This window comes from Aurantiacibacter xanthus, assembly GCF_003584015.1.
Lineage (GTDB): Bacteria > Pseudomonadota > Alphaproteobacteria > Sphingomonadales > Sphingomonadaceae > Alteraurantiacibacter > Alteraurantiacibacter xanthus.
Genome location: NZ_QXFM01000140.1, coordinates 1 through 56,486, shown reverse-complemented (window position 1 = coordinate 56,486; position 56,486 = coordinate 1). Strand labels below are relative to the sequence as shown.

The following is a 56,486-nucleotide window of genomic DNA, read 5'->3' as shown; positions in this document are numbered from 1 at the left end:
TTCGGCCTTGTAGATGGCGGACTGGTCGGCCCAGGTGGCGCGCATCGGCGCGCGCTCGGCAGCGGCGCGGCACTCCATGCGCCCGGCGATGACCTGCTCGTTTTTGGTGAACTGGAGCGGACGCCAGAAGCTGGCGACGAAGGTCGAGCCGTCGTCGGCGGGTAGCAGTTCCACGCCGCCCTCGCCCGCGAAGACCACGCCCTCGATCAGGGTTACGGCCTGTGGGGCGATGTCCTGGGCGGCGGCGGGGGTGGTGATGAGGGTTAGTGCGGCGAGCGCCGTACCCCCACCCCCAACCCCTCCCCACGGGGAGGGGAGTTTGCGTCGCGATACGGCTGCGGTTACGTTTAGCCCCTTCCCTTGAGGGAAGGGGTTGGGGATGGGTGTGCGAGCATGGCCAAAAAGCGTCTGACCAACCTTGCGCGCGATCTTCGCAACAACCCGACCGAAGCCGAACAGCGCCTGTGGTCGCACCTGCGCGCGAGCCAGTTCTGCGGCGCGAAGTTCACTCGCCAGTTCCCGGTCGGCGACTTCATCGCCGACTTCGCCTGCCGCTCGCTGCGCCTCGCCATCGAGTGCGACGGCGGGCAGCACAGCGCCAGCGACGCCGATACGAACCGAACGCGCATCATCGCGGCGTACGGCTACCGCGTGCTGCGCTTCTGGAACCACGATATCCTCGCCAACACCCAAGGCGTGCTGCAAGTGATCGCGGACGAAATCGCCCTCGCGCGCAACCGGACTCCCCTTCCCTGAAGGGAAGGGGTTGGGGGATGGGTGTGCGAGGTTCGAAGTGTGGCGCTGCAATATCAACGTGGAAACCCCCATCCCCGGCCCTTCCCCGAGGGGAAGGGAGTCTTGGGAGGTGGTCAGGTGATCGCTCACCCCAACATCCCCACAAACTTCTCGAACAGGTAAAAACTATCCTGCGGCCCCGGCGAGGCCTCGGGGTGATACTGCACCCCAAATGCCTTCTTGCCCGCAATCGCGATCCCGCAGTTCGAGCCGTCGAACAGCGACACATGCGTCTGCTCCACGCCCGCGGGCAGGCTGTCGGCATCGACCGCAAAACCGTGGTTCATCGAGGTGATCTCGACCAGACCCGTGGTCTCGCCCCAGCCCTCGCCCACGCGCTGGACCGGGTGGTTCGCGCCGCGGTGGCCCTGGTGCATCTTCACCGTCTTCGCGCCTGCCGCCAGGGCCAGCATCTGGTGGCCGAGGCAGATCCCGAACAGCGGCATGTCCGCATCGAGCAGCGCCTTGATCACCGGCACCGCATATTCGCCCGTCGCCGCCGGATCGCCGGGGCCGTTCGAGAGGAACACGCCTGCAGGCTTTAGCGCCATGATGGCGTCGTAAGAGGTTTGCGCCGGAACCACCGTCACCCTGGCGCCAGCGCGCACGAGGTTGCGGAAGATGTTGTCCTTCGCGCCATAGTCGATGGCGACGACGTGCGGCCTGTCACCAACACCCGCAGAATGGTAACCATGCCCGAGCTGCCAGTAAGAACCGTTCCAGCTCTCCTCACCGCTGCGGGTCACACCCACGGCAAGGTCCATGCCCTCAAGACCCGGCCAGCCCTGCGCCTTGCCGAGCAGCGCATCGAGATCGAACTTGCCCTCAGGACTGTGGGCGATCACCGCGTTGGGCGCGCCGCTCATGCGGATGCGGCGGGTCAGCGCGCGGGTGTCGACGCCCGACAGGCCGATCTTGCCCTTGGCCTTCATCCACTCGACGAACTCGACCTCGGAGCGGAAGTTGCTCTGCAAGGTCACGTCCTCGCGCACCACGCAGCCCACCGCGCCCTCGACCGCGCTTTCCACATCCTCGCCGTTGGTGCCGACGTTGCCGATGTGCGGAAAGGTGAAGGTGACGATCTGCGCCGCATAGGAGGGATCGGTCATCACCTCCTGATAGCCGGTCATGGCGGTGTTGAAGCAGACTTCGCCCACCGCATCCCCGGTGGCGCCGAAGCCTTTGCCCCAGATGATCGTTCCATCCGCCAGAACGAGGACGCCCGTGGCTCCGTGTGGCGCAGGCGAAGAGGCGGAAAAGGCCATGAATGGGCTCCCGTAGAAAGGTTGATACCGGCGATGTCGCTAAGCCTGAGCCGCTAGGGACAACGTGACCCCGCGTCAAGCGCAAGACTTGGATTTGCTGCGCGCGGCGCTACCTAGGCCGCGAACAGTCCACAGGAATGACATCATGCTCAGGGATACGATCAAGACCGAAACCGTCGCCGCGATGAAGGCGAAAGACAAGGAACGCACCGCCGCGCTCCGCCTGATTGCCGCCAAAATCAAGGACCGCGACATCGAACTTCGCACCGCCGAGGCTCCGGCTGACGACGATGCGATGGTCGTGGATGTGCTGCAGAAGATGGCCAAGCAGCGCCGCGAATCGATCCAGATGTATCAGGACGGCGGCCGCACCGAGCTGGCCGAGCAGGAACAGGCCGAGCTGGCCGTGATCGAGGAATTTTTGCCCCAGCAGATGAGCGAGGCCGAAACCATGGCCGCCATCGAATCGATCAAGGCCGAGGTCGGCGCCGAGGGCATGAAGGACATGGGCAAGGTCATGGCCGAGCTGAAGGCGCGCCATGGCAAGGAGCTCGACATGGGCAAGGCGAGTGGCTGGGTGAAGGCTTCGCTTAGCTAGGCGCATGGCCTCTCGACTTCGCTCGAGGCGAACGGATAGTGTTCAGAGCAACACCCCCCCGTTCGTGTCGAGCGAAGTCGAGACACGGAAAGTCGAGACACGTTGGAGCGCAAGCCATGGCCTTCTGGTGCTACATCCTCAAATGCGCCGACGGCAAATACTACACCGGCCATACTGATGATCTGGACCGAAGACTGGCCGAGCACCAACACGGGGGATACTGCCGCTTCACCAGCACCCGCAGACCAGTGCGCCTGATCTGGGCGCAGGACTTTCCAACGCGTCACGAAGCGCTGGACAGCGAGCTGCGCGTAAAGAAATGGTCCCGCGCGAAGAAGGAGGCTCTGGCGCGCTCAGACTGGGACGCATTGTCCCACTTCGCGAAGCCTCCGTCCGAACGTTCCACAGCTGGTCCACCGGAAGGTGTCTCGACTGCGCTCGACACGAACGGATGTGGTGGCGCATAGGCGTCCGATGGCGCTTTCCCCGCAATGGCTGGATGAACTCAAGACGCGGACCACGCTGTCCGCGTTGATCATGCGCACCACCAAGCTCACCCGCGCGGGCAACGAGTGGAAGGCCTGCTGCCCGTTCCATCAGGAGAAGTCGCCCAGCTTCTACGTCAACGACGCCAAGGGCTTCTATCACTGCTTCGGCTGTCAGGCCCACGGCAGCGCCATCGACTGGATGATGCAGCAGCACGGGCTGGAGTTCATGGACGCGGTGAAGGAACTCGCCGCCGCTGCCGGAATGGACGTCCCTGCCCCCGATCCGCGCGCCGTCCGCCGTGCCGAGGAGCGCGCCTCGCTGCACGATGTGATGCAGGCAGCGCAGGAATGGCTGGTGGCGAACCTGCGCCAACCGGTTGGCAGCAACGCGCGCGACTATCTCGCCTCGCGCGGGTTTTCCGAGGCTGTCTGCCGCGAATTCGGCTTTGGCTATGCCCCCGACGAGCGGCAGGCGCTGAAGCAGGCACTGGGAAAATTCGAAGAGCCGATGCTGATCGAGGCAGGGCTGCGCATCGCCGTCGATGACAAGGAGCCCTACGACCGCTTCCGCGACCGCCTGATGCTCCCCATTCAGGATGCGCGCGGGCGGGTGATCGCGTTCGGCGGGCGTATTCTCGAAAAGCGGGAGGGTGCGCCCAAGTATCTCAACAGCCCCGACACCCCGCTGTTCGACAAGAGCCGCACGCTTTACAACCTCCACCGCGCCGCCCCCGCCGCGCGCAAGAGCGGACGGCTGATCGCGGTCGAAGGCTATATGGACGTGATCGCACTGGTGGCAGCGGGCTTTGCCGAGGCGGTCGCACCGATGGGCACGGCGCTTACCGAACCGCAGATCGAGCTGATGTGGCGCGCCTGCGAAAAGCCGGTGCTGTGCTTCGATGGCGACGCGGCGGGACAGCGCGCGGCGATGAAGGCGGTGGTGCGCGCGCTGCCCCTGCTTCGCCCCGGCCATACCTTGCAGATCGTCACCCTGCCCGAAGGCCTCGACCCCGACGACATCATTCGCCAGCGCGGCAAGGCAGCGATGGCCAAGCTGCTGGAGGAGCCACGCTCGATCATCGACCTGATCTGGAGCCACGAGAGTGCGGCCGCCCCCCTCACCTCGCCCGAGGACAAGGCGGGGCTGAAGGCGCGGCTGCTCGGCCATGTCGATACCATCGCCGACAGCGATATTCGCGCGCTCTATCAGCGCGAGCTGCTCGACCGCTACAGCGCCTTCGCCTTCCCCCCGCGCGAGGCACGGCAGGGCAATCGCGGCCCATGGCAGGGCCGCCCCGGTCAGCGACCCGCGGCACCTGCGCGGATGGAGCCGCATCATGCCGCCGCCCTGCGCAAGGCTGCCGAAGGGGCTTCGCGTGACGTGCTGACACGCGCGGTGCTGCATGGATTTCTGCGGCACCGCGAGCTGATTTCCGCCCACACCGACAGCCTGTTCGAACTGGCCCGGGCGCTCCCGCACCTTGCTCCGCTGATTGACAATCTCATCGATAGTACGGAAAGCCTTGAACAGGGCGAAAATTTGCCCATATTCGATCCCGACAGCGTTCCGCCGCCACCGGATAACACCCGTTTCTCCTTCCTCGGTGAAGGATCAGATCCGGTCGAAGTGCGCGAGGACCTTGCCGAAGCAGTTTCGCTGCTGGTCGAAAGGCCAGCGCTGGAGGCTGCAATAAAGGCGGCCACCGCCCGATTCGATGCCGATCCCGAAGGCGCGTTTGCCGAGCAACAGGTGCTTCGCAAACGAAAGCTGGAAATTGAGGAGCGTATCGGGCAGATGGCCAGAAAAAGAGCCGCAGCTTACGCGGTAGAAACACCAACGCCCAACGGTGCCGAGCCATCGGAAGGCGCGAGCGAAACGGAATAAGACACCATTATGGCCACTGACGCCAAGAGCAATGCCAGTGAAGACGCGCCGCTGATCGACCTCAACGAAGCCTCGGTCAAGAAGCTGATCGCGAAAGCCAAGCGCAAGGGCTACATCACCTATGATGAGCTGAACGAAGCTCTGCCGCAGGGCGAGATGTCGTCGGACCAGATCGAGGATATCCAGTCCGCGCTCTCCGAGATGGGCGTGCAGATCGTCGAGAACGCCGAGGAAGCCGAAGACGAGGACGGCGACAACGTCGAGGAAATCGCGCCGACCGGGTCGGACGATGACGACGATGGCGACGAGGCCAAGCAGAACGTTCCCGAAAAGAAGCGCGCCACCGGCGCGGGCGAACGGACCGACGATCCGGTCCGCATGTACCTGCGCGAAATGGGCGCGGTCGAACTGCTCAGCCGCGAGGGCGAAATCGCCATCGCCAAGCGCATCGAGGCCGGGCGCGACACCATGATCATGGGCCTGTGCGAGAGCCCGATCACCTTCCACGCGATCATCACCTGGTCCGAAGCGCTCAACAACGAGGAAATGCAGCTGCGCGAGATCCTCGATCTCGACGCCATGCTCTCGAAGGAGCCGCCGGTCGACAAGATGGCCGAGGGCGCCGAAGACGACGACGACGGCGAAATCTCGGAAGAAACTGCGGGCCCGACCATCCGTGAGGATGACGACGAGGACGAGGACGAAAGCTCCGAGGACGAGGACGGCGAAGAAGGTTCCTCGCGCCGCCGCGAGGAAGAGGACGAGGAGGACAACACCATGTCCCTCGCCCAGATGGAAGCGGCATTGAAGCCCGACGCCATCGAGCGCTTCGCCCGCATCACCGACCTGTTCAAGAAGTTCGAGAAGCTTCAGGCCGAGCGCGTCGACGTGCTGGGCCGGGGCGAGGACTTCCCGCAGGCCAAGGAAACCAAATACGAAAACCTGCGCGAAGAGCTGACCGCCGAGGTAGAATCGGTGCAGTTCCACGCCACCAAGATCGAATTCCTGGTCGACAACCTCTATGCCTTCAACCGCCGCCTGACCGCTCTTGGCGGGCAGATGCTGCGTCTGGCCGAGCGTCACAAGGTCAAGCGCGTCGATTTCCTCAATGCCTATGTCGGCAACGAGCTGGACGATGCGTGGCTGAAGGACCGCTCCAGGAAGGACAAGAAGTGGGCCGCCTTCGCCGAGAAGGAAGCCGACGCGGTGGAGCGCATCCGGGTCGAGATCGCCGATATCGCCAGCGCCACCGGCATGAGCCTCAACGAGTTCCGCCGCATCGTGAACATGGTGCAGAAGGGCGAGCGCGAGGCGCGTATCGCGAAGAAGGAAATGGTCGAGGCGAACCTGCGCCTCGTGATCTCCATCGCCAAGAAATATACCAACCGCGGCCTGCAATTCCTTGATCTTATTCAGGAAGGCAACATCGGCCTGATGAAGGCGGTCGACAAGTTCGAGTATCGCCGCGGCTACAAGTTCTCCACCTATGCCACCTGGTGGATCAGGCAGGCGATCACCCGCTCGATTGCCGATCAGGCGCGCACCATCCGTATTCCGGTGCATATGATCGAGACGATCAACAAGCTGGTGCGCACCAGCCGCCAGTTCCTGCACGAGCAGGGCCGCGAGCCGACGCCGGAGGAAATGGCCGAGCGTCTCTCCATGCCGCTCGAAAAGGTGCGCAAGGTGATGAAGATCGCCAAGGAGCCGATTTCGCTCGAAACGCCGATCGGCGACGAGGAAGACAGCCACCTGGGCGACTTCATCGAGGACAAGAACGCGATCATCCCGGTCGACGCGGCCATTCAGGCGAACCTGAAGGAAACCGTCACCCGCGTGCTCGCCAGCCTCACCCCGCGTGAAGAGCGCGTGCTGCGCATGCGCTTCGGCATCGGCATGAACACCGATCATACGCTGGAAGAGGTCGGCCAGCAGTTCTCGGTGACGCGCGAACGTATCCGTCAGATCGAGGCCAAGGCGCTGCGCAAGCTCAAGCACCCGAGCCGCAGCCGCAAGATGCGCTCGTTCCTCGACCAGTAATGGATTTAAGGGGCAGCGGGCGGGCGGCGTTCAGGCGTCGCTCGCCCTCCCTGACAGCCGAGCCTCAGCGCAGTCAGCAGCAGGTCAGCGCCACCACGGCAATGCCGTCGGGAGAGCGCTTGGCCTGCTTTTTTCCGCTGTTGAGCCGCTTTTCAAGGTGTTCTGTCGAGCAGGGGTTCATGCCTGCCGGAAGGTGCAGCACCGATGCCGAAACGCTGAGCATCGGGAACAGGCGTTCGCTGCCATAGCGGTCAAGCGCGACGATGCCGCCACGTTCGCGGTCTTCGGGGCTGTAAAGGCTCGATGCGTCGGATGCGAACCTGGTACGGATGCCTTCGATGACCTTCACGGCTTCGGGCGGCGCTGCTTCCACCGCGAGGAAGAAGTCGTCGCCCCCGATGTGAGCGGCAAAAATATCGCCCCTGCGCGCGAGGTCTTTCAGCTGGTCTGCAAACATCAGCAAGGCCCGGTCGCCCATCACAAAGCCATAGCAGTCGTTGAAGGCCTTGAAGTGGTCGAAGTCGAAGTAGGCGACCGAGGTCTCAGGGCCGGCCTTGGTCAGTTCGCTCAGCTTGTGGGTGATCGCACGGTTGCCGGGCAGCTGCGTCAGCGGATTGGCGTCGCGCGCGATCGAGACAGCGCGGTCGAGCGCCAGCCGCATCAGCGCGTGGTTCGACAGATAGCCGACGTAGGCTCCCTCGTCCGCCAGCAGGATACCGCGCGCCGAATTGGTATCGACATAGCTGTTGAGGATCTGCTCGACCGAGCCGGTGGCATCGGCAATCGGACAGTTGCGCACGAAGGTGCCGATCAGCGGTGCCGAGGCCTTGTTGGCCATCAGCGCGCGCCCGAATTCCGAGCTGCGATAAGTGAAGAAGTCCTCCTCGTAGACGACGCCGATCAGCATGCCGGTATCGTCAACCGTGGGGGCCAGCGGCATGTCCGGGTGGTCCTCGAAGAAGGTTTCGAGCCTGCGTAGCGAATCGCTGGCAAGCACCGGCGGCGTCTTGTTGAGCCACAGGCTGACATCTTCCTCCATCTCCGCATTGGCTACCTGCGCAACGCAGCGGGTGTAGTCCTGAGTCAGCTTGCCCAGTTCTGTTGTCGGGCGGGCGATGTGGTAACCTTGCGCGAAATCGCAGCCCAGATCGCGGCAGACGCGAAAATCCTCCTCGCATTCCACCCCCTCGGCCACCGTCTGGAAACCGAGCGAATGGGCAAGGCCGCACAGTTTTGACACGACCGCCTGCTGGCGCTGGTTGGTGGCGATGGAGTTGATAAAGCTCTGGTCGATCTTCACATAGTTCGGCTCGACCCGCAGCAGCAGATGCAGACCCGACATGCCGGTGCCGAAGTCGTCGAGCGCGGTATGCATCCCGCAGGCCGACAACTGTTTGGAAAGGTCGATCAGATTGGTCCAGTTCTGCAGCTGGTAACGTTCTGAAATTTCGAGACAGATGGCGCCGGGCGGGAGACTTCGCGGACGCAGGAGATCGCGCATCAGTTCGGGCGACAGGCTCTCCCCTTCGTACAGGCGGCCATCGAGATTGCAGAACAGGCGGGTAGAGCCAGCGGCCTCGTAGCGGGCGAATTTGGCAATCGCATTGTCGAGGATCACGCTTTCGGCGCGCTGGAGGTCGGACGTGTCCTGCATCGCTTCGAGCAGGTCGATGATCGAGGCGAATGGCGTTGCATCGGTGCGGGCAAGCGCTTCGAAGCCGTGCACGGCCAGGGTCTTGGTGCTGACAATTGGCTGATAGGCAAAATCGACGCTGGCCACATTCTCCAGCGCCAGCAGCGCCCGCTTCGCGTTTTCGTCTTTCGAGGACGGTCCGGAGACCGTCCCTGCTCGTGCTGTTGCCACGCTGCGACCCTAACCTCATTAGCAGATGAGTATTGCGGGTTAGCTAGATGGTATAGGTAAATGTACGGTGTTCAGTACCTGCGGCAATTACTTAGCTTTGCGTTTCAGGTATCCAAACTGCGCCCTTGATATGGTAAACGAGTCCATCCGCGTTAAGCTTGTAGTGGATGTAGAACTCGACCGGCACGGTCATGCCGACCGGGATCGGCGTCATGCCCGAATAGCCACGCTCATCAAGTTGCTGTTGTGACAGCTCCTGCAAACCGGTGAAGTGGATCACGACATTGGCGACGAAGCCGTCTTGGCCCGGAAAGAACCCGCGGAACTCCACCTCTTCGCGGCAGAACGCGTGGAAGAAGGCATAGAACGCGCGAAAGGCTGGCTTGCCGCGCACGGCGAAGCCGGCGTTTTCGAGCACGAAATCGTCGGTGAAGAAGGCCTCCAGTCCGGCATAATCGCGGGCGTTGAAAGCGGCGATATAGCGGTGATAATCGTCCTCGGTCATGCGGCAGGCTCCTCTCCTGTCCCTGCATATAGGTGAGCGATGGGGTACAAAAGGCTATTTGCGGTAGTCACTGGCCCCAAGTGCTCCTATTGGCTCGCCCAGACGAGTCACTGTCCCGAGAAACAGGTCCGAAGAGTTGCCCATGCGCATAGCCATCGCATCCGATCACGCTGCCTTTGAACTGAAGGCCCTTTTGCGCGACTGGTTGATCGACGAGGGCCACGAGGTCGCCGACCTCGGTCCCGACCGCGACGACCGGGTCGACTACCCCGATTTCGGCTACTTGCTGGCCGACGTCGTCGCCGATGGCACGGCCGAGCGCGGGATTGCGCTGTGCGGCAGCGGGATCGGCATTTCGATCGCGGTCAACCGCAATCCGGCGCTGCGCTGCGCGCTGGTGTCCGAGCCGCTGTCCGCCGCCCTCGCCCGCGAGCACAACGATGCCAACTGCCTCGCGCTCGGCGCGCGGCTGACCGGGATCGACATGGCCAAGGCCTGCATCACCGCTTTCCTCGAAACCGAATTTGGCGGTGGCCGCCATGCCGGTCGCGTCGAAAAACTGTCCCATCCGACCCAAGAGTCCTGATATGTCCACTATTGCAGCCCCCAGCCCTACCGCAGCCCTCAACCGTTTCTGGAGCGAAAGCCTCGAACAGGCCGATCCTGCGGTGTTCGGCACGATCCGCCGCGAGCTGGGCCGCCAGCGCGACCGGATCGAACTGATCGCGAGCGAGAACATCGCCAGCCCCGCGGTGCTCGAAGCGACCGGCTCGATCTTCACCAACAAGTATGCCGAGGGCTATCCGGGCAAGCGCTATTACGGCGGCTGCGAATATGCCGACGAGGTGGAGAACCTCGCCATCGAGCGCGCCAAGCAGCTGTTCGGGTGCAACTTCGCCAACGTGCAGCCCAATTCAGGCAGTCAGATGAACCAGGCGGTGTTCCTTGCCCTGCTCAATCCGGGCGACACCTTCCTCGGACTCGATCTCTCCAGCGGCGGGCACCTCACCCACGGTTCGCCCGTCAACATGAGCGGCAAGTGGTTCAACGCGGTCGCCTATGGCGTGCGCCGCGATGACGAACTGCTCGACATGGATCAGGTTCGCGAGCTGGCGCACAAGCACAAGCCGAAGCTGATCGTCTCGGGCGGCACCGCCTATTCGCGCCTGTGGGACTTCGCCGAGTTCCGCAAGATCGCGGACGAGGTGGGCGCCTATCTGCTGGCCGACATGAGCCACTTCTCCGGCCTCGTGGCGGGCGGGATGCACCCCAGCCCGTTCCCGCACGCCCATATCGTCACCTCGACCACGCACAAATCGATGCGCGGCCCGCGTTCGGGCATCATCCTGTGGAACGACGAGGAACTGACCAAGCCGCTCAACATGGCGGTGTTCCCTGGCCTGCAGGGCGGCCCGTTGATGCATGTGATCGCGGGCAAGGCCGTGGCTTTTGGCGAGGCGCTGCGGCCCGAGTTCAAGACCTATGCCGCCTCCGTGGTCGAAAACGCCAGGGCGCTGGCCGCGAGTCTTGAAGAGAACGGCCTGCGCGTCGTTTCGGGCGGCACCGACAACCACCTGATGCTGGTCGACCTCACTCCCGCCGATGTCACTGGCAAGGCGGCGGAAAAGGGCCTCGATCGCGCGTTCCTCACCTGCAACAAGAACGGCATCCCGTTCGACACCCGCTCGCCCTTCGTGACCAGCGGCATTCGCCTCGGCGCGCCTGCCGGCACCACGCGCGGGTTCGGCCCGGCCGAGTTCCGCAAGATCGGCTCGCTGATCGCGGATGTGGTCCATGGTATGAGCCGCAACGGCGAGGAAGGCGACGCGCAGATCGAAGAGCGGGTGCAGCGTGAAGTCAGCGAAATGTGCGCGGCCTTCCCGGTCTATCCGGGCCGGTAACGGGGCCGCCAATCCATGCGTTGTCCGTTCTGCGCCCACGATAACAGCCAGGTAAAGGACTCGCGCCCGACCGAGGACAACTCGGCGATCCGCCGCCGCCGCCAGTGCGAAAGCTGCGGCGCGCGGTTCACCACCTTCGAGCGCGTGCAACTGCGCGAGGTGACGGTGGTGAAGTCGGGCGACCGGCGCCAACCGTTCGACCGTACCAAGCTGGAACAGTCGGTCACCCTCGCCTGCCGCAAGCGCAGCGTCGAGCCGGAGCGGATCGCTCAGCTCGTGTCAGGCATCCAGCGGCAGGTGGAGACCTCGGGTGAGAGCGAGGTCGCCTCGTCGCGCATCGGCGAGATGGTGATGGAGGGGCTGAAGCAGCTCGATTCGGTCGCCTATATCCGTTTCGCGAGCGTCTACCGAGATTTCTCCGAAGCGCGCGATTTCGAGGAGTTTGCGAGCAGCGTGCAGGATGCGGCCGCCGAGAAGCCGAGGGGCAGGTCCTGAAGTGTTCCGGGCCTATATCCTGCGCTGCTCGGATGGCAGCTATTATGCCGGACATACCGACGATCTTGAGCTGAGGCTGGCGCAGCACCAGTCGGGCGAGCTTGGCGGTTACACGCACGAGCGGCGGCCGGTCGACCTGGTGTGGAGCGCGGAGTTTCCGACCCGCATCGAGGCGCTTGAAGCGGAAAGCACGATCAAGGGCTGGTCGCGCGCCAAGAAGGAAGCGCTGATCCGGGGGGATTGGGCGGCAATCGAGCGATTGGCGCGGCGGCGCGGTTCCTTCGAACGGGGCGGGTCCTTCGAGACGCCTCAGACTTCGTCTTCGGCTCCTCAGGACGAACGGAACTCTATTCCTGCCTCCGTTCGTCCTGAGGAGGGTACGAAGCCGCAGGCTGAGCACCCGTCTCGAAGGACCGAGCAACCCGTCATCGTCCTCGTCCGCCCGCAGCTGGGCGAGAACATCGGCAAGGCCGCGCGCGCGATGCTCAATTTCGGGCTGACCGAGATGCGGCTCGTCGCCCCGCGCGATGGCTGGCCCAATCCCTCGGCAGGCCCCGCTGCTTCGGGCGCAGACATCATTCTTGAACAGGCCAAGGTCTACGACACCACCGCCGAGGCCGTCGCCGACTGCGCCCATGTCTATGCCACCACGGTGCGCAAGCGCGGTGTCACCAAGCCGGTGGTCACGCCCGAGGGTGCGGCGGCGGAAATGGTGCGCGCCGAGGGCCGCTCGGCGGTGCTGTTCGGGCGCGAGGCTTCTGGGCTGGAGACGAGCGATGTCGCCCTCGCCCGCACGATCATCACCGCGCCGATCAATCCCGAGTTCGGCTCGCTCAACCTCGCGCAGGCGGTGATGCTGGTGGTTTACGAGCTGTCCAAGCACGCCGATCTCACCATGCCCACGGTGGAGGAACTGCTCCCCCCTGCCCCGCAGGACGAGCTGGAGGGCCTGATCGGCCATCTCGAAAAACTGCTCCAACCGCGCCGCTATTTCTGGCCTGAAAGCCGCGCCGAGGCCACCCGCCGCACCTTGCGCGGCGTACTCACACGGCCGGGCTGGAATCACCTCGAAGTGCGCACCCTGCGCGGGGTTCTGAGCGCGCTCGAACGGCCCGAGGGCGAGCGCCACCGCGAGGACGACGAGCAATAACTTGACATTGGTCCGCTGGCGGCTATGTGCCCGCCTTCGCGATTGATTGGCTCCGCATCCCGGTGAAGCGGTGGCCGCGTCTGGCAAGTCGGTCAGACGGTGCGATACCGGGTTGAAGCGCTGCCACTGGGGCGGCGATAGCAGATTGAAGGATACGTCTGATGACGAAGCGCACCAGCGCCAAGCACAAACTCGACCGCCGGATGGGCGAAAACATCTGGGGCCGTCCGAATTCGCCGGTCAACAAGCGTTCCTATGGCCCCGGCCAGCACGGCCAGCGCCGCAAGGGCAAGATGAGCGACTATGGCCTGCAGCTGCGCGCCAAGCAGAAGCTCAAGGGCTACTACGGCGACGTCACCGAGAAGCAGTTCCGCCGCACCTACAAGGAAGCGGCCGCGATGAAGGGCGACGCCAGCCAGAACCTGATCGGCCTGCTCGAGCGTCGTCTCGACATGATCGTCTACCGCGCCAAGTTCGCGCCGACGATCTTCGCTGCCCGTCAGATCGTTTCGCACGGCCACATCAAGGTCAACGGCGTGAAGTGCAACATCGCCAGCCGCCGCATCGACGTGGGCGACGTGATCTCGCTGGGCGACAAGGCCAAGGAAATGGCACTGGTGATCGAGGCGCAGAGCCTGCCCGAGCGTGAAATCCCCGAATATGTCGTTCCCGATGGCACCGACAAGGTGACCTTCAATCGCGTGCCGACGCTGGACGAAGTGCCCTACCCGGTGCAGATGGAGCCGAACCTGGTGGTCGAGTTCTACTCGCGCTAAGGTCTGGCGGCTTATTGCCGAACAAAGAAAAAGGGCGGTCCTGCGGGGCCGCCCTTTTCGTTTGGGCGCCGGCTACTCTCCGAGCGCCTGCGTCAGGAACTGGTCGATCGAGGCGAGCATGTCGCGGCGCACATTGCTGTCGTCGAGATAGTGGTCGAGCCCGTCGATTTCCTCATAGGTCACCGTCTTTCCGGCATCGCGCAGGCGGCGCGCCATCAGCCGCGACTGGTTGACGCTGACATTGAGATCGAGCGTGCCGTGGGTAAGGTACACCGGCGCGGCGAAGCGGTCGGCATGTTGCGCGGGGCTGCCGGCGTCGACATGCGGGCCTTCGCCCACGAAGCGGGCAACGGTTCCGGCGGTGGTGTAGCGTCTGGCCTCATCGACCAAATTCTCAAGATCGGCCACAGGCGCGATTGCTGCCACTGCCTGATAGAGATCGGGCGCTACCACCTGCGATTGCAAGGCCGCATAGCCGCCGTAGGACCAGCCGACGATCGCCAGCTTTTCCGGCGTCGCGATGCCTTCCGACAGGAGCCATCGTCCAGCATCGTTTACATCGCCAATGGCGATATCCCAGGACTGGAAGCCATTGTGGCCGAACCATGCGCTGCCATAACCGCTCGACCCACGATAGTTAGGTTGCAGCACCGCATAGCCGCGCGCGGCAAAGAACTGCACGAGCCAGTCAAAGCCCCATTCGTCGCGGGAGCTTGGGCCGCCATGTGGCATCACGATGGCTTTTCCGGTCGCCTCGCCGCCCAGAGGCATGGTGAGATAGGCCGGGATCATCGTGCCATCGGCTGCGGGAAAGCTGACCGGCTGCATCGGCGCCATGTCTCGCCCATCGAGCTGTTCGCGCAACGAAAGCAGCGGCGACAGCTCATTGGTGCGCCGGTCGAGCAGGTAAGTGGTGCCCGGATCGGTGTCGCTCGATGCGATAACCAGCAGCAGCTGTTCGTCGGCCGAGGCATCGGTGATGGTGATGAGAGGGTTGCCCGGCAAGGCGTGCTCGAGTTTGCTGGCAAGGCTGCCCAGATCTTCGTCGAAATAGACAATCTGGCGCTTTTCCGTCGCGAAACTCGCGCCTACGACGCGGCGCTGCCGCCCGATCCGCAGCAACTGATCGATGTCCACGCCCTCGCGTGATGAGAGCAGAACCGGTGCGGCGGCCCCTTCCAGCGGGACCTCGTAGATTGCGTCGTAGTCTCCGGCCTTACCATAGGCATAGGCGATGTTCTGCGCGCTATCGACCGCGACCGGCTTGAAGCTTACGAGGTCGGTGGAGAACTTCTGCCAACCGCCGCCGGTGGCCGGGCGGAAATAGTAGCGCGTCTCGCCCGTGTAGCGGCCCAGGTTGTCAAACGGGCGGACGATCCGCAAGCGCACTGCGCCGGTATCGTCGGCCACATAGGCGGCGGTTTCCCGGTCCGGGCGCTCGACCACCTGGGTATTTCCATTCGTCACATCGACTGCGTCGACGCCGAGTCCGCTACTCTGATTTGACAGGCGGGTGCCCGTCATCGTCTCGGGCACATACTGGCGGGTCATCAGCACGCTGTTCTGTTTGCCGGGGGCATCGAGCGCAATAACCGAGCCACCATCCTGACGCGCCCCTAGCGCGCGGAACGAATCGCGGGCAGTGAGTACCCGCATGTCCGACCCATCGGCAGCGATGGAAACCACACGCGAGTAGCCGGCCAGAACGCCATCAATCGTGGAGATGCCCTCGATGTCGCAGATCAACCGTTCCTCAGTTGCGAAATCGCACCGGCTGAGATGCATCGCAGGATTGTTGAGATAATTGATCGCACGCGGTGTACCATCGCCCGACAGGTCGGCAAGGTAAAGCACATCGGCTGAACCCGGACCCGGCGCGATATAGGCGATCTTCTCGCCAGTGGGCGAAAGGCTGATATCGAGGACACTCGGCCGCGCTCCGAACTGGGTTGCCAGCTCGGCACTATCGGCTTCCTGCGCAAAGACCGGAGCCGCACTGGTCACTGCCATAGCCAAAGTCGTTAGGCTGATTCCCGTCAGCCTGCGAAGAAAAGTTCCAGTCATTGCGCGCCCCTTAACAGTTCAGGGCGAACACTATTCCCGGCTTAGATTTTGGCAAGATAGTCGCGTCGGAAATCAGCGGCAAAAGCAGCAAGGCGCCCCTCGGTAATCGCATCGCGCATAGCCTGCATCAACTGCTGATAGAATGCGAGATTGTGTTCCGTCAGCAGCATCGCGCCGAGAATCTCGCCCGACTTGTGCAGGTGGTGCAGATAGGCGCGGCTGTAGTTCGCGCAGGTGTCGCACGAGCAGCGCTCGTCGAGCGGGGCGGTGTCCTCGGCGTGGCGGGCGTTGCGCAGGTTGACCGGGCCGTTCCAGGTGAACCCTTGCCCGTTGCGGCCCGAGCGCGTCGGCAGCACGCAGTCGAACATGTCGACCCCGCGCTCCACCGCGCCCACAAGGTCGTCGGGCTTGCCCACCCCCATCAGGTAGCGCGGCGCATCCTCGGGCAGTTGCCCCGGCGCGAAGTCGAGCGTGGCGAACATCGCCTCCTGCCCCTCGCCCACCGCCAGACCGCCGATGGCATAGCCGTCGAAGCCAATCTCGCGCAGCGCCTCGGCCGAACGCTGCCGCAACCCTTCGTCCAGCGCTCCCTGCTGAATGCCGAACAGCGCCGCACTCGCCGCATGATCGCCGCCCGCATCGAAGGCGTTGCGGCTGCGCCTGGCCCAGCGCATCGACAGCTCCATGCTGGCCTCGATCTCCTTGAGCGGACGGTCGGCGCGTGGGCATTCGTCGAAGCACATCACGATGTCCGAGCCGAGCAGGCGCTGGATTTCCATGCTCCGCTCGGGGCTGAGCATGTGGCGCGAGCCGTCGATATGGCTCTGGAAGGTCACCCCTTCCTCGGTCAGCTTGCGCAGCGAGGCGAGGCTCATCACCTGATAGCCGCCGCTGTCGGTGAGGATCGGACGGTCCCAGCGCATGAAGCGGTGCAGCCCGCCCAAGCGTGCCACCCGCTCCGCACCGGGGCGCAGCATCAGGTGGTAGGTGTTGCCGAGGATGATATCGGCACCGATCGCGCGCACCGTCTCGGGCTTCATCGCCTTCACGGTGGCGGCGGTGCCGACCGGCATGAAGGCGGGCGTGCGGATTTCGCCGCGACGCATGGCGATGGTGCCGGTGCGGGCCTTGCCGTCGGTGCTGTGGATCGAGAACTGGAAACGTGGTGCTGTCATCTGGTGCCCGTTAAAGCAGTCTGGTCGTCAGGCAAAGAAGGGATGGCCATGGCATATCGCGTAGTGATGATCGACGGACATAATGCACCGGGCCGCCTGTCCGGGGCATTGCTCGACGCCTATGCCGCAGGCCTTCCCGCAGGCACCGAGATCGAACGCTTTTGCGTGGCGGAAATGGATTTCGAACCCGATCTCAAGGGCGGCTACACCACGCTCATCGATTGGGAGCCCGACCTGTTGCGGCTCGCCGAGGCGATCGACGCCAGCGACCATTTGGTGATCGCTTTCCCGATGTGGTGGGGCGCGGAGCCTGCACGCACGAAGGGCCTGATCGACCGGCTGCTGCTGCCTGGCTATGCTTTCGCCTATCATCAGGACGATCCGTGGTGGGATCGGCTGCTGGAGGGGCGCTCGGCCGACCTGATCGTCACCATGGACACCCCGCCGCTGTTCCTGCGCCTGGCTTATGGCGATGCGGTGATCCGGCGCTGGCGCGGGCAGATTCTCGGCTTCACCGGGTTTGCGCCCGTCCGAGTGTTCCGCTTCGGCCCGGTGCGCAAGGGCAGTGGCGCGCGTAACTTCGACAAGTGGACCGCAAAGCTGCGCAAGGCGGCGGCAGGGTCCGCCACGCTCAAGCGCAAGCTCAAGCGCGATCAGGCACCGGCGCTTGAACGCCGCGCACGGCGGCGCAGCTAAGGGTCAGAACCCGTAGACCAGCGTGAAGCGGGTCAGCGTGTCGGTCTTGACCTTGTTCGCGGGCGGGTTGCTGTCGTACTCGATCGAATAGGATAGCCTGGTCGAGAGCGACGAATTGATCTTCGCTTCAATTCCCGTGAGCACCGAGAGGCTGATGTTCTCGGAATCGATGAACACCAGTGCCTGTCCCCCGCCCTCGGTCGTGGCGCTGGTATCGTTGGTGAGCTTGATCTTGTCGGCCAGCTGCCAGTCGAAATCGAGCCCGAACAGCGCGGCAAGATTGTCGTTCGAGGTGCCATCGACGAATTCGGTGCGGCGATAGGCGGGGCCGGCCTTGATCGACAGGTCCATGCTCTCGGTATCGACGAGCTTCCACCCCAGACCGCCCGACAGCGCATAGCGTGCCGAATGCCCCTGGAACCGGTCGCGCTCGAACTGCGCCATCCCGAACACGAAGGCCCGCTCGGAAAACTGATAGCGCGGCTCATAACGGGCGAGAAACTGCTCGCGCGAGGTCACACCGTTGGTGCGCTGGTAGTCGGCGGCGAGCTTCATCTTGTGCGTCCAGTCGATCCCCTCACGGGTGAGCGAAAGCGCCGCGGACAGGCCTATGCTGTCGGTGTTGCCGGCGGACTGGAATGCCCCGATCTGCCCCTGCCCGCTCCAGTTCGCGAGCAGCCCGGCCTCGCGAATGCGACGTTCCTCCTCGGCGGCGGCAAGGCGCTCCGCTTCGGCCCGGTTTTTCTTGAACGTGTCGTGCAAGGCATTGAGCTCTTCCACGTCGTCGGGGTTGGTGGCTTTCGCGATATCGATCACCGTAGCGACCTTTGCCTTATCGCCCGTCGCGATGGCCGCATCGACCATGGCGCGGACAGGATCAGGCAGCTCGGCGAAGGCGGGGCTGGCGGCGGCGGTGGTTGCAAGCGCGACGGCTGGGGCAATCAGGCGAACAGGGGTCATGGCGCCGAGAGCTAGCCAATCATTCGCGCAAGCGCCAGCCTGTACGGAAGATCCATGCGATGACTGCCACGCACAGCACGAGGAACGCCAATGTGAAGCCGAAAGCGACGCCAATCGGCACATCGGCATGGCCGGTGAAGGTCCAGCGCAGGCCGTTGATGAGGTAGAAGATCGGGTTGAACTGGGCGACCGTGCGCCAGGGCTCGGCCAGCATCTGCACCGAGTAGAAGGTGCCGCCCAGGAAGGTCAGCGGCATCAGGATCAGCAGCGGCACGATCTGGAGCTTTTCGAACCCGTCGGCCCACAACCCGATAATGAAGCCGAACAGCGCGAACGAGGCCGCCACCATCACCACATAGCCCACCGCCAGCAGCGGATGGGCGATCTCGTAGTCGACGAAGATCCGCGCGGTGACGAGGATGATCGCCGAAATGATCAGCGACTTGAGCACCGCCGCACCCACGAAACCCAGGATCGTTTCGGCCACGCCTACGGGGGCGGACAGCAGCTCGTAAATCGCGCCGGTGAACTTGGGCATATAGATGCCGAAGCTCGCGTTGCTGGTGCTTTCTGACAGAAGTGTCAGCATGATGAGGCCGGGCACGATGAACGCACCGTAGCTGGCCCCGCCGAACTGGCTGGTGTCCATCTGCCCGCCGATCGCCGCGCCGAACACCACGATATAGAGCGAGGTGGTCAGCACCGGCGACAGGATCGAGCCGAAGGCGGTGCGGAAGAAGCGCGCCAACTCGTGCTTGAGGATGGCGATTGCGCCGCGCCAGTTGATCGCTGCGTTCATGCCGTTCTCTCCGCCTGTCGTTCGTCTCGAGCGCAGCCGAGAGACCCCGCGCCAACGTGTCTCGACTTCGCTCGACACGAACGGTGCCATTTTGCACTCATGCCGCGGCCTCCACTTCGCCCCGTTCGACAAGGTCGACGAAGATATCCTCCAGTGTGCTTTCGCGCGTTTCGAGCCCGGTATAGGCGACCCCGGCCCCGGCCAGCGTCTGCGCCAGTTCAGCGACCTCGCGCTTGCCTTTGCCGGTGCCGTCGCCGCCGCGATAGATCAGGCGCAGGCCGCCGTCCTCCAGCGTGAGCGGATAGTGCGCGAAGGCTGCCGGGATTTCGGCCAACGGCGCGGCCAGCGTGAAGTGCGCCTCGGTCCGCCCGAGCTTGGCCATGATCGCTTCCTTGTCGTCGACCAGCAGGATGCGGCCCTTGTTGATCACGCCCACCCGGTCGGCCATTTCCTCGGCCTCTTCGATATAGTGCGTGGTGAGAATGATGGTGACGCCCGCCGCGCGCAGGGCATCGATCTGGCGCCACATGTCGCGCCGCAGCTCGACATCGACCCCGGCGGTCGGCTCGTCGAGGAACAGCAGTTCGGGATCGTGGGCGAGCGCCTTGGCGATCATCACGCGGCGTTTCATTCCGCCCGACAGCTCGCGGATGGCCGCATCGCGCTTGTCCCACAGGCTGAGGCTGCGCAGCACTTCCTCGATCCGCGCCTCATCGGGCGGGCAGCCGAACATGCCGCGCGAATAGCGGACCTGCCGGATCACCTTGTCGAACATGTCGAAGCTGAGCTCCTGCGGCACCAGCCCGATCTTGCGCCGCGCCTCGCGCCAGTTCTTGGCAGTGTCCTGCCCGAAGGCATGGATCGAGCCGGCGGTGGGGTTCACCAGTCCGCAGACCGCACCGATCAGCGTGGTTTTGCCCGCGCCGTTCGGCCCGAGCAGGGCGAAAATCTCGCCTTTGTTGATGGTCAGGTCGACCCCGGCGAGCGCCTTGGTGCCGCCCTTGTAGGTCTTTTCGAGCCCGCGAATGTCGAGAATTGGTCCACCCATGCGCGGCAATGTGGCGCGGGTCACGGCTTTTGCAAGGGGCTTCTGTATCGAATGGTATTTTATTCTTCGGCGGCGGCCTTGTGTGGAAGCAGCAACGACGAATCGCCGTAGGAATAGAACCGATATTCAGATGCGATGGCGTGGGCATAGGCCGCCTGCATCGTCTCACGGCCCATCAGCGCGCTCACCAGCATGAACAGCGTGGACTTGGGCAGGTGGAAGTTCGTCATCAGCCCATCGACCGCGCGGAACCTGTAGCCGGGCGTGATAAAGATGTCGGTATCACCCGCAAATTCGCGGATCAGCCTGTCCTCGCCCGCTGCGCTTTCGAGCAGGCGCAGGCTGGTGGTGCCAACCGCAATCAGCCGACCGCCCGCCGCCCGCGCGGCGTTGAGGCGCGCGGCGGTGGCGGCATCGATCCGACCCCACTCGGAGTGCATCTTATGCTCGGCGGTGTCCTCCGCCTTCACCGGCAGGAAGGTGCCCGCGCCCACATGCAGCGTGAGCGTCTCGCGGCTTACGCCCGCGGCGTCGATCGCAGCGACCAGCGCGTCGGTGAAGTGGAGCGAGGCGGTGGGTGCGGCAACGGCGCCATCCTCGCGCGCGAACATCGTCTGATAGTCGGAGCGATCAGCCTCGTCGGTGCCGCGCTTCTGCGCGATGTAGGGCGGCAGCGGCATTGTGCCCGCGCGTTCGAGCAGAAGCTCGACCGGCTCCTCGCCCGCGAAGGCCAGCGTGAACGAGCCATCGGCGTGGCGCTGCTCAGTCGTGGCGTAAACGTCCGCGCCGAAGTCGATCACATCGCCCTCGCGCAGCCGCTTGGCGTTGCGGATGAAGGCCTGCCAGCGCCTGAGATCGAGCCGCTTGTGCAGCGTCGCGCCGATCCGCGCCTCACCGCGCCGCCCTTCGAGCTGGGCGGGAATGACGCGGGTGTCGTTGAACACCAGCACATCGCCCGGCGCGAGCAGGCCGGGCAGATCGCGCACGCCCGCATCCGCGAGCGGCTCCCCGCCCTTCACCACCAGCATCCGCGCCGCATCGCGTGGGCGCGCGGGGCGCAGGGCTATGCGCTCGGGCGGAAGGTCGAAGTCGAACAGATCAACTTTCACAAAGGTTAGCCCCGATCATCCTGTGCCTGTCGAAGGACGCGCATGGCGCGGCCCCTTCAGCAAGGTTCGATCAATCGCTCTGCGAGTTGTTGAGCATGTCGAGCGTGATGGCCTGCTGCTGGGCCGGCGGCGCAGCGGGTGCGGGCATGGCTTGCGGCTTGTTGTCCGAAGCGATGCTGGCTTGCAGGATGCGCGTGGGATTGGTCGGCGGCTCGCCGCGCGCGATGGCGTCGGCAGCAGCCATGTTCGAAATCACGCGGCCAAAATTGGTGTAGGTCCGGTCCAGCGCAAAGCGCGGGTAGAACACGATGAAGAACTGGCTGTTGGCGCTGTCCTCGCTGGCCGAACGCGCCATCGAGACCGTGCCGCGCACGTGGGGCAGCATGTTGAACTCGGCCTTGAGGTCGGGCAGTTCGGAGCCGCCGCGACCGGTGCCGGTCGGATCGCCGGTCTGGGCCATGAAGCCGTCGATCACGCGGTGGAAGATCACCCCGTCATAGAAGCCCGCGCGGGTCAGTTCCTTGATCCGCTCGACATGGTGCGGCGCCCATTGCGGCATCAGCCGGATCGCCACCCGCTCGCCGGTCGAGAGGTCGAGCAGGAGGATGTTGTCGCGGTCCTCATCGAGGTTGAAGTTCACCGTAATCGGGAAATCCTGCACCTCGGCATTCTTCGCTTCCGCCGTTTGCAGCGCGGGCGACAGCGAGGTGTCCTGAGCCAGCGACGGCGCGGCGGTGAAAGAGAGCGTGGCGGCGATTGCAGCGCCGATCAGAGTGCGGATCATGTAGTTAGTCCGATTATGCGCATGGCAGATGAGCGGCGGGCCTAGTCAAAGCACGCTGACAGTTCAATGAACATTGCGCTTGCGCCTGTGGTCAAAGCGAGCCGCGCAGGCCCAGCTCTGCCACCCGCGCAGCGACCAGATCGCGCACATGCGGCGCCACAAACGGCGCGATATCGCCGCCATAGAGCGCGATTTCCTTCACCAGCTTGGAGGCGATCGGCTGCAACGAGATATCGGCCATCAGGAAAACGGTTTCGATGGAGGCGTTAAGCTGCTGGTTCATCCCCGCCATCTGATACTCGTACTCGAAATCGGCCACGGCGCGCAGGCCGCGCACGATCACGCTGGCACCGACCTTCTCGGCAAACTTCATCAGCAGTGCATCGAAGCCCAGCACCTCGACGTTGTCGAGCCCCAGCCTGGCGACTTCGGCGAGCACCATGTCCATCCGCTCTTCAGGGGTGAACATGGGGTTTTTCGAAGGGTTGGTGGTGACGCCGATAATCAGCCTGTCGACCAGCTTGGAGCCGCGCCGAATAATATCGGAGTGGCCGAGCGTCACCGGATCGAAGGTGCCGGGGTAAAGGCCGATACGGGATTCGCTCATCGGTCACGCTCCACGACAAACCGGGCGAGTGCGCGCAGCAGGTCCGCCTCCTTGCCATGCTGGGCAAGGTGGCCGATGGCCTGTTCGCTCAGCGCATGGGCCTGCGCGCGGGCGGCCTCCGCCCCCATCAGCGAAACGAAGGTGGCCTTGCCCTGCTCCTCGTCCTTGCGCAGTGCCTTGCCCGCCAGTTCCTGGTCGCCCTCGTGGTCGAGCAGGTCATCGGCGATCTGGAACGCGAGGCCGATGTCGCGGGCGTAATTGCGCAAGTGCCCCCTGCCCTCGTCGGGCAGCTTGCCGAGGATCGCGCCCATTTCCACTGCCGCCATCAGCAGCGCGCCGGTCTTGAGTTGCTGGAGCCGGGTGACGGTGTGCAGGTCGAACTCTTCGGTTTCGGCGGCAATGTCCATCATCTGGCCGCCTGCCATCCCCTTGTGTCCGCTGGCGGTCGCAAGCGTGAGCACCAGTTCGGAGCGGATGAACGGATCGGCACTCACACGCTCGTCGGCGAGCAGCTCGAAGGCCAGCGCATGCAGCGAATCACCCGCGAGCACGGCGGTTGCCTCGTCGAAGGCCTTGTGAGCGGTGGGCTTGCCATGGCGCAGGTCGTCATCGTCCATGCAGGGCAGATCATCGTGGATCAGCGAATAGACGTGGATCGCCTCCAGCGCGCAGGCGGCGCGGATCGCGCCGCTGCGGTTCGCGCCGTACATCTCGGCCACGGTCACCACCAGCAGTGGGCGCACCCGCTTGCCGCCGCCGATCACGGCATAGCGCATGGCTTCGACCAGCCTCGCGCGCGAATCCTCGGGCACCGGCAAAATTGCGTCGAAGGCGCTGTCGATCTCGCGCTGGACCAGAGCCAGCCCGCGTCCGAGCACATCGTCTGCCAGTGTCAGCCCCATCCCCCGCGCTCCTTCAACCGGCGTCGAACGGCGCGGTGCCGGTGGGCGTGCCATCGGCGGCGGCGACGATCTTCTCGATCCGCTCCTGCGCCGCGTCGAGCCGGGTCTGGCAGTGCCGTCGCAATGCTTCGCCGCGCTCATAAAGGTTGAGTGATTCGTCGAGCGGGACTTCGCCGCCCTCGAGTTTGCGCACCACGTCTTCCAGCGCGCGCAGGGCGTCTTCGAAGCTGAGGTCGGCGAATTGTGCGGGGTTTTCCTCCATGGCTGGCACGTTTGACGGGGATGAGTGGCATGGTCAAGCGCAGGAGGACTGGCGCTCCACCGCAGCCAGCGTTAGAGGCGCTGAGCATGAGCGAAATTACCCCTGATGTCGTCGAGGCACACGGCCTCAGCCCCGAGGAATACGAGCGCGTGCTGAATGCGCTTGGACGCGAGCCGAACATGGTCGAGCTTGGCATTTTCTCGGTCATGTGGTCCGAACATTGCAGCTATAAGTCGTCGCGGCTGCATCTGAAGAAGCTGCCGACCGAGGCGCCCTGGGTGATCTGCGGCCCCGGCGAGAATGCCGGTGTTATCGACATTGGCGATGGTCAGGCGGCGATCTTCAAGATGGAGAGCCACAACCACCCCTCGTATATCGAGCCCTATCAGGGCGCGGCGACGGGCGTTGGCGGCATTCTGCGCGACGTTTTCACAATGGGCGCGCGCCCGGTGGCCAATGCCAACGCGCTGCGCTTCGGGCGGCCCGAGCATCCGAAGATGAAGCATCTGGTGCAGGGCGTGGTCGCGGGCATCGGTGGCTATGGCAATTGCGTGGGCGTGCCGACCGTGGCGGGCGAGACCAACTTCCACCCCGCCTACGACGGCAACATCCTTGTGAACGCGATGACCGTGGGCGTGGCTGACGCCGACAAGATTTTCTACAGCGCAGCGACCGGCGTTGGTAACCCCATCGTCTATGTCGGTTCGAAGACCGGGCGTGACGGTATCCACGGCGCGACCATGGCCAGCGCCGATTTCGGCGAGGACGCCGAGGCCAAGCGCCCGACCGTGCAGGTGGGCGATCCCTTCACCGAGAAGTTGCTGATCGAGGCCTGTCTCGAACTGATGGCCACCGACGCCATCGTTGCCATTCAGGACATGGGCGCGGCGGGCCTGACCTCGTCGAGCGTGGAAATGGCCACCAACGGCAAGGCCGGGATCCGGCTCGACATGAACATGGTGCCCTGCCGCGAAGAGGGTATGACGCCCTACGAGATGATGCTGAGCGAGAGCCAGGAGCGCATGCTCATGGTGCTGAAGCCCGGCAAGGAAGCCATGGCCGAGGAAATCTTCCGCAAGTGGGAGCTGGACTTTGCCGTGATCGGCGAAGTCACCGACACGCAGCACATGGTGCTCGAATTCGACGGCGAGGCGGTCTGCGACATTCCGCTGGGCCCGCTCGCGGCGGACGCTCCGCTGTACGACCGGCCCTATCTCAGCCGCGAGGAATATCGCGTCTGGGCGGGCACGAAACCGCTGGAAAACATCCCCGGCGGCACCGACATCGGCGGCGACCTGCTGAAGCTGATCGGCAGCCCCGATCTCGCCAGCCGCAGCTGGATCTCCGAGCAGTACGACAGCCAGGTCGGCGCTGACACCCTGCAGACCGGCGGCGATGCCGGTGTGGTGCGCGTCCACGGCACGAAGAAGGCGCTGGCGATCAGCACCGACTGCACCCCGCGCTATGTCTATGCCGATCCCTACGAAGGCGGCAAGCAGGCCATCGCCGAGGCCTATCGCAACCTCTGCGCGGTGGGTGCGCGCCCGCTGGCGGTGACCAACTGCCTCAACTTCGCCAACCCGCAGCGGCCCGAGATCATGGCCCAGCTGGTCCACGCGCTCGACGGCATGGGCGAGGCCTGCCGCACGCTCGACTTCCCGATCGTGAGCGGCAACGTCTCGCTCTATAACGAGAGCAAGGCGACCGGCGGCGGCTCGGCCATTCTGCCCACCCCTGCCATCGGCGGTGTCGGCCTGATCGACGACTATGCCACGATGATGACCGCGCCGTTCAAGCACGAAGGCGACGCGATCTACCTGCTCGGCGCCGAGCCCTGGGCAACGCCCAATCCTGAGCGCAGTCTGGTCGGTCAGTCGCTGTGGCTGCGGATTATCCATGGCCGCGAGGAAGGCCGTGCGCCGCATGTCGACCTGACGCTCGAGAAGAACTCGGGCGAGTTCATCCGCGAGTTGATCGAGGCTGGCCTCGTCAACGCGGTGCACGATGTGTCCGATGGCGGCATGGCCGTGGCGCTCGCCGAAATGGCGATGCAGAGCGGGCTCGGCGCGGAAACGGTGAATCACCCCGATTACGACCCGGCCCGCTGGTGGTTCGGCGAGGATCAGGGCCGTTACATCATCACCGTGCCCGACAACGCGGCATTCCAGGCGCAGATCGCCAAGGGCACCCGCGATGACGAGACCGCATCGAGCGGCCTGCGGCGGATCGGCACCGTCGGCGGCTCGTCGCTGTTCGGGGTCGAGGTGGAAAAGCTGCGCGCCGCGCACAAGGCCTTCTTCAAGGACTGGATGGAGGCCTGACCCCATGAACCTCGCCGACATTCTCGCGCCGACTTACATTCAGATGCTCGGCGCAATGTCGGCGTGGCTGGGCAAGGCGGCGGAGCAACTGCCCGAGGCGGACAGCCTGATGTCGAAGCGGCTGGCCAACGACATGTTCCCTCTGGCGACGCAGGTGCGCTTTTCCTGCGTGCAGGCGCTGGAGGGCCTGTGCCGCCTGCGTGGCGAGGACTTCCCGCCGTTGGTCGACGAACTGCTGAACGAAGGGCGCAACGCAGGGGAGCAGCCCGGCACCATTGTCGAGGCACGCGCGCGGATTGAGCAAGTGCTGGCCGAGGTGCGCAAGCTGGCCGAGGATGTTCCCGTTGGCGATGACGACCGCCCGATTGAACATGCCCTGCCGATGGGCCTCGTGTTCGATCTGAGCGCTGAACAATATACCCGCGACTGGGCGCTGGCGCAGTTCTACTTCCACGTGATGATCGCCTATGCGATCCTGCGCGCCGGTGGCGTCGACCTTGGCAAGGCCGACTATGTCGCGCACATGTTCCAGTATGTGCGGCCGGGGACCATGCCGGGGGCCTGACTTGCCGACCTGCCTTGCGGCTTGCCCAACATCTGATATTACGCAATCCAGGGTTAGTAATATCAGATGGGTGATCGTATGCGCGTGAGGAATGGATTGCGGCTATCGGTTGCGTCGCTTGGCTTGTGCTTTGCCGTTGCGTGTGTCGCCAGCGAGCCCGGCGATGCGGAAATGGCCGCGGCTCCAGCCCACTCGTTCATTCCCGCCGATTTCGATCCGCCCACCTTGGTCGAGGCGCAGGGCTTCAAGCTCGTGCCGCTCGGACCCGATGTGGTGGAGCAGGACTATGCCGCCTACATGTCCTCGATCGAACACCTCCAGCAGACCTTTTCGCGCAGCACCGGCTGGCCTCACGCGGGCCTCACCTTGGCCGACTCGATGGTCGATATGGAGTCCGAGGCGGCACGTTTCGCCGCGCGCGAGAGCTTTGCCTATGGCGTGCTGACGCCCGACGGACAGTATGAGCTGGGTAGCGTCTACGTGCGACCTAGCCCTGTCGCAGGCTATGACGCCGTGGTCTCGCTGTGGGTCACCAAGGCGCAGTACGACGCCGGGTTCGACGCCGTGCTCTATCGCTGGGTGCGTGACTGGGTGGCGCGGGAATGGCCGTTCGAAAAGGTCGCCTATCCGGGCCGCGCCATCGCCTGGGACGAATGGGACGCGCTCGCCGCAGAAGCAGGCGGCTAACCTAACCGCCCACCCACTCTTCGCGCGGAATTTCCAGCAGTTCGAGCAAGGCGGTCAGGTCGCCCTGCTCGACCCAGCCGTTTGCAGCAGCGCGCGCCTTGGGCTTGGCGCGGTAGGCGATTCCGTAACTGCTCGCTTCGAGCATCGGAATATCGTTCGCGCCGTCGCCCGCCGCCATGCTGATCGCGCCCTCGCCCAGCTTCGCCAGCTCCTCTTCGAGCACCGCCTGCTTGGTCGAGCTGTCGCAGATGTCACCGACCAGCCCGCCGGTGAGCTTGCCGCCAGCGACCTCCAGCCGGTTGCCGACCACACGCTCGAACCCGATCTCGCTCGCCACCACATCGGCGAAGTGGTGGAAGCCGCCGGTCACCAGTGCCGTGCGGCAGCCGCGCGACTTCAGCGTCTCGACCAGCACCCGCGCGCCGTCGTTGGCGCGGATGCGCTCATCGAGGCACTGCTGGATCGCACTCTCATCGAGGCCTGCCAGCAGGCCGACCCGCTCACGCAAGGCACTGCGGAAATCGAGTTCGCCCTGCATCGCGCGTTCGGTGATGTCGGCGATCTTCTCCTTGAGGCCCGCGAAATCGGCCAGTTCGTCGATGCATTCCTGCCCGATCATGGTCGAATCCATGTCGGACACGAACAGGTGCGGCACGGCGATTTCGTCGCGGGCGATCAGGCCGTCGGTGGGGCCGAAGTGGCTGTCGATTACGGCGCGCAGGGTGCCCATGTCATCGCCGGGGCATTCGATCTGCAAAACACGCGAATTGGCATCGAGCAGTTCGGCGCAGGCGGCGGGCAAGCCCTTTGCCTTCAATTCGGCAAGTGCGGCGTCGAGGCCGGTTTGCAGCTTCGCGGGGTCTGCTATCAGGCGGGCAATGAGCACTCGGGAAACTCCAACGGATAACGCGCCAAAAAACGTGATGGCGCTCATTGCAGGGCCGACCGCCAGCGGCAAGAGCGATCTCGCCGTGCGCCTCGCGCTCGCCTTGCAGGAGCGGGGGCGCGAGGCCCACGTGATCAATGCCGACAGCGCGCAGGTCTATGCCGATCTCGCCATCGTCAGCGCCCGCCCGACCGAGGCGGAGATGCAGGGCGTGCCGCACCTCCTGTTCGGCGCATGGGACGGCGCACAGGCCTGCTCGGCGGCGGACTGGGCCGAGGCTGCCAGACGTGAGGTCTTTGCGGCGCACGAGGGAGGCGCGGTGCCGATCCTTGTCGGCGGCACCGGGCTCTATATTCGCACTCTGCTCGATGGCATCGCCCCGATCCCCGCCATCGCCCCCAACGTGCGCGAGACAGTGCGCGCCCTGCCCGTGGCCGAGGCCTATGCCGCCTTGCAGGCCGAAGACCCGGAGCGTGCCGCACAGCTCAACGCAGGCGACAGCCAGCGGGTTGCTCGGGCGCTGGAGGTGGTACGGGCGACCGGGCACTCAATGCTCTATTGGCAGCAGCATCTCGAAGGCGGGATCGCCGCTCAGGTGACGCTCGCGCCGCTGGTCCTGCTGCCCGAGCGCGAGGCGCTGTTCGAACGGTGTGACCGGCGTTTTCAGGCGATGGTCGATGCAGGCGCGCTGGAGGAGGTGGAGGCTCTCTATGCTCGCGGGCTCGACGAAACCCTGCCCGTGATGCGCGCCATCGGTGTGCGCGAAATGGGTGAGGTGCTGTACGGTCGACTGACGATGGCCGAGGCGATCCTCAGCGGCCAGCAGGCCACCCGGAACTATGCCAAGCGGCAATATACCTGGCTGCGCAACCAGCTTCCGGATGAATGGAACCGCGCCCTGCCAGAAAGTGTCAATCTTGAAAGTCAGTTTGAAAGTTTATTACCAAGATAGAGGTTGACATGACATATCCTGTCTCATAGAGCCCTCTCAGGAATTCGGAGAGGAACGGCCCGGCATGATCGCTCATGCCGGGCCAATCATTTCACGAAGCACAGAAAGGAATTTCACGTGGCAGACGAACGCAGTGGCGCTGCGATACTGGTCGAAACACTGGTCCGGCAGGGGGTTGAATATGTATTCGGCTATCCCGGCGGCGCGGTGCTACCGATCTATGACGAGCTGTTTGCCGACGATCGCATTCGCCACATTCTGGTCCGCCATGAAGCAGGCGCGGCCCACGCGGCCGAGGGCTATGCGCGCAGCACCGGCAAGCCCGGCGTTGTTCTGGTCACCTCCGGCCCCGGCGCGACCAATGCGATCACCGGCATCGCCGATGCCTTCCTCGATTCCATCCCGCTGGTGGTCATCACCGGGCAGGTTCCCACGAACCTGATCGGCACCGACGCATTTCAGGAGGCCGATACCATTGGCCTGACGCGGCACTGTACCAAGCACAACTATCTGGTCAAAGACCCCGAGCAGCTTGCAGCGGCGGTCGACGAGGCGTTCGAGATCGCCACCACCGGCCGCCCCGGCCCGGTCGTGATCGACATTCCCAAGAACGTCCAGATCGCCACCGCGCGGCTCGAAGACACCGCGCCGCAGCGCCCGAAGCGCTATCGCCCGCAACTGGTCGCTCCGGCGGACGAGATCGCCGAGGCCATCGAGCTGATCGCCAATGCCGAACGGCCCGTGTTCTACACCGGCGGCGGCGTGATCAACGCGGGGCCGCGCGCCAGCGAACTGCTGCGCCAGTTGCAGGCGCTCACCGGCGCTCCGGTTACCTCGACGCTGATGGGCCTTGGTGCTTTCCCCGCCGACCATTCCGACTGGCTCGGGATGCTCGGCATGCACGGCACCTATGAAGCCAATATGGCGATGAACCAGTGCGACGTGATGATCAATCTGGGCGCGCGCTTCGACGACCGTGTTACGGGCCGTCTCGACGCGTTCTCGCCCGGTTCGAAGAAGATCCACATCGATATCGACCGCGCCTCGATCAACAAGATCGTGCCGGTCGATCTCGGGATCGTGGGCGACTGCGCCCATGTGCTCGAACAGCTGATCGCCGCCTGGGGCACCCGCAAGGGCGCGGACCTGGCCGAGTGGAAGGCGCGGATCATTGGCTGGAAGGCGCGCGAAAGCCTGTCCTACCCCGCCAAGGCCGACGAGATCATGCCGCAGCTCGCGGTCGAGCGGCTCCATGCCCTGACGAAAGATCAGGACCCGATCATCACCACCGAGGTTGGCCAGCATCAGATGTGGGCCGCGCAGTACTTCGGCTTTCAGGGGCCGAACAAGTGGCTCACCTCGGGTGGGCTCGGCACCATGGGCTATGGCATGCCCGCCGCGATCGGCGCGCAGCTCGGCAATCCGGGCAGCCTCGTGATCGACATCGCGGGTGAGGCCTCGATCCAGATGAACATTCAGGAGATGGGCACGGCGAGCCAGTTCCGTCTGCCGATCAAGGTGTTCATCCTCAATAACGAGTACATGGGCATGGTCCGCCAGTGGCAGGAACTGACCTACGAGAGCCGCTATTCGAACAGCTATTCCGACAGCCTGCCCGATTTCGTCGCGCTGGCCGAGGCCTATGGCTGGAAGGGTATCCGCATTCACGACGAGAGCGAACTCGACGCCGGGATCAAGGCCATGCTGGAGCATGACGGGCCGGTGATGGTCGACTGTCTGGTGTCGAAGGAAGCCAACTGCTTCCCGATGATCCCGAGCGGGGCGGCGCACACCGAAATGCTGCTCTATGGCGACATGGTGGCAGGCACCATGGCAGACGAAGCCAAGGCTCTGGTGTGATGCCCGTTAACCGCAAACCCCAATTTGCCGTTCGTGTCGAGCGAAGTCGAGACACGCCCGCGCCAACGCCTCTCGACTACGCTCGAGGCGAACGGAAGTAGATTGTCATGAAAATCAACCATCGCGAATCCGAGCGCCACGTGCTCGCCATCACGGTCGACAACGAGGCGGGTATCCTCGCCAAGATCGCCGGCCTGTTCACCGCACGCGGCTACAACATCGACAGCCTGACCGTGGCCGACATCTCGAACGACCATGCGATCAGCCGCATCACCATCGTCACCAACGGTCCGCCGCAGGTGATCGACCAGATCGAGGCGCAGCTTGAGCGTCTGGTGCCGGTGCACAAGGTGGTGGATCTCACCGCTGCCGGTCCGCATGTCGAGCGTGAGCTGGCGCTGGTGAAGGTCAGGGGCACGGGCGAAAAGCGCGTCGAGGCGCTGCGTCTGGCGGATATTTTCCGCGCCCGCCCGGTCGATACCACCACCGAGAGCTTCGTGTTCGAGATCACCGGGCCGCCGGAAAAGGTCGACACGTTCATCTCGCTGATGCGCGAGCTGGGGCTGGTCGAGGTTGGCCGCACCGGCGTTGTCGGCATGATGCGCGGCAGCGAAGGCGCCTGAGCGGTTACAATGTAACTACATTTCCCGTTCCCGAATGGGGGGCATTGCCGCTAGGGGCTGTTTCCGAGTCGCAGCTCCCCTCATTCTTCGCGGAGCGACTTCACAGAATAGCAGGAAAGACGAGATGAAAGTCTACTACGACGCCGATTGCGACCTGAACCTGATCGCTGACAAGAACATCGCCATCCTTGGCTATGGCTCGCAGGGCCACGCCCATGCGCAGAACCTGCGCGATTCGGGCTGCAAGAACGTCGCCATCGCGCTGCGTCCCGGCTCGGGCTCGGCCAAGAAGGCCGAAGGCGCCGGGTTCAAGGTGCTGTCGAACAGCGAAGCTGCCGGCTGGGCCGACATCCTCATGATCCTCGCGCCCGACGAACATCAGGCCGCGATCTGGGAGAACGACCTCAAGGGCAACATGAAGCCCGGTGCCGCGCTCGCCTTCGCGCATGGTCTGAACATTCACTTCGGCCTGATCGAAGCGCCGACCGACATCGACGTGATCATGATCGCGCCCAAGGGCCCCGGCCACACCGTGCGCGGCGAATATCAGAAGGGCGGCGGCGTGCCGTGCCTGATTGCGGTCCATCAGGACGCTTCGGGCAATGCCCATGACGTTGCGCTGGCCTATGCCTCGGGTGTTGGCGGCGGCCGTTCGGGCATCATCGAGACCAACTTCAAGGAAGAGTGCGAAACCGACCTGTTCGGCGAGCAGGCTGTGCTGTGCGGCGGCATCACCCACCTGATCCAGGCCGGGTTCGAGACGCTGACCGAAGCGGGCTATGCCCCCGAGATGGCCTACTTCGAGTGCCTGCACGAGACCAAGCTGATCGTCGACCTGCTCTATGAAGGCGGCATCGCCAACATGCGCTACTCGATCTCGAACACCGCCGAATATGGCGACATCGTGACCGGCCCGCGCATCATCACCGAAGAGACCAAGGCCGAGATGAAGCGCGTCCTCGCCGACATCCAGTCGGGCCGCTTCGTGAAGAACTTCGTGCTCGACAACCGTGCCGGCCAGCCCGAGCTGAAGGCGAGCCGCAAGGCTGCCGAGGCGCATCCGATCGAGCAGACCGGTGCCAAGCTGCGCGCGATGATGCCGTGGATCGGCAAGAACAAGCTGGTCGATCAGGAAAAGAACTGATCCCCTTCGACCAATTCGAAAGTACAAAAAGCGCGGCATGGCCTTCCCATGGCGCGCTTTTTCGTGTTCGAGCCTGATATGGAAGAGGCGAGCGCACGGCACATCCTGATCCCGATTCATGATTTCTCGCTTGGCGGGACCGAGCGGATTGCCTTTCGTCTGGCGGGCGAATGGGTCCGCCGCGGGCGGCGCGTTACCATTTTGGCGGGGGCGAACGATGGCCCGATGCGGCCGCAGGTGCCGGCGGGTGTCGGGATCGAAGTTCTGGCCGAACCGGTGCCGCGCAGCACCTTTTCGCGCCTGCGCCTCGGCGCGGCGATGGCGGGGCCAGCCAAGGCGCTTGCGCCCGATGCGGTGTTCCTGATCGGCAATTTCCATTTTGCCGTGGCGAAGGCGCTTAAGCAGGCGATGCCTGCGGTGCCGATTGTCGGCAAGGTCAGCAATCCACTGGTTCCCGCCGCTCTCGGCACCGGAGCGGTCGCCCGTGCGCTGGCAGGCTGGTGGTCGGGCGGAGTGGACAGGCTGGTGGCGATGTCCCCCGGTCTGCGCGACGAGCTGGCGCAACTCGTGCCCGCCAAAGGCACCCTCGCCATCCCCGACCCCTTTCTTGACGATGACGTGACCGTAACGGCCCGCTCGGGGCAACCGCGCAAGCCACTGTCACTGCTCTTCGTCGGGCGGCTCGAACCGCAAAAGAACCCGCTGCTGGCGCTCGCCACCGCTGCACGCCTGCGCGATCTGGGCGAACCGTTCACGCTGACTATGATCGGCGGCGGCGCGATGGAGCCGCGTGTGCGCAAGGAGATCGCGCGGCTCGGGCTGTCCGAGCATGTCAGCCTGCAAGGGCATGTCGCGAACCCCGCGCCGTTCTTCCGCGAGGCCGACATGCTGCTGATGACCTCACGCTACGAAGGCGTCCCGGCGGTGATCGGCGAGGCGCTGGTGGCCGGAATGCCCTTCGTTGCCACGCCCTGCACCGCCTGGCTGGAGGGGCTGGTCGCAAGCGATGCCAGCCTCGGAACACTGGTGGCCGCGCACGATGCCAATGAGCTTGCCGAGGCGGTGCTGCACCGGGCCAAACAGCCCTTCCCCACCGCTGACTCCATCGAGCAGGCTATCGGCGGACACCGGCTTTCGGCGGCGGCAGAAGTCTATCTCGAAGTGTTCGACACACTCGCGCGCGAGCAGCGGCTAACATGAGCGCACTGCGCAGCTTTCCGCCGGTTCTGTGGCTCCTCGTCGCGGCGGCGATCTTGCGCGCGCAGACCTTCGGCAATCCGGTCATCGAGTTCGACGAACAATACTATCTGCTGGTCGGCGAACGGATGCTCGACGGAGCCCTGCCCTATGTCGATATCTGGGATCGCAAGCCCATCGGCCTGTTCGTTCTCTTCGCAGCATTCGCCTGGATCGGCCAGCTGCTTGGCGGCGATGGCCTGCTGGCGAGCCAGATCGGCGCTCTGGTGGCGGTGGTCGTCACGGCTGAGCTGATCCGCCGTATGGCCCTGCGTGCGGGGGCCGATGGCCTTGCCGCGCTGTTGGCGGGTCTGGGCTATATCATTTGGCTCAACCTTGCGCAGGGCGAAGGCACGCAAGCTTCGGTGCTTTACACTCCGCTGGTAGTGGGCGCGGCCTTCCTTGTGCAGCGGCGCGCGCCACATCTCGCTCGCGATGGTGCCGCCGCGATGGCGCTGGTCGGATTGGCAATTCAGATCAAATATACGGCGGGCCTTGAAGGACTGCTGTTCGGCCTATGGCTGATAGTCCTCGGGCATCGACGGGGCTGGTCCTTCTCCAAAGTGCTGTCGGCGGCGGCGGTCTGGGCCTTGCTGGTCCTGCTTCCCACGCTGCTGACCGCGGCGATTTACGGATACCTCGGGGCGCTCGATGCCTTCCTGTTCGCGAACTTCCAGTCACAATTCCTGCGCGTGCCCGACGAGCTTTCGGTGATGGGGGAGGACCTGCTTGGAAGCGTGGCAATCCTGTTGCTTCCCGTCGCCCTTCTGCTGGCCACCATGCGGCGCGAAGACCTGCGGGCGCGCAGTTTCGAATGGCAATGGCTGGCCGCGGCGCTGGCCGCCATCCTGATCGTCGGGGCATATAGCCCACACTATTTCATTCCCCTGCTCGCGCCGTTGTTCGTCGTGCTGGCGCCCGCCTTCGGGCGCTGGCGCAAGGTGGGTGCGGCCGTGCTCGCTCTTGGGACCATGGCCGGGCAATTCCTGCTTCATCACTACGAGGAAACCAAAGGTGGTCGCGCTGAAGCCATGGCGATGGTCGAGGCCATCGGCGAGGTGCCGGGCTGCCTCTATGTGCATGACGGCTTTCCCGCGCTTTATCGGCTCTCGCAAAGCTGCCTGCCTACGCCCTTCGCATTTCCCGGCTCGCTGAATATGGCCAACGAGGCCAATGCGCTCGGGGTGGACAGCCGCAGCGAAGTCGAACGGATTTTCATGACCCGGCCCGATGCCGTTGTCACAGACCTGCCGGCTTATAATCGCGGCAACCGCGTCACCCAGGCCATCGTCCAGCGCGAGCTGGCGCAAAATTACGTTCTCACTCTGCGACTTAAGACCGGCTCTGACCGTTATCGGCTCGTCTATCGCCGCCGCGACTGAGGTACGCTGCCTGTTCATCCACGAATGCGACCTATTCGCGTGTTCGCAGTGGACAAGGACCAGCCCTGTCTTCACATTGAACCTCGACATCGCTCAATTTGACTCTATCAATTAGCTCCACTTTCATTCGGGAGAACTCCAATGCGCAAGACTATTCTCGCTACCGTGGCCGCTGCCGGCCTTGCTGCCGTGTCCCTCGGCGGGCTCAATGCACAGGGCGCCCCCGCCCCCGGCGCGATCGATCTTACCGCCGTGCAGGCGGGTGACTATACCACCGATCCGTCGCACTCGCTGGTGGCGTGGGAAGTCAGCCACCTCGGCTTCAACGATTATTTCGGCATTTTCGGTGACATCAGCGGCACCCTTTCGATCGACCCGGCCAATGTCGAAGCCGCAGCGCTCGACGTGACCATTCCGATCGCTTCAGTCACCGTGCCGAGCGAAGGCCTCAAGGGCCACCTGATGCGCCCTGGTCAGGATGGCGGCGCGCCCGACTTCTTCGGCCCCGAGCCCGAGGCCGCGCGCTTCGTGTCCACCGCCGTCCACAAGACCGGCGACACCACCGCCGAAATCATGGGCGAACTCACGCTTAACGGCGTGACCAAGCCCGTCACCATTCAGGCCGAGCTTTCGGGCATGGGCACCAACGCCATGAACCAAAAGACCACGCTCGGTTTCCATGGCACCACCACGATCAAGCGCTCGGACTGGAATATTGCCTGGGGCATCCCCTTCGGCATCAGCGACGAGGTTGAGATGAAGATCTCGGTCGCGTTCGAGAAGTAAGGCTTTCGCCAGAACTGACAGCAGAAGCGCGCGGGGCCCGACCTCGCGCGCTTTCTGTTTTTTGGCGCTCCCGCAGGCGGGAAAGGCTGGACATTCTCCTGCCTCGTCCGCATATGTCGCCGCGATGAGCACCCGCGAACTTCTTTCGCTGCTTCGACTTACACGCCCTTAGGCGCGCAATTTCCCCTGCCCGCGCGGCAGGAACCCGCCTAAGGGCCATTCCATCTTCGTACAGAAACAGCAGCGCGCGGTCTTGCCGTGCGCGCGTCAGGCGATAAGGCGAGTTCCACCATGCCGATGCTCAAAGACCCCTCCCGCAAGTACCAGCCCTTCCCGCAGGTTCCGTTGACGGACCGCCAGTGGCCCAGCCGCACGATCACCGCGCCGCCGCGTTGGCTCAGCACCGATCTGCGCGATGGCAACCAGTCGATCATCGATCCGATGGACGCGGTGAAGAAGAACCGTTTCTTCGACTTGCTGTGCGAAGTGGGGGTGAAGGAGATCGAGGTCGGCTTCCCCGCCGCGGGCGCGACCGAGTTCGATTTCATCACCGGCCTGATCAAAGCAGACCGTATCCCTGAGGACGTGGTCATTCAGGTGCTCACCCAGAGCCGCGAGGATCTGATCCGCCGCAGCTTCGAGAGCCTTCAGGGTGCGCGCGAGGCGATTGTCCATCTTTACAACGCGGTCAGCCCTGCCTGGCGCGACATCGTGTTCCGCATGAGCCGCGAGGACGTGAAGGCGATTGCCGTCAAGGGCGCGCAACTGCTCGTCGACGAAGCGGCCAAGCAGCCCGATACCAAGTGGCACTTCCAGTATTCGCCCGAAACCTTCTCGACCGCTGAACTCGATTTCAGCCTCGAGGTCTGCGAGGCGGTGATGAACATCGTCGGCCCAACCAAGGACTGGCCGATCATCCTCAACCTGCCGGCCACGGTCGAGGCGGCGACGCCCAACGTCTATGCCGACCAGATCGAGTATTTCTGCCGCAACCTGCCCAATCGCGAAGCTGCGGTAATCTCGCTGCACACGCACAACGACCGCGGCACCGGTGTGGCGGCGGCGGAACTGGGCATGATGGCAGGCGCCGACCGCGTCGAGGGCTGCCTGTTCGGCAACGGCGAGCGCACCGGCAACTGCTGCCTCGTGACTGTAGCGATGAACATGTACACGCAGGGCGTCGATCCTGGGCTCGACTTCTCGGACATCGACAAGGTGATCGAGACGGTTGAATATTGTAACCAGCTCCCGGTCCACCCGCGCCATCCCTATGGCGGCGAGCTGGTGTTCACCGCCTTCTCGGGCAGCCATCAGGACGCGATCAAGAAGGGCTTTGAGGCCCATTCGACGCAGAACAACGAATATTGGCGCGTGCCCTATCTGCCGATCGACCCGGCCGACCTCGGCCGCAGCTACGAGGCGGTGATCCGCGTCAACTCGCAGAGCGGCAAGGGCGGCTTTGCCTGGGTGCTCGAACAGGGTCAGGGCCTCAAGCTGCCCAAGCGTTTGCAGGCCGATTTCTCCAAGCACGTGCAGCAGATGGCCGACGATCTCGGCCGCGAACTGAACGGCGAGGATATCTGGACCTGTTTCCGCAAGGCCTATTACGTGAAGGTGGAGCCGCGTCACTTCCGTCTGGTCGACTATGAGGAAAGCCGCGCCGGTGACGGAACGCGCATCTTCACCGGCACGGTCGAGGTCGACGGCGAGCCGCAGCGCATTTCCGGCCGCGGCAAGGGTCTGGTCTCCTCGGTGCTCGCCACCATCCGCGATGCCTATGGCCTGGAGCTCGACGTGCTCGACTACACCGAGCACGCCATGGGCAAAGGCAGCGATGCGCGGGCGGCGGCCTATCTCGAATGTGCGCTGCCCGACGGGCGGATCGTGTGGGGCGTGGGGATCGACGAGGACGTAGCCACCGCCAGCGTGCGCGCGATCCTCTCGGCGGCCAATTCGGCGCACCATGGGCCGGGAGCGACCAAGCCCTGACCCGCGCGGTCAGTGCTGCGTACAACTGCTGCTCGACCACAGGGCGTCGGCCATCGCGTCGAGTTCGGTAAAGTCCACGAGTTTGCCGAGCGGGTCGTGCCGGTTTAGCCGGTACGGCCGCCGCCCGCCGCCGAGCAACTTGCGGCGCAGCGCATTGCGCAGGAGGTCCAGCCGCATCAGCGCTTCATCGAGTGCCACCTCGGGCGCGCGCATGCGCAATTGCGACCAGCGCTCCTCGATCTGCCCGAACCGTTCGATCACCAGTCCGTTATAGGCCCGATGCGGGCCGCGATGGAGCGGCATGCGGGCAGCAAAAGCGGCCTGCTCGGTGGCGGGGAGCAGAAGTCCGTTGCGGCGAAAGTCGTCATAGCCGAGGCGCTCGCGCCCGAGCGCTGCGATCAGCGCGGAGAAACATGGCTCGTAGAGCAATTGGCGCGGCAACAGGTGGTGGCGTTGCATATCCGGGCAAAAGCCGGGAGTGTCGCGCCGGTTTACCGAGCGGAACGGCAAGTGCCGCCGCGCCCTTGCAGGCACGACCGGTTGCACGCCTGCCACAGCAGCGGCGCCGGTTTTTCTACCTCTTCCCACATGGTCAGGAAGACGCGGTCACCTTAACATTTTGCTTTTCGCGGTCGGGAACGAGATTCAGCGTCTCGCCCGAAGGCCCCATTACCGAAGTGCTTTCGGCGACGCCGCCACTCTCGGCGAGCCAGTTTATCAGTCGCAGCGCAATCTTGGCGCCCTCGGCACGGTCACGGGCGAGTTCGGGGGCGAGCACCAGTTCCTGTCCGGTGAAAATGGCCAGCCCTTCGCTCGTCAGGCCACCATCGGCGGTGGGAGCGATTGCGGTGAGGCCAAGGCCGGGGAACGCCCCGCCTTCGATCCAGCGCAACACCGACGCGCGGAAGTAATGCGGATCGCTCCAGGAACGAGCCGGATGCCAGACCACCGCGCGCACCTGTGGCAGTTCGGCGAGCAGCGCACCGAGCCAGGCAAGCGTCCGCAACACCGGGAACATGGTCCGCGCGCTGGCGAGATGCGGTCCGGGCATGATGGTGATGGGTTCGCCAGCGGAAAGCTCAGCGGATGCGGCGAGGCCGAACAGGTGGGCGCATTCGGGCCGGACTTGTGCCGGCTCAGGATTGAGACCGGTCAGGTCGAACGTCAGACCATTGGCAATCAGCTCGACCCAGCCTTCCTCCACCTCGTTGACCTTGTGCGGATCATGGCTGACGGCGAACTTGTCACTCCTCGCGGCAAGTGCCCCAATGGCGGACGCACGCGGCCGCGTGCCCGCAGCGAAGACTAGCGAGACAGCGCAGCGGTCATTCCGCAGGTCCAGGTTTCCGGCGCTGGCGATAGCCTTCACCTCCTCCACTTCAGGCTCGGACCTTGGCGTGAACCAAGCTCAGGGTCGAGTCACGCAGTTGCCGCGCGGCTCCTCCTCAGCCCGGCAGTTACTCCCGAAACGTTCACAAAACCTAGCCACGCGCGCAGGGTAAATCTGTAGACGGACCGGGCGATCGCCTTTCGCAATCCGCGCCTATCGCCTAGCGCAACGCAAATGCACAACCGCGCTTCTGTTCTCGGGGTCGATCGGTCGCTGTCCGGCAAACGCTGGCTGTGGCGCGGCGGCAATATGGCCCTCGGCTCGCCTGCCGATGCCCTGTCCAACGATATCGTCACCCAGCTCCTGCTCTCGCGCGGGGTCGCGCCTGACGATCTCGACCGTCACCGTCAGCCGAGCCTGCGCGGCTTTCTGCCGGATCCCTCGATCTTCCGGGACATGGACCGCGCGGCAGAGCGCTTGGCCGAAGCCGTGGTCGCACAGGAACAGGTCACGATTTACGGCGACTACGACGTCGACGGCGCCACCAGTTCGGCGCTGCTGATCCTGCTGCTGCGCCAGCTGGGTCTGGAGGCCGGGCACTATATCCCCGACCGTCTGCTCGAAGGCTATGGCCCGAGCGGCGCGGCGCTGGTCGAACTGGGCCGGGCCGGGTCAACGCTGGTGGTTACGGTCGATTGCGGGGCGATGGCCTTCGAAGCGCTGGCCGAGGCGCACGAAGCCGGGCTCGACGTGATCGTGGTCGACCACCACAAGTGCGCGCCCGAACTGCCGCGCGCGCTGGCGCTGGTGAACCCCAACCGGCTCGACGAGGACGACGAGGCCGCCGCGCACGGCCATCTTGCGGCGGTTGGCGTGGCCTTCGTGCTGGCGGTGGCGCTGGTGCGGCGGCTGCGGACGAGCGGATACTTCAAGGACCGGCCCGAACCCGACCTGATGGGGCTGCTCGATCTGGTGGCCTTGGGCACCGTGGCCGATGTCGCCGCGATTCGCGGACTGAACCGGGCGTTTGTAGCGCAGGGGCTCAAGGTCATGGCCAAGCGCGCCAATATCGGCATGGCCGCCCTGATCGACGCGAGCCGCCTGAAAGCCGCCCCGCAGGCGAGCGACTGCGGCTTTGCCCTGGGGCCGCGAATCAATGCCGGCGGGCGAGTCGGCGAATCGACGCTCGGCGTACGGCTGCTGACCACACAGGATCCCGAGGAAGCGCGCCAGATCGCCGCCCAGCTTTCGCAGCTCAATGAAGAGCGCCGCGCCATCGAGGCTTCGGTGCAGGAAGAGGCCGAGGCGCAGATCGCCGCGCAGCACAACCGCGCTGTGATCACCGTGGCGGGCAGCGGATGGCATCCCGGTGTGATCGGGATCGTCGCCGGTCGCCTGAAGGAAAAGCATGGCCGCCCTGCCCTTGCGATCGCCATCGACGCAGAGAGCGGCGAAGGCAAAGGGTCGGGCCGCTCGATTCAGGGCGTCGATCTGGGCGCGGCGATCATTGCCGCGCGGTCCGAAGGGCTGCTGGTGGCCGGTGGCGGGCATGCGATGGCCGCGGGCTTCACCGTAGCTGTGGATAAACTCGAGCGCTTTTCCGAGTGGCTCGACGAAAGGCTCGCCCAGGCCGTGGCGCGCGCGAGCGCGGAACAGACCATGCTGCTCGACATTGCGGTCGCTCCGCGCGGGCTGATTCCCGACCTTGTGACCTCGCTCGAAGCGGCGGGGCCATATGGCATGGGCTGGCCCGGACCGCGCGTGGCCGTGGGCCCGGTGCGCCTTGTAAAGGCCGACGTGGTCGGGACCGATCACCTGCGTGTCATCGCCTCAGGGCAGGACGGGGCTTCGTTCAAGGCGATCGCCTTCCGCGCGGCGGAAAGCGACATGGGGCAGGCCCTGCTCCACGGCGCCAAGGGCCGCCTGCTGCACCTCGCCGGGCGCGCCAGGATCGACGACTGGGGCAGCCGTCCGGCCGCCGAACTGCACCTGGAGGATGCGGCCTGGGCCGACTAATTTGCACACTCTTCGCGAAGAGATGCAAAGAGGGCTTGACCCGAATCCAAACCCCTCCTAATTGCGCCCCTCGCCTCGCGCATGGCCCCTTCGTCTAGCGGTTAGGACGCGGCCCTTTCACGGCTGAAACACGGGTTCGATTCCCGTAGGGGTCACCAGCGCGAGGCGACTTTACTACACGGCCAGCATGGCCCCTTCGTCTAGCGGTCAGGACGCGGCCCTCTCACGGCTGAAACACGGGTTCGATTCCCGTAGGGGTCACCAGCCGGACTTATCCCGGCCCTTGCCAACTTCTCCCTAGCCAAGCTGCGAACCATGTGCTGTTGCAAACAGCATGGAGGGACGCCCGCTGCCATATGCCGGAATTGCGCTCGCGCTGATAACAGGCGCGGTGCTGGTCGCCGCAGGCATGGATTTCTGGCTTATTGCCGGGGCCTGTCTGGTGTGGATCGGTTCGCTTTGGCTGCTCACGCCCCCTCCTCCGCCGCCGCGCCCGCAGGAACCCGACAGCGTTAAGCTGACCCGTTCGGGCATGCGCGACATGATCGAGCATTCGGGCCTCCCGGTGCTGATGCTCGACGGGAATCGAATCATCTCCGCCAATGCCGCCGCGCGCGAAGCCATCGGCGCCCACGTTGTCGGGCAGGACGCGCGCGTGGCGCTGCGCCATCCGGCGGCGGTCGATCTGCTGTCGCGGCCCAAGGGCGGTTCGACCACCGTGCAGGGCCTCACCGGGCCCCGCTCGAGCTGGCAGATGGCGCGTCAGCCCATCGACGAGCGCTATTGCCTGATCGAACTGGTCAACCGCACTGCCGAAGCCGATGTCAGCCGCGCGCATACCGATTTCGTCGCCAATGCCAGCCACGAGTTGCGCACGCCGCTGGCCTCGATCATCGGCTATATGGAAACGCTGGAGGATGAAGGCGAGAACGTCGATCCGAAGCAGGCCAGCAAGTTCTACGGCACCGTGCTGCGCGAGGCGCGGCGGTTGCAGGCGCTGGTCGACGATCTGATGAGCCTGAGCCGGGTCGAAGCCGAAAAGCACGATCAGCCGCGCGAGAAGATCGACCTGCGCCCGGTGCTGCTCCAAGCCGCGCGCGACGGGGCGGGCCCCAACCGGATCGATCGGCTCGTCTGCAATATCGCCGAAGGCCCGTTCAAGGTGCGCGGCGATTCGCGCCAGCTCGAACAACTGGTGCGCAATCTGGTCGACAACGCCATGAAATACAGCGGGCCGGACAAGCCGGTCACCGTCACGCTTGAACATGGTACGCGCGAAATGGCCGTCATCACCGTGCGCGACGAGGGCGAAGGCATTGCGCCCGAGCACATTCCGCACCTCACCCGCCGCTTTTACCGCACCGATCCGGGGCGTAGCCGCGCGCAAGGCGGCACCGGGCTGGGCCTTGCCATCGTGAAGCATATTGTGGAACGCCACCGCGGCCGGCTCGACATCACAAGCAAGGTCGACAAGGGAACGACCGTGGAAGTGAAGCTGCCGCTGGTGACAGAAGGCTAGATTTCGACACAGATCTTACGGGTAAAGTCCCCAAGAGTTGCGCAAAGGGGGGTTGCTTTGATCGCCGACCTTGGCTGTAGCCTCCGCGTAACCTGTACGAGCTAGGCCGCGATCAGAAGGAATTGGAATTGCCGATGCACGCCAGACCTGCCCTGATCCTTCTCGCTGCCGCCAGCGCGCTGCTGTCTTCATGCGGGGATGCGGGCGCCGGGCGCACCGGAATTCGCGCCGTCGGCTCGTCGACCGTCTATCCTTTCGCCAAGGTTGTGGCCGAGACTTTTGCCCGGTCCTATCCCGAATATTCCTCGCCGGTGATCGAGGCCATCGGGTCGGGCGCGGGCATTTCGCTGTTCTGCAAGGGGGTCGGCCCCGACACGCCCGACTTTGCCCATGCCTCGCGCCGGATGAAGAAAAGCGAGTTCGAAACCTGCACCGCCAACGGCGTCAGCTCGATCACGGAAATTCAGGTCGGCCTGGACGGCATTGCCTTTGCCGCCTCGCGCAATGGCATCACGATCGATCTCACCCCCGAGATCGTCTACCGCGCTTTGGCGGCGAGGCCTTATGGCGAGGAGCAGACCGCGCGCAAATGGTCCGATATCGATCCCTCGCTGCCCGATCTACCGATCCTGCTCTATGGCCCGCCGTCGACCTCCGGCACGCGTGACGCGCTCAAGGAATTGGTACTGACCCCCGGATGCAAGGCCGGGCCTCTGCCCGAAGGGCTGAGCGACGAGGAGGAGGAGCGCATCTGCACCGAAGTGCGCGCCGATGGCGCTTTCGTCGAGCAGGGCGAGCAGGACAACCTGATCGTGCAGAAGATCGAGAGCAACCCCGATACCATCGGCCTGTTCGGCTATTCCTACCTTGAGGAAAACCTCGACAAGCTCAAAGGCCTGACCATGAACGGGGTCGAGCCGAGTTACGAGAACATCGCCAGCTTCTCCTATCCCGGTGCGCGTCCGCTTTACGTCTACGTCAAGAACGACCATGTCGGCGCGATCCCCGGCATGGTGGAATATTTGCAGGTCTGGCGCGACAGCTGGACCGCCGATGGCCCGCTTGCCAAGGTCGGTCTGGTCGCCAATCCGCCCGAGAAGATGGCGCAGATGGATGCGGCGATCTCCAGCCGCCCCGCCCTCACCCTCGCCGATTTCCAGTAACCGGACGAAGCGCTCAGCATGTCTCCAGCCCTGCCGATCCTGCTCGCTCTAGGCCTTGGCCTCGCCGCCTGGCTGTTCGCGCGTGCGCGGGCGCTGACCTTCCGCGCCAACAGCACGTCCAAGCGCCATTCCGCCTTGCCTTCGCACTTTGGCTGGTACGCGGCGCTGTGGGTGGCGGTGCCGATGGCGCTGTTTCTGCTCGCCTGGGGACCGATCTCATCTCAACTTGTGATGGCCGATGTGCTCGATAGCCCGGCAGCGCAAGACCTGCCCGCCTTCGGGCAGCAACGCATGGCGATCCTTGCCGAAGCTCGCAATCTGGCCAGCAATCCGGGCGGACCGAATTTCTACGATGAGGCCCGCACGCTGGCGCAGGTCTATGCCGAATCGAGCCAATTCTACACCTTCATCGGCGTCGGAATTGCCCTGCTGATTGCCGGGGCCTCGGCGGTGTACGTTTACCTGCGCCTCAAGCCGGATCTGGCCGCGCGCAACCATGTCGAGCGCATGGTGATGGGCGTGCTGCTGGCCTTCTCGCTGGTCGCGATCCTGACCACGCTGGGCATTTTCGCGACGCTGGTGTTCGAGACCTGGCGCTTCTTCGGCATGGTGTCGCCGCTCGATTTCCTGTTCGGGGTCCAGTGGAATCCCGATCCGATGAGCGCGACCGAGCATATCGACGCGAGCCGCTATGGCGCGGTGCCGCTGTTCTGGGGCACGCTGTTCATCGGCGCGATCATCGCGATGATCGTGGCAATCCCGGTCGGCATGATGAGCGCGATTTACCTCACGCAATATGCCAACCCGCGCTTCCGCGCCTGGGCCAAGCCTGCGCTCGAAGTGCTCGCCGGCGTGCCGACCGTGGTCTACGGCTACTTTGCCGCGCTCACCATCGGCCCGGCGATCCGCAATGTCGCGCTGATGCTGGGCGTATCCAACCCGTCGAGCGAAAGCGCGCTTTCGGCAGGTCTGGTGATGGGGGTGATGATTATCCCCTTCGTCTCCTCGATGGCCGACGATTCGATTGCTGCGGTGCCCTCCGCCATGCGGGATGGCAGCCTCGCGATGGGGGCGACCAAGAACGAAACGATCCGCCGTGTGCTGGTTCCCGCCGCGCTGCCGGGTATCGTTGCGGGCGTGATGCTGGCGATCAGCCGCGCCATCGGCGAGACCATGATCGTGGTCATGGCGGCCTCCACCGCCGCCAACCTCAGCGCCAATCCGCTCGAAGCGATGACGACGGTGACCGTGCAGATCGTCGCGCTGCTGACCGGCGAAGGCAGCTTTGACCATCCGACCACGCTCGCCGCCTTCGCGCTCGGCTTCGTGCTGTTCCTGGTGACGCTGGCGCTCAACTTCATAGCTCTGCGCGTGGTGAAGAGGTTCCGTGAAGCCTATGAATGACACCACCGAAACGCTCGGCCCGACCCGCACCCCGGCCTTCGCCGCCCGGCTGAAAAAGCGCTACGCTGCCGAGCGTCGCTTCAAGTATCTCGGCATGGCCGCGGTGGGATTCTCAATCGCCATGCTGCTGTTCCTGCTGGTGACGATGACGCTCAACGGCCTTGGCGGTTTCCAGCGCGCCGAGCTGCGGGTCGATGTCGACCTGTCGGGCGCAGCGCTGTCGCTTGACCCCGATGCCGCGACCGATGCGGTGCAGATCCGCGCGCTCGAAAGTCAGGGGCTGCCCGAAGTGGTCGAGTTCTCGGCCCAGCAGAGCCTGGGCGAGGAAGCGGCCGAGGAGTTGAACATGGATGCCTGGCGCTCGGTTGCGCAGAGCATCATCGCCAACCCCAAGATCCTCAACCACACGACCACCTTCTGGCTGCCTGCGAGCAAGTCGCTCTCGTCCGCCTTTGCCGGTGACGGGCAGGTCGAACTGCAACCGCTGGCCAAGCGGCTCGCCGCAGAGGGGAAGTTGGCCGAGCGCTTCGATCTCGGCTTTCTTTCCCGCTCCGACGCGACCGACCCGCAGCTGGCGGGTATCTGGGGGGCGCTGAAGGGCTCGATCCTGACGATGCTCGTCACCCTCGTGCTGGCCTTCCCGATTGGCGTTCTCGCGGCGCTTTATCTTGAGGAATATGCGCCGAAGAACCGCTGGACCGACGTGATCGAGGTTTCGATCAACAACCTCGCCGCGGTGCCTTCGATCATCTTCGGCCTGCTGGGGCTGGCGGTGTTTCTGGCGATCTTCCCCGGCTTCCGTTCGGCCCCGCTGATCGGCGGCCTGACTCTGGCGCTGATGACGATGCCGGTGATCGTCATCTCGGGCCGTAACGCGATCAAGGCCGTGCCGCCCTCGATCCGCGCTGGCGCGCTGGCCATCGGGGCCTCGCCGGTCCAGGTGGTGTTCCACCATGTGTTGCCGCTCGCCCTGCCCGGCATTCTCACCGGTACGATCATCGGCATGGCGCGTGCGCTCGGCGAGACCGCGCCGTTGCTGCTGATCGGGATGCGCGCCTTTGTTGCGACCCCGCCCGATGGCTTTACCGACAATGCCACCGTACTGCCGATGCAGATCTTCCTGTGGTCGGACGAAATCGACCGCGGGTTTGTCGAACGCACCAGCGCGGCTATCATTGTCCTGCTCGTCTTCCTCCTGCTGATGAATGGCCTCGCCATTTACCTGCGCAACCGCTTCGAGAAGAAATGGTGATGACCGAATATCCGGAAGCCCCGAAGGTGCGGGGTGCCATGCCCTCCATCGATGCCGAGCGCGCCGAGCACGGCCCCGCCAAGATGACCGCGCGCGATGTGTCGGTCTACTATGGCGAGAAGCAGGCGATCGATTCGGTGTCGATCGACGTGTTCAGCGAATATGTGACCGCCTTCATCGGCCCCTCGGGCTGCGGCAAGTCGACCTTCCTGCGCTCGCTCAACCGCATGAACGACACCATCGCGGCAGCGCGCGTTACCGGCGAGATCGCGCTCGATGGCGAGGATATTTACGCCAGCGGGATGGACGTGGTGCAGCTGCGCGCACGGGTCGGCATGGTGTTCCAGAAGCCCAACCCGTTCCCCAAGTCGATCTACGAGAACATCGCCTATGGCCCGCGCATCCATGGGCTGGCCGACAGCAAGGCCGACCTCGATGTGATCGTGGAGAAGAGCCTCCAGCGCGCCGGCCTGTGGAACGAGGTCAAGGACCGGCTTGCCGATACCGGCACTGCGCTGTCGGGCGGCCAGCAGCAGCGCCTGTGTATCGCGCGCGCCATCGCGGTCGAACCCGAAGTGATCCTGATGGACGAGCCGTGCAGCGCGCTCGACCCGATCGCCACGGCGAAGATCGAGGAACTTATCGATGATCTGCGCGGTAACTATGCTATCGTGATCGTCACCCATTCGATGCAGCAAGCGGCGCGTGTGTCGCAGCGAACTGCTTTCTTCCACCTCGGCCATCTGGTCGAATACGGTCTGACCTCCGATGTCTTCACCAACCCGGCGGAAGAGCGGACGAAGGACTACATTACAGGGCGTTACGGCTGATGAGCGAACATACGGTCAAGGCCTTCGATGAGGATATTACCCGTCTGCGCGGGCTGATCGCCGAAATGGGCGGCCTCGCCGAACTGGCGATTCATCAGGCGATGGAAGCCATGCTCAACGGCGACGAGGAGCTGGCCGCCGAGGTGGTCAAGCGTGACAAGAAGCTCGACATGCTCGAATCCGAGGTCGACGCGATGGCGGTTCGGATGCTCGCCCTGCGCGCGCCGATGGCCGACGACCTGCGCGAGATCATCGCCGCGCTGAAGATCGGCGGCGTGATCGAGCGGATCGGCGACTATGCCAAGAACATCGCCAAGCGCACCGGCCGTATCGAAGGCCGCGCCCGGTTCGAGCCGCTGACGCTGCTGCCCGCCATGGCCGAGGTCGCGATCGAGATGGTCCATGATGTGCTCACCGCCTATGCCGCGCGCGACCCCATCGTGGCGCGCGACGTGATCGAGGCCGACGCCAAGGTTGACGCTTTCTACGACAGCATTTTCCGCAATTACGTCAGCTACATGGTGGAGAATCCTGCCACCATTTCGAGCGCGGCGCAGCTGCTCTTCGTGGCCCGCAATATCGAGCGGATCGGCGACCATGCGACCAATGTGGCGGAAATGGTGCACTTCGCTGCGGTGGGCACCTATCCTCAGGATATCGAGCGCTAAGGGTCATTCCTCCGTCAGACTTGTGTCTTATTGTCACAAATCTGTCGAAAAAATGCCATAACTGCGAGGCAGCGGCCCGCGCTTGTGCGGCCGTGCTTGAGGTTTCGCATTATGTCCGCTCCCAAACTGCTGCTGGTCGAAGACGATACGGCGCTGGCCGAACTGCTCGAATATCGCTTCGCCAGCGAGGGTTACGAGGTGCGCACCAGCGCCGATGGTGACGAGGCCCTGATGATGGCGGCCGAGGATACGCCCGATCTGGTGCTGCTCGACTGGATGATCGAGGGCACCAGCGGGATCGAGGTCTGCCGCCGCCTGCGCCGCGACAAGGCGACCGCCCACGTTCCGATCATCATGCTGACCGCGCGCGAGGCCGAGGACGACCGCGTGCGCGGGCTCGAAACCGGCGCCGACGACTATGTGACCAAGCCGTTCTCGCCGCGCGAGCTGCTGGCGCGTGTGTCTGCCGTGCTGCGGCGCGTGCGCCCGGCGCTGGCGGGTGAGACGATTGAAACGGGCGACATCAAGCTTGACCCTGTCGCGCACCGGGTAGAGCGTCGTGGCCGCGCCTTGCAGATCGGTCCGACGGAATATCGTCTGCTCAAGTTCTTCATGGAGCACCCGCGCCGGGTGTTCTCGCGCAGCCAGCTGCTTGATGCGGTGTGGGGCACGGGCAGCGAAATCGAGGAACGCACGGTCGACGTGCATATCCGCCGCCTGCGCAAGGCCATCGCGCTCGACAACGCGCGCGATCCGATCCGCACGGTGCGCTCGGCGGGCTACGCTCTGGAGCCGGTCTGAGGCTAAGGGCAGAAGCCCATCACGATCGGGCGTCCCTGATCGAGGTGGAAGTGATTGGCGTGGGCGGCATTGTAGTCGGGTGACAGGACCGCGCCGAAGCTCTTGCAGGCCGCTTCGCGCGCGGCGCGGAGGAACTGGCCGCGCTCGCCCTCGTCGTCCCAGTCGTCGAGAACGCTGATGCGGCGGCCATCTTCCAGCACGAAAGCGGCAATGTCGATGGCGTTGCCGATAGCGTGTTCGCTCCAGTTGCCGGTCTGCGCGCCGTACATGCGGCGGCACGAATAGGTGCCGAGCTGCTCGATCCGCGCGATCGGCGAGCCCAGAATGTCCTCAGCAAGCGGCGCAAGGTCTTGCCTCCACAGTTCCAGCCCGATTGCGACCGGGCAGGTCATCTGCGGAGTTGTGGGCGTTAGGGAAAGGTCCGGCAGCGTCAGCCGATCCTCGCGCCGGCATTCGCCCTCGCCCGAGGGATCGAGCGCGGTGAAGGCCACCTCGCTGCGGGTGAGCACGGCGCGGCACTCGTCCATGTCCTCGCGCGCCAGTTCGAGCTTGGCGGCGGTGGCCCAGCCGCGTTCCTGCCTGAGATCCAGCGGAGCCCATGGGTTGTGCTGCGGGTTCTCCTGCAACCAGATCCACCCGGCATAGGCAAAGGCGACCAGTGCCATGAGCGCGGCCCATGTTCCCGGTGCTGGCAGCTTGGATGGTCGGCGGCGTCGCTTTGGTCTGGCCATATCAATGAAAGTCGCGGGACTTGGGAATGATCCTGAGGTTGCGCGGGTGGCCACGCAAGTTCGGGCTATGGAAGTCGCGGTTGGCTGGCGGCGGGTCTTGCCGTGGTTCGACCGGAGAATCGGCTCTGCCGCCGGGCAGCGGCCTGTCGATGTGGTCGGCGCGCGCGAGCGGGGCGGATAGCAGGTCTTCCGACAGGAGGTGCAGGTCGTGCGTCGTATCGGTGATGTGCTGGGCGATGATGTGGATCACCTCGTCATCATACTCGACCCGTCCGCGCACTTCCACCAGCCGCGCGCCCATTACCACGCGGCGCAGGCGCTCCATCAGGTCGGGCCAGACCACGACATTGGCAACGCCCGTTTCGTCCTCAATGGTGATGAAGCAGACGCCCTTGGCCGAGCCCGGTCGCTGGCGGATCAGCACCACGCCGGCCACCTGCACCATTGCCCGGTTCTTGCGTGCGCGCAGGTCGGCAGCGCGGGTGAACCCACGCTCGCCCAGCGAGGCGCGCAGGAAGCTCATCGGGTGCGCTTTCAGGCTTAATCGCGTGGTCTGGTAATCGGTGACGACCTCCTCGCTGAGCGGCATCTTGGGCAGAACTGCCCGGCCCCGTTCGGCGCCTTCCTCGCGCGTTTTTGCATGGGTGAACAGCGGCAGATCGGGTGCGGCGACGAGGCTGCGCGCGTCCCACAGGGCCTGCCTGCGGGTGAGCCCGAGCGAGCCGAAACAGTCGCCGCTGGCGAGCTTTTCGATGTGTGCGGGCATTAGTCTGGCGCGTTCGCGCAGCTCGTTCACATCGGCAAAGGTCCCGCCTGTCTGCCGTGCGGCGACCAGCATGGCGGCGGCATGTTCGGGTAGGCCGTCGAGCTGGCGGAAGCCGAGGCGCAGGGCGATGTGGCGGTCCTGTCTGCCCGATTGAGGATCACGCGGAGACGCGGAGCCGCGGAGAGGATTTTCGCTCACAGAAGCACAGCGGCACAGAGCGGGTTTGTCCGCACCGCAGGTGCAAGAAGATTGTTTTCGCGCAGAGACCGCAGAGGACGCAGAGATGGTATCGCGCTCCACCACCCTCTGCGCTCTTTGCGGTCTCTGCGCGAAACTATTATTATAGCCTGCGGCGCTGCTTGCCTCTGTGCCTTCATGCCTCTGTGAGTGCCCCAAAAATCTCCGCGTCTCCGCGTCTCCGCGTGAATCCTCAAGAACCTCCAACGTGCAATCCCACTCCGAGTGGTTCACATCGACCGGCAGCACCACCACCCCATGCTCGCGCGCATCGCGCACGATCTGCGCCGGGGCATAGAACCCCATCGGCTGCGAATTGAGCAAACCGCAGGCAAAGGCCGCCGGGAAATGGCACTTCAGCCAGCTCGACACATAGACCAGATGGGCAAAACTCGCCGCATGGCTTTCGGGAAAGCCATATTCGCCAAAGCCCTTGATCTGGTTGAAGCACCGCTCGGCAAAGTCCGGGTCATAGCCGCGCGCGATCATCCGCCCGACCATCATATCCTGCAACTCGTCGACCTTGCCCCGGCTACGAAAGGTGGCCATGGCCTTGCGCAACCGGTTCGCTTCGACCGGGGAGAACTTGGCCGCATCGAGCGCGATCTTCATCGCCTGCTCCTGAAAGATCGGCACGCCCAGGGTCCGCTTGAGGATGCTCGTCAATTCATCGGGCGGCCCGTGTTTGAGGGCGGGCGCAGGTATCTCCACCGCCTCCACCCCGCGTCTCCGACGCAGATAGGGATGGACCATGTCCCCCTGAATCGGACCGGGTCGCACGATCGCGACCTGGATCACGAGATCGTAGAATTCGCGCGGGCGCAGCCGGGGCAGCATGTTCATCTGCGCCCGGCTCTCGACCTGAAACACCCCCAGCGAATCGCCCCGGCGCAGCATGGCATAGGTTTGCTCGTCCTCGCGCGGCACCGTCGCCAGCGTCAGCGTGCGGCCATGGTGATCCTCCAGCAGATCGAGACATTTGCGGATGCAGGTCAGCATCCCCAACGCCAGCACGTCGACCTTGAGGATGCCGAGCGCATCGATATCGTCCTTGTCCCACTCGATGAACGAGCGCTCGGGCATGGCGCCATTGCCGATCGGCACCGTCTCGGTGAGCGGGCTGGCGGTGAGGATGAAACCGCCGACATGCTGGCTGAGATGGCGCGGCATTCCGATTATCTGCTCGGTCAGCGCCAGCACGCGCCGCAGGTGCGGGTCGGATAGGTCCATGCCAATTTCCTCGGCGTGGCGGTGACTGACCTCGCGGCCCATGCTGCCCCAGACCGTGCGCGCCAGCGCCGAGGTGACGTCTTCGCTCAGGCCCATCACCTTGCCCACCTCGCGGATCGCCATGCGCGGGCGATAGTGGATTACCGTCGCGCATAGCCCCGCGCGGTGGCGGCCATATTTGTTGTAGATGTACTGGATCACCTCCTCGCGCCGTTCATGCTCGAAATCGACGTCGATATCGGGCGGCTCCTTGCGCTCCTCGGAGATGAAGCGGTCGAACAGCAGCGCGTGTTTGGCAGGGTCGACGCTGGTGATGCCGAGCACATAGCAAACCGCCGAATTGGCCGCGCTGCCGCGCCCCTGGCACAGGATCGGCGGCTCCTGCCCGCGGGCGAAATCGACGATGTCCTTGATGGTGAGGAAATAGCGCGCGAGGCCGAGCTTGCCGATCAGCTTGAGTTCGCGCTCCAGCGTCTCGCGGACGGTTTGGGGGACGCCTTGCGGGAATTCCTCAGGCGGATAGCGCCGCTCCGCACCGAGCCATGTTTCGGCTTCGAGATGCTGCTGCGGGGTGCGGCCTTCGGGGTAGATCTCCTCGGGGTAGTCGTAGGCCAGCTCTTCCAGATCGAAGGTGCAGGAATCGGCTACCTGCCGCGCCGCTGCAATCGCGTGGGGCCAGCGGGCAAACAGGCGCTCCATCTCCTGCGGGGACTTAAGGTGCCGCTCGGCATTGGCGTGGAGCAGGTGCCCCGCCTTGGCAATGGTGGTCTTGTGGCGGATCGCGGTCATCACGTCTTGCAGCGGGCGGCGCTCGGGGCTGTGGTGGTGGACGTCGTTGGTGGCGAGGATGGTCAGCCCATTGGCGTGTGCGAGTGTGTCGAGCCGTTCGATCCTCGCGATGTCATCGCCAGCGTAGAGGAAACAGGCGGCGAGGTGCTTCATGGTGGGGAGTTGCTCGGCGAGGTGCGGGAGCAGGTCGACGTATGCTGCGGTGAGCGGGCGGGTTTTTGGTTCACGCGGAGACGCGGAGACGCGGAGGTTTTGAGGGCGCTCGCAGAGGCGCAGAGGCGCAGAGGGCTTGCACTTGCGGCGCAGCCACTCTTCATCTTCAACCTTCCCGACAAATGTGACGGAGCGTGTGGAATTGCCGCTTCGCGGCGAAGTACCCTCTCTGCGCCTCTGCGCCTCTGCGAGCGAAATTCCACTCCGCGTCTCCGCGTCTCCGCGTGAACCCTGCACCGGAAAGGCCACCACATTGTCCTCCACCGCGATGGTGAACTCCGCCATCAGATCGCGCGGTGGCAATGCGATCAGATGCACCCCCTCGGAATAAGCCGCCAGCATCGCCAGCGAAATCGCGCAGGCCCCCTTGTCCTGCCATTCGCCGCTCAACGTCTGCATCCGGCCTGTCGAGATCAGCCGACACAAGCGGCCATAAGCGGCCCGGTCTTGCGGATAGGCGAGGAAGGCCAGCCCCTCGACCGTCTCGATCCGGCAGCCGATCACTGGGCGAAGGTTCAGCGCCTTGGCCTCACTATGCACCCTCACCACACCCGCCATCGAATTGGCATCGGCAATGCCCAGCGCATCGTAGCCCAGCGCCCGCGCGGTGAGCGCAAGGTCGACCGCATCGGAAGCCCCGCGCAGGAACGAGAAACAGCTCATCACCCCCAGCTCGACGAAGCTGGCGCGCGGCGGCTGCCCGATCAGCGCGGGATCGGCCTCGACATGGCGCTTGCCGGGTGTGAGCGGAGCGTCAGGCATCTTGTCCTCACTCGCCTTCACACCGGGCGATGCACTGTCCGATGATCGCGGTCCACAGCATATGTTCTGTATATGTTCTTGAACTCAGAGTGCCAACACCAATTGTCTGTCACGGAACGCTTGCACTTGGCTCACGTATGGTTAGATCGCACCGGCGTCCGGGCCCCTCTGGCGAGCATGTGCTCGTGATGTCGGACGCTTCAACAGGGGCCGTTCCACAATCCGGCCCCGCTAACAGGGACCATTATGGACATCCTCGCCCTCCTTTCCGATCCCGGCGCTTGGCTCGCGCTGCTGACGCTGATTGCGCTCGAAGTCGTGCTCGGGATCGACAACCTGATCTTCATCGCCATTCTCTCGAACAAGCTGCCCGTGCACCAGCAGCAGCGCGCACGCCGCATCGGCCTCGCGCTGGCGCTGGTAATGCGGATCGGCCTGCTGATGCTGATCGGCTGGTTGGTCACCTTGCAGACGCCGCTGTTCGATCTCGGCATTCGCGGCGCCCCCGGCCCCTATGGCGAGCCGACCTTCGATACCGCCTTCTCGGGTCGTGACCTGATCCTTCTGGCAGGCGGCCTGTTCCTGTTGTGGAAGGCGACCAAGGAGATCCATCACTCGATGGAGCCGGAGGACGAATCGGGCGATCTGCTCGACAAGACCCCCGGCGTTGCTGCTGCGGCGACGGCCACTTTCGGCGCGGTGATCGTGCAGATTGTGGCGATCGACATGGTGTTCTCGGTCGATTCGATCCTCACCGCCGTGGGCATGACCGACGAGATCCCGATCATGATTGCCGCCGTGGTGATCACCGTGGGCATCATGATGGTGGCGGCCGATCCGCTGGCAAAGTTCATCGAGAAGAACCCGACGCTGGTGATGCTGGCGCTGGCCTTCCTCGTAATGATCGGCCTCGTGCTGATCGCCGACGGCTTTGGCGTCCACGTGCCGAAGGGCTATATCTACGCGGCGATGGGCTTTTCGGTTGGTGTGGAACTGCTCAACATGGTGCAGCGCAATCGGCGGGCGAAGAAGGCAGCGGGGTGACCGTTAGCAAGGGCTGTGCATCTATCCGCACGGCCCCTGCAAAAACCACTCAGGCATTCCGCCGCGCCCGTCATCGGGAAGGCCGCTGCGATAGATCCAGTAGCGGCGGCCTTCGCCGTCCTCGACGCGGTAGTAGTCGCGCAGTCGGGCATTGCCGCGCTCGCGCCACCATTCGGGGGCGATCCGCTCCGGCCCCTCGACCCGCGCCACCTCGTGCACCGCGCCGCGCCAGCGGAACCGGCGCGGATAGCCATCGGGGCTGGCGTAAAGCACCGAAATCGCCTCCGCCTTGTCGAGCAGCTTTGGCGGGCGGGCGTGGAAGCGCAGCTCTTCCTGATGGACCGGCTCGGGCTCCAGCGGGGGCTGCCAGCGCAGGCTACGCTCGGGGATATGGCTGGCGTGCAGCACCGGGCGGCGCACCGCCCCTACCCCAAGCCGCACGCTGAGCCGGTCGATACAGGCCGCGAGCGAGGTGCCATGCTCCTCGGCGGTGGCTTCGAGATCGGCCTGCCCCAGCGGTAGCGGCTGCGCCCAGCTGGCGGTGAGGCGCACCATCTCGATGCCGAACCCGGCGTCGACATCGTCGAGCCTTTGCGCAAACAGGCGGCAGATATGCGCGGCTTCACGCGTGGCCGCAGCCAGTTCGAGACGGCGCATAAGTACCTCGCCATCGACCCGCCACATGGCCAGATCGAGCCGCCGTGCGCCCTCGCCCCGGCCTTCGAGCAGCCGCGCCATGTCCGCCGCCAGATCGGCCATCACTGTGTCGAGCGGAGCGCGGTGGCGCACCGGCTCCATCAGGCGGCACTGCACCAGCGGCACCTCGGGCATGGCCACGGGTAGCAGCGGCTCGGGCACATGGCCGACAAGCTGGTCGAGCCGGATCAGCGGGTTGGCGCTGGCCGCATGGCGAGTGCGGAAACGGCGACGTAGTGCATCGCGCCCGCCGGCCTGATCGCCTTCGCCTTTCTCGACCCGCGCCAGTTCGCCGATCCGCTTCAGCCCGAGCCGCCGCAACACCAGCAGCACGTCATCGTCGAGCCGGAGTGCGGCGACCGGCAGATCGGCCAGGCGTGCCAGCGGATCGTCTTCAGGAACAAGGATCGCACGTTCCGGCCCATGATGCGCCAGA

The 56,486-nt window shown here is 64.7% G+C and carries 51 protein-coding genes and 2 tRNA genes (1 of these 53 running past the window's edge); 33 read left to right on the top strand and 20 right to left on the bottom strand.

Features of this window, described 5'->3' with window-relative positions:
• Positions 1 to 198: the 5' portion of a hypothetical protein gene (locus D2V17_RS18420; RefSeq protein WP_119594622.1), read on the bottom strand. The gene continues 324 nt to the left of window position 1, outside the view; the window shows 198 of its 522 coding nt (coding positions 1–198); its start codon is at positions 196 to 198; its stop codon lies beyond the left edge, outside the window.
• A gap of 195 nt (positions 199 to 393) precedes the next feature.
• On the opposite strand from D2V17_RS18420, the gene D2V17_RS18415 reads away from it, so the two are divergent.
• The gene (locus tag D2V17_RS18415) at positions 394 to 756 is read left to right on the top strand and encodes an endonuclease domain-containing protein (protein WP_119594621.1); all 363 of its coding nucleotides are present in this window, start codon (positions 394 to 396) and stop codon (positions 754 to 756) included.
• Positions 757 to 881: 125 nt separating this feature from the next.
• On the opposite strand, the gene carA is transcribed toward D2V17_RS18415, so the two are convergent.
• Positions 882 to 2,060 (bottom strand): glutamine-hydrolyzing carbamoyl-phosphate synthase small subunit, encoded by a 1,179-nt coding sequence (gene carA, locus D2V17_RS18410; protein ID WP_119594620.1) that lies wholly within the window; start codon positions 2,058 to 2,060, stop codon positions 882 to 884.
• A gap of 145 nt (positions 2,061 to 2,205) precedes the next feature.
• Here carA and D2V17_RS18405 point away from each other — a divergent pair, with 145 nt between their 5' ends.
• The 4 genes from D2V17_RS18405 (at position 2,206) to rpoD (ending at position 7,071) form a co-directional block, all read left to right on the top strand.
• Positions 2,206 to 2,658 (top strand): GatB/YqeY domain-containing protein, encoded by a 453-nt coding sequence (locus tag D2V17_RS18405; protein WP_119594619.1) that lies wholly within the window; start codon positions 2,206 to 2,208, stop codon positions 2,656 to 2,658.
• A gap of 116 nt (positions 2,659 to 2,774) precedes the next feature.
• Positions 2,775 to 3,125, top strand: coding sequence for a GIY-YIG nuclease family protein (locus D2V17_RS18400; protein WP_119594618.1), 351 nt, complete (start codon positions 2,775 to 2,777; stop codon positions 3,123 to 3,125).
• Between the two features lie 7 nt (positions 3,126 to 3,132).
• Complete coding sequence (dnaG, locus tag D2V17_RS18395; protein WP_119594617.1) at positions 3,133 to 5,031, top strand: DNA primase; 1,899 nt, start codon at positions 3,133 to 3,135, stop codon at positions 5,029 to 5,031.
• A gap of 9 nt (positions 5,032 to 5,040) precedes the next feature.
• Entirely contained in the window at positions 5,041 to 7,071 is a 2,031-nt protein-coding gene (gene rpoD, locus D2V17_RS18390; protein ID WP_119594616.1) for an RNA polymerase sigma factor RpoD, read from the top strand.
• Between the two features lie 73 nt (positions 7,072 to 7,144).
• On the opposite strand, the gene D2V17_RS18385 is transcribed toward rpoD, so the two are convergent.
• Both D2V17_RS18385 and D2V17_RS18380 read right to left on the bottom strand, forming a co-directional pair.
• Positions 7,145 to 8,935 carry a bifunctional diguanylate cyclase/phosphodiesterase gene (locus tag D2V17_RS18385; protein ID WP_119594615.1) on the bottom strand — a complete coding sequence of 597 codons (1,791 nt, stop codon included), beginning with the start codon at positions 8,933 to 8,935 and terminating at the stop codon, positions 7,145 to 7,147.
• Positions 8,936 to 9,026: 91 nt separating this feature from the next.
• Positions 9,027 to 9,440, bottom strand: a complete 414-nt coding sequence (locus D2V17_RS18380; RefSeq protein ID WP_119594614.1) for a nuclear transport factor 2 family protein — start codon at positions 9,438 to 9,440, stop codon at positions 9,027 to 9,029.
• Positions 9,441 to 9,582: 142 nt separating this feature from the next.
• On the opposite strand from D2V17_RS18380, the gene rpiB reads away from it, so the two are divergent.
• From rpiB to rpsD, 5 genes are all read left to right on the top strand, one after another.
• On the top strand, positions 9,583 to 10,026 hold the full coding sequence (gene rpiB / locus D2V17_RS18375) for a ribose 5-phosphate isomerase B (protein ID WP_119594613.1): 444 nt from the start codon (positions 9,583 to 9,585) through the stop codon (positions 10,024 to 10,026).
• Between the two features lies 1 nt (position 10,027).
• Positions 10,028 to 11,341 (top strand): serine hydroxymethyltransferase, encoded by a 1,314-nt coding sequence (gene glyA / locus D2V17_RS18370; RefSeq protein WP_119594612.1) that lies wholly within the window; start codon positions 10,028 to 10,030, stop codon positions 11,339 to 11,341.
• 15 nt (positions 11,342 to 11,356) lie between these two features.
• Positions 11,357 to 11,836 carry a transcriptional regulator NrdR gene (gene nrdR / locus D2V17_RS18365; protein WP_119594611.1) on the top strand — a complete coding sequence of 160 codons (480 nt, stop codon included), beginning with the start codon at positions 11,357 to 11,359 and terminating at the stop codon, positions 11,834 to 11,836.
• On the top strand, positions 11,802 to 12,986 hold the full coding sequence (locus D2V17_RS18360) for a TrmJ/YjtD family RNA methyltransferase (RefSeq protein WP_119594610.1): 1,185 nt from the start codon (positions 11,802 to 11,804) through the stop codon (positions 12,984 to 12,986). The genes nrdR and D2V17_RS18360 overlap by 35 nt, the downstream gene beginning before the upstream one ends.
• A 161-nt stretch (positions 12,987 to 13,147) precedes the next feature.
• The gene (gene rpsD, locus D2V17_RS18355) at positions 13,148 to 13,762 is read left to right on the top strand and encodes a 30S ribosomal protein S4 (RefSeq protein ID WP_119594609.1); all 615 of its coding nucleotides are present in this window, start codon (positions 13,148 to 13,150) and stop codon (positions 13,760 to 13,762) included.
• Positions 13,763 to 13,834: 72 nt separating this feature from the next.
• Here the strand turns inward: rpsD and D2V17_RS18350 are convergent, their stop codons facing one another.
• Together D2V17_RS18350 and tgt are read right to left on the bottom strand one after the other, a co-directional pair.
• Positions 13,835 to 15,772: an alpha/beta hydrolase family protein gene (locus D2V17_RS18350; protein ID WP_245978805.1), complete on the bottom strand. Its 1,938-nt coding sequence runs from the start codon at positions 15,770 to 15,772 to the stop codon at positions 13,835 to 13,837.
• 95 nt (positions 15,773 to 15,867) lie between these two features.
• Positions 15,868 to 17,001, bottom strand: coding sequence for a tRNA guanosine(34) transglycosylase Tgt (gene tgt, locus D2V17_RS18345; protein ID WP_119594607.1), 1,134 nt, complete (start codon positions 16,999 to 17,001; stop codon positions 15,868 to 15,870).
• Positions 17,002 to 17,049: 48 nt separating this feature from the next.
• Here tgt and D2V17_RS18340 point away from each other — a divergent pair, with 48 nt between their 5' ends.
• A complete protein-coding gene (locus D2V17_RS18340; protein ID WP_119594715.1) occupies positions 17,050 to 17,697 on the top strand; it encodes an NAD(P)H-dependent oxidoreductase in 648 nt (215 codons plus the stop codon).
• A gap of 3 nt (positions 17,698 to 17,700) precedes the next feature.
• Here D2V17_RS18340 and D2V17_RS18335 read toward each other — a convergent pair whose 3' ends face one another.
• From D2V17_RS18335 to D2V17_RS18300, 8 genes are all read right to left on the bottom strand, one after another.
• The gene (locus tag D2V17_RS18335; protein WP_119594606.1) at positions 17,701 to 18,657 is read right to left on the bottom strand and encodes a DUF481 domain-containing protein; all 957 of its coding nucleotides are present in this window, start codon (positions 18,655 to 18,657) and stop codon (positions 17,701 to 17,703) included.
• Positions 18,658 to 18,676: 19 nt separating this feature from the next.
• Positions 18,677 to 19,456: an ABC transporter permease gene (locus tag D2V17_RS18330; RefSeq protein WP_119594605.1), complete on the bottom strand. Its 780-nt coding sequence runs from the start codon at positions 19,454 to 19,456 to the stop codon at positions 18,677 to 18,679.
• 97 nt (positions 19,457 to 19,553) lie between these two features.
• Positions 19,554 to 20,504: an ABC transporter ATP-binding protein gene (locus D2V17_RS18325; RefSeq protein WP_119594604.1), complete on the bottom strand. Its 951-nt coding sequence runs from the start codon at positions 20,502 to 20,504 to the stop codon at positions 19,554 to 19,556.
• 59 nt (positions 20,505 to 20,563) lie between these two features.
• Entirely contained in the window at positions 20,564 to 21,613 is a 1,050-nt protein-coding gene (gene queA / locus D2V17_RS18320) for a tRNA preQ1(34) S-adenosylmethionine ribosyltransferase-isomerase QueA (RefSeq protein ID WP_119594603.1), read from the bottom strand.
• A 70-nt stretch (positions 21,614 to 21,683) separates the two neighbouring features.
• Positions 21,684 to 22,397 (bottom strand): peptidylprolyl isomerase, encoded by a 714-nt coding sequence (locus D2V17_RS18315; protein ID WP_119594602.1) that lies wholly within the window; start codon positions 22,395 to 22,397, stop codon positions 21,684 to 21,686.
• Positions 22,398 to 22,488: 91 nt separating this feature from the next.
• Positions 22,489 to 23,004 (bottom strand): pantetheine-phosphate adenylyltransferase, encoded by a 516-nt coding sequence (gene coaD / locus D2V17_RS18310; RefSeq protein ID WP_119594601.1) that lies wholly within the window; start codon positions 23,002 to 23,004, stop codon positions 22,489 to 22,491.
• Entirely contained in the window at positions 23,001 to 23,906 is a 906-nt protein-coding gene (locus D2V17_RS18305) for a polyprenyl synthetase family protein (protein WP_119594600.1), read from the bottom strand. The genes coaD and D2V17_RS18305 overlap by 4 nt, the downstream gene beginning before the upstream one ends.
• 13 nt (positions 23,907 to 23,919) lie before the next feature.
• A complete protein-coding gene (locus D2V17_RS18300) occupies positions 23,920 to 24,168 on the bottom strand; it encodes an exodeoxyribonuclease VII small subunit (RefSeq protein ID WP_119594599.1) in 249 nt (82 codons plus the stop codon).
• An 86-nt stretch (positions 24,169 to 24,254) separates the two neighbouring features.
• Between D2V17_RS18300 and purL the strand changes: the two genes are divergently transcribed.
• The 3 genes from purL to D2V17_RS18285 all read left to right on the top strand — a co-directional run bounded on the left by purL (position 24,255) and on the right by D2V17_RS18285 (position 27,741).
• Complete coding sequence (purL, locus tag D2V17_RS18295; RefSeq protein ID WP_119594598.1) at positions 24,255 to 26,489, top strand: phosphoribosylformylglycinamidine synthase subunit PurL; 2,235 nt, start codon at positions 24,255 to 24,257, stop codon at positions 26,487 to 26,489.
• A 4-nt stretch (positions 26,490 to 26,493) separates the two neighbouring features.
• Positions 26,494 to 27,054: a DUF1993 domain-containing protein gene (locus D2V17_RS18290; RefSeq protein WP_119594597.1), complete on the top strand. Its 561-nt coding sequence runs from the start codon at positions 26,494 to 26,496 to the stop codon at positions 27,052 to 27,054.
• A gap of 171 nt (positions 27,055 to 27,225) precedes the next feature.
• Positions 27,226 to 27,741 carry a twin-arginine translocation pathway signal protein gene (locus D2V17_RS18285; protein WP_245978804.1) on the top strand — a complete coding sequence of 172 codons (516 nt, stop codon included), beginning with the start codon at positions 27,226 to 27,228 and terminating at the stop codon, positions 27,739 to 27,741.
• A 1-nt stretch (position 27,742) separates the two neighbouring features.
• On the opposite strand, the gene serB is transcribed toward D2V17_RS18285, so the two are convergent.
• The gene (gene serB, locus D2V17_RS18280) at positions 27,743 to 28,627 is read right to left on the bottom strand and encodes a phosphoserine phosphatase SerB (protein ID WP_119594595.1); all 885 of its coding nucleotides are present in this window, start codon (positions 28,625 to 28,627) and stop codon (positions 27,743 to 27,745) included.
• Between serB and miaA the strand changes: the two genes are divergently transcribed.
• From miaA to leuA, 8 genes are all read left to right on the top strand, one after another.
• On the top strand, positions 28,620 to 29,579 hold the full coding sequence (gene miaA / locus D2V17_RS18275; RefSeq protein WP_119594714.1) for a tRNA (adenosine(37)-N6)-dimethylallyltransferase MiaA: 960 nt from the start codon (positions 28,620 to 28,622) through the stop codon (positions 29,577 to 29,579). The two genes, serB and miaA, sit on opposite strands and share 8 nt — an antisense overlap.
• 117 nt (positions 29,580 to 29,696) lie before the next feature.
• Positions 29,697 to 31,439, top strand: a complete 1,743-nt coding sequence (ilvB, locus tag D2V17_RS18270; protein ID WP_119594594.1) for a biosynthetic-type acetolactate synthase large subunit — start codon at positions 29,697 to 29,699, stop codon at positions 31,437 to 31,439.
• Positions 31,440 to 31,546: 107 nt separating this feature from the next.
• The gene (ilvN, locus tag D2V17_RS18265; RefSeq protein ID WP_119594593.1) at positions 31,547 to 32,062 is read left to right on the top strand and encodes an acetolactate synthase small subunit; all 516 of its coding nucleotides are present in this window, start codon (positions 31,547 to 31,549) and stop codon (positions 32,060 to 32,062) included.
• 124 nt (positions 32,063 to 32,186) lie between these two features.
• On the top strand, positions 32,187 to 33,206 hold the full coding sequence (gene ilvC, locus D2V17_RS18260; RefSeq protein ID WP_119594592.1) for a ketol-acid reductoisomerase: 1,020 nt from the start codon (positions 32,187 to 32,189) through the stop codon (positions 33,204 to 33,206).
• Positions 33,207 to 33,254: 48 nt separating this feature from the next.
• Positions 33,255 to 34,406: a glycosyltransferase gene (locus D2V17_RS18255; RefSeq protein ID WP_119594591.1), complete on the top strand. Its 1,152-nt coding sequence runs from the start codon at positions 33,255 to 33,257 to the stop codon at positions 34,404 to 34,406.
• Positions 34,403 to 35,824 carry a hypothetical protein gene (locus D2V17_RS18250; protein WP_119594590.1) on the top strand — a complete coding sequence of 474 codons (1,422 nt, stop codon included), beginning with the start codon at positions 34,403 to 34,405 and terminating at the stop codon, positions 35,822 to 35,824. The genes D2V17_RS18255 and D2V17_RS18250 overlap by 4 nt, the downstream gene beginning before the upstream one ends.
• Positions 35,825 to 35,965: 141 nt before the next feature.
• The gene (locus tag D2V17_RS18245; RefSeq protein ID WP_119594589.1) at positions 35,966 to 36,610 is read left to right on the top strand and encodes a YceI family protein; all 645 of its coding nucleotides are present in this window, start codon (positions 35,966 to 35,968) and stop codon (positions 36,608 to 36,610) included.
• A 291-nt stretch (positions 36,611 to 36,901) separates the two neighbouring features.
• Entirely contained in the window at positions 36,902 to 38,599 is a 1,698-nt protein-coding gene (leuA, locus tag D2V17_RS18240) for a 2-isopropylmalate synthase (RefSeq protein ID WP_119594588.1), read from the top strand.
• Between the two features lie 9 nt (positions 38,600 to 38,608).
• Here the strand turns inward: leuA and D2V17_RS18235 are convergent, their stop codons facing one another.
• Both D2V17_RS18235 and D2V17_RS18230 read right to left on the bottom strand, forming a co-directional pair.
• Positions 38,609 to 39,133, bottom strand: a complete 525-nt coding sequence (locus D2V17_RS18235) for an AHH domain-containing protein (protein WP_281270614.1) — start codon at positions 39,131 to 39,133, stop codon at positions 38,609 to 38,611.
• Positions 39,134 to 39,191: 58 nt separating this feature from the next.
• A complete protein-coding gene (locus tag D2V17_RS18230; protein ID WP_147367467.1) occupies positions 39,192 to 39,968 on the bottom strand; it encodes a hypothetical protein in 777 nt (258 codons plus the stop codon).
• Between the two features lie 195 nt (positions 39,969 to 40,163).
• Here D2V17_RS18230 and recJ point away from each other — a divergent pair, with 195 nt between their 5' ends.
• The 10 genes from recJ (at position 40,164) to phoB (ending at position 49,582) form a co-directional block, all read left to right on the top strand.
• Entirely contained in the window at positions 40,164 to 41,945 is a 1,782-nt protein-coding gene (recJ, locus tag D2V17_RS18225) for a single-stranded-DNA-specific exonuclease RecJ (protein ID WP_119594585.1), read from the top strand.
• A gap of 83 nt (positions 41,946 to 42,028) precedes the next feature.
• Positions 42,029 to 42,103, top strand: a tRNA-Glu gene (locus D2V17_RS18220).
• A 31-nt stretch (positions 42,104 to 42,134) separates the two neighbouring features.
• Positions 42,135 to 42,209, top strand: a tRNA-Glu gene (locus D2V17_RS18215).
• A gap of 70 nt (positions 42,210 to 42,279) precedes the next feature.
• Entirely contained in the window at positions 42,280 to 43,464 is a 1,185-nt protein-coding gene (locus tag D2V17_RS18210; protein WP_119594584.1) for a sensor histidine kinase, read from the top strand.
• 134 nt (positions 43,465 to 43,598) lie between these two features.
• Positions 43,599 to 44,627 (top strand): substrate-binding domain-containing protein, encoded by a 1,029-nt coding sequence (locus D2V17_RS18205; protein WP_119594583.1) that lies wholly within the window; start codon positions 43,599 to 43,601, stop codon positions 44,625 to 44,627.
• An 18-nt stretch (positions 44,628 to 44,645) separates the two neighbouring features.
• Positions 44,646 to 46,031 (top strand): phosphate ABC transporter permease subunit PstC, encoded by a 1,386-nt coding sequence (gene pstC / locus D2V17_RS18200; RefSeq protein ID WP_119594582.1) that lies wholly within the window; start codon positions 44,646 to 44,648, stop codon positions 46,029 to 46,031.
• Positions 46,024 to 47,283 (top strand): phosphate ABC transporter permease PstA, encoded by a 1,260-nt coding sequence (gene pstA / locus D2V17_RS18195; protein WP_119594581.1) that lies wholly within the window; start codon positions 46,024 to 46,026, stop codon positions 47,281 to 47,283. Before pstC ends, pstA begins: the two co-directional genes overlap by 8 nt.
• Before the next feature lie 38 nt (positions 47,284 to 47,321).
• The gene (gene pstB, locus D2V17_RS18190) at positions 47,322 to 48,113 is read left to right on the top strand and encodes a phosphate ABC transporter ATP-binding protein PstB (protein ID WP_191229300.1); all 792 of its coding nucleotides are present in this window, start codon (positions 47,322 to 47,324) and stop codon (positions 48,111 to 48,113) included.
• The gene (gene phoU, locus D2V17_RS18185; RefSeq protein WP_191229288.1) at positions 48,113 to 48,781 is read left to right on the top strand and encodes a phosphate signaling complex protein PhoU; all 669 of its coding nucleotides are present in this window, start codon (positions 48,113 to 48,115) and stop codon (positions 48,779 to 48,781) included. Before pstB ends, phoU begins: the two co-directional genes overlap by 1 nt.
• Before the next feature lie 111 nt (positions 48,782 to 48,892).
• Positions 48,893 to 49,582 carry a phosphate regulon transcriptional regulator PhoB gene (phoB, locus tag D2V17_RS18180; RefSeq protein ID WP_119594578.1) on the top strand — a complete coding sequence of 230 codons (690 nt, stop codon included), beginning with the start codon at positions 48,893 to 48,895 and terminating at the stop codon, positions 49,580 to 49,582.
• Positions 49,583 to 49,584: 2 nt separating this feature from the next.
• Here the strand turns inward: phoB and D2V17_RS18175 are convergent, their stop codons facing one another.
• Positions 49,585 to 50,247 (bottom strand): extensin-like domain-containing protein, encoded by a 663-nt coding sequence (locus D2V17_RS18175; protein WP_245978802.1) that lies wholly within the window; start codon positions 50,245 to 50,247, stop codon positions 49,585 to 49,587.
• 67 nt (positions 50,248 to 50,314) lie between these two features.
• A complete protein-coding gene (locus D2V17_RS18170; protein ID WP_119594576.1) occupies positions 50,315 to 54,310 on the bottom strand; it encodes an error-prone DNA polymerase in 3,996 nt (1,331 codons plus the stop codon).
• Positions 54,311 to 54,556: 246 nt separating this feature from the next.
• On the opposite strand from D2V17_RS18170, the gene D2V17_RS18165 reads away from it, so the two are divergent.
• Complete coding sequence (locus D2V17_RS18165) at positions 54,557 to 55,354, top strand: TerC family protein (RefSeq protein ID WP_119594575.1); 798 nt, start codon at positions 54,557 to 54,559, stop codon at positions 55,352 to 55,354.
• Positions 55,355 to 55,375: 21 nt separating this feature from the next.
• Here the strand turns inward: D2V17_RS18165 and D2V17_RS18160 are convergent.
• Positions 55,376 to 56,486: DUF6504 family protein (locus tag D2V17_RS18160; RefSeq protein ID WP_119594574.1), on the bottom strand; the 1,111-nt coding region annotated here is incomplete at its 5' end.

What these genes read in the sequence shown, in the direction of transcription:
- D2V17_RS18210 (WP_119594584.1), top strand. Translation starts at nt 42,280, where the DNA reads ATGGAGGGACGCCCGCTGCCATATGCCGGAATTGCGCTCGCGCTGATA.
- coaD (WP_119594601.1), bottom strand. Translation starts at nt 23,004, where the DNA reads ATGAGCGAATCCCGTATCGGCCTTTACCCCGGCACCTTCGATCCGGTG.
- D2V17_RS18250 (WP_119594590.1), top strand. Translation starts at nt 34,403, where the DNA reads ATGAGCGCACTGCGCAGCTTTCCGCCGGTTCTGTGGCTCCTCGTCGCG.
- D2V17_RS18175 (WP_245978802.1), bottom strand. Translation starts at nt 50,247, where the DNA reads ATGGCACTGGTCGCCTTTGCCTATGCCGGGTGGATCTGGTTGCAGGAG.
- D2V17_RS18305 (WP_119594600.1), bottom strand. Translation starts at nt 23,906, where the DNA reads ATGGGGCTGACACTGGCAGACGATGTGCTCGGACGCGGGCTGGCTCTG.
- D2V17_RS18325 (WP_119594604.1), bottom strand. Translation starts at nt 20,504, where the DNA reads ATGGGTGGACCAATTCTCGACATTCGCGGGCTCGAAAAGACCTACAAG.
- purL (WP_119594598.1), top strand. Translation starts at nt 24,255, where the DNA reads ATGAGCGAAATTACCCCTGATGTCGTCGAGGCACACGGCCTCAGCCCC.
- nrdR (WP_119594611.1), top strand. Translation starts at nt 11,357, where the DNA reads ATGCGTTGTCCGTTCTGCGCCCACGATAACAGCCAGGTAAAGGACTCG.
- recJ (WP_119594585.1), top strand. Translation starts at nt 40,164, where the DNA reads ATGCACAACCGCGCTTCTGTTCTCGGGGTCGATCGGTCGCTGTCCGGC.
- D2V17_RS18205 (WP_119594583.1), top strand. Translation starts at nt 43,599, where the DNA reads ATGCACGCCAGACCTGCCCTGATCCTTCTCGCTGCCGCCAGCGCGCTG.
- phoU (WP_191229288.1), top strand. Translation starts at nt 48,113, where the DNA reads ATGAGCGAACATACGGTCAAGGCCTTCGATGAGGATATTACCCGTCTG.
- D2V17_RS18170 (WP_119594576.1), bottom strand. Translation starts at nt 54,310, where the DNA reads ATGCCTGACGCTCCGCTCACACCCGGCAAGCGCCATGTCGAGGCCGAT.
- D2V17_RS18165 (WP_119594575.1), top strand. Translation starts at nt 54,557, where the DNA reads ATGGACATCCTCGCCCTCCTTTCCGATCCCGGCGCTTGGCTCGCGCTG.
- ilvC (WP_119594592.1), top strand. Translation starts at nt 32,187, where the DNA reads ATGAAAGTCTACTACGACGCCGATTGCGACCTGAACCTGATCGCTGAC.
- miaA (WP_119594714.1), top strand. Translation starts at nt 28,620, where the DNA reads ATGAGCACTCGGGAAACTCCAACGGATAACGCGCCAAAAAACGTGATG.
- D2V17_RS18415 (WP_119594621.1), top strand. Translation starts at nt 394, where the DNA reads ATGGCCAAAAAGCGTCTGACCAACCTTGCGCGCGATCTTCGCAACAAC.
- glyA (WP_119594612.1), top strand. Translation starts at nt 10,028, where the DNA reads ATGTCCACTATTGCAGCCCCCAGCCCTACCGCAGCCCTCAACCGTTTC.
- D2V17_RS18360 (WP_119594610.1), top strand. Translation starts at nt 11,802, where the DNA reads ATGCGGCCGCCGAGAAGCCGAGGGGCAGGTCCTGAAGTGTTCCGGGCC.
- ilvN (WP_119594593.1), top strand. Translation starts at nt 31,547, where the DNA reads ATGAAAATCAACCATCGCGAATCCGAGCGCCACGTGCTCGCCATCACG.
- D2V17_RS18315 (WP_119594602.1), bottom strand. Translation starts at nt 22,397, where the DNA reads ATGATCCGCACTCTGATCGGCGCTGCAATCGCCGCCACGCTCTCTTTC.
- carA (WP_119594620.1), bottom strand. Translation starts at nt 2,060, where the DNA reads ATGGCCTTTTCCGCCTCTTCGCCTGCGCCACACGGAGCCACGGGCGTC.
- D2V17_RS18405 (WP_119594619.1), top strand. Translation starts at nt 2,206, where the DNA reads ATGCTCAGGGATACGATCAAGACCGAAACCGTCGCCGCGATGAAGGCG.
- D2V17_RS18330 (WP_119594605.1), bottom strand. Translation starts at nt 19,456, where the DNA reads ATGAACGCAGCGATCAACTGGCGCGGCGCAATCGCCATCCTCAAGCAC.
- rpoD (WP_119594616.1), top strand. Translation starts at nt 5,041, where the DNA reads ATGGCCACTGACGCCAAGAGCAATGCCAGTGAAGACGCGCCGCTGATC.
- dnaG (WP_119594617.1), top strand. Translation starts at nt 3,133, where the DNA reads ATGGCGCTTTCCCCGCAATGGCTGGATGAACTCAAGACGCGGACCACG.
- D2V17_RS18255 (WP_119594591.1), top strand. Translation starts at nt 33,255, where the DNA reads ATGGCGCGCTTTTTCGTGTTCGAGCCTGATATGGAAGAGGCGAGCGCA.
- D2V17_RS18400 (WP_119594618.1), top strand. Translation starts at nt 2,775, where the DNA reads ATGGCCTTCTGGTGCTACATCCTCAAATGCGCCGACGGCAAATACTAC.
- D2V17_RS18300 (WP_119594599.1), bottom strand. Translation starts at nt 24,168, where the DNA reads ATGGAGGAAAACCCCGCACAATTCGCCGACCTCAGCTTCGAAGACGCC.
- D2V17_RS18380 (WP_119594614.1), bottom strand. Translation starts at nt 9,440, where the DNA reads ATGACCGAGGACGATTATCACCGCTATATCGCCGCTTTCAACGCCCGC.
- D2V17_RS18350 (WP_245978805.1), bottom strand. Translation starts at nt 15,772, where the DNA reads ATGGCAGTGACCAGTGCGGCTCCGGTCTTTGCGCAGGAAGCCGATAGT.
- pstB (WP_191229300.1), top strand. Translation starts at nt 47,322, where the DNA reads ATGCCCTCCATCGATGCCGAGCGCGCCGAGCACGGCCCCGCCAAGATG.
- pstC (WP_119594582.1), top strand. Translation starts at nt 44,646, where the DNA reads ATGTCTCCAGCCCTGCCGATCCTGCTCGCTCTAGGCCTTGGCCTCGCC.
- D2V17_RS18245 (WP_119594589.1), top strand. Translation starts at nt 35,966, where the DNA reads ATGCGCAAGACTATTCTCGCTACCGTGGCCGCTGCCGGCCTTGCTGCC.
- D2V17_RS18290 (WP_119594597.1), top strand. Translation starts at nt 26,494, where the DNA reads ATGAACCTCGCCGACATTCTCGCGCCGACTTACATTCAGATGCTCGGC.
- phoB (WP_119594578.1), top strand. Translation starts at nt 48,893, where the DNA reads ATGTCCGCTCCCAAACTGCTGCTGGTCGAAGACGATACGGCGCTGGCC.
- pstA (WP_119594581.1), top strand. Translation starts at nt 46,024, where the DNA reads ATGAATGACACCACCGAAACGCTCGGCCCGACCCGCACCCCGGCCTTC.
- D2V17_RS18335 (WP_119594606.1), bottom strand. Translation starts at nt 18,657, where the DNA reads ATGACCCCTGTTCGCCTGATTGCCCCAGCCGTCGCGCTTGCAACCACC.
- D2V17_RS18340 (WP_119594715.1), top strand. Translation starts at nt 17,050, where the DNA reads ATGGCATATCGCGTAGTGATGATCGACGGACATAATGCACCGGGCCGC.
- rpiB (WP_119594613.1), top strand. Translation starts at nt 9,583, where the DNA reads ATGCGCATAGCCATCGCATCCGATCACGCTGCCTTTGAACTGAAGGCC.
- tgt (WP_119594607.1), bottom strand. Translation starts at nt 17,001, where the DNA reads ATGACAGCACCACGTTTCCAGTTCTCGATCCACAGCACCGACGGCAAG.
- D2V17_RS18285 (WP_245978804.1), top strand. Translation starts at nt 27,226, where the DNA reads ATGGCCGCGGCTCCAGCCCACTCGTTCATTCCCGCCGATTTCGATCCG.
- rpsD (WP_119594609.1), top strand. Translation starts at nt 13,148, where the DNA reads ATGACGAAGCGCACCAGCGCCAAGCACAAACTCGACCGCCGGATGGGC.
- leuA (WP_119594588.1), top strand. Translation starts at nt 36,902, where the DNA reads ATGCCGATGCTCAAAGACCCCTCCCGCAAGTACCAGCCCTTCCCGCAG.